The 46,589-nt window shown below is 71.2% G+C and carries 46 protein-coding genes; 20 read left to right on the forward strand and 26 right to left on the reverse strand.

Translation table 11 applies throughout. From position 1 onward, the window contains the following. Nucleotides 1–547: 547 nt before the first annotated feature. Nucleotides 548–1,768 (reverse strand): acetyl-CoA C-acetyltransferase, encoded by a 1,221-nt coding sequence (locus J7E86_RS19785; protein WP_215083040.1) that lies wholly within the window; start codon nt 1,766–1,768, stop codon nt 548–550. Nucleotides 1,769–1,910: 142 nt separating this feature from the next. Beyond that, complete coding sequence (locus J7E86_RS19790) at nt 1,911–2,936, reverse strand: SGNH/GDSL hydrolase family protein (RefSeq protein ID WP_215083041.1); 1,026 nt, start codon at nt 2,934–2,936, stop codon at nt 1,911–1,913. Nucleotides 2,937–3,107: 171 nt separating this feature from the next. On the opposite strand from J7E86_RS19790, the gene J7E86_RS19795 reads away from it, so the two are divergent. After that, the gene (locus J7E86_RS19795; protein ID WP_215083042.1) at nt 3,108–4,502 is read left to right on the forward strand and encodes a cystathionine beta-synthase; all 1,395 of its coding nucleotides are present in this window, start codon (nt 3,108–3,110) and stop codon (nt 4,500–4,502) included. A 394-nt stretch (nt 4,503–4,896) separates the two neighbouring features. Here the strand turns inward: J7E86_RS19795 and J7E86_RS19800 are convergent, their stop codons facing one another. Continuing rightward, complete coding sequence (locus J7E86_RS19800) at nt 4,897–5,322, reverse strand: hypothetical protein (RefSeq protein ID WP_215083043.1); 426 nt, start codon at nt 5,320–5,322, stop codon at nt 4,897–4,899. A gap of 109 nt (nt 5,323–5,431) precedes the next feature. On the opposite strand from J7E86_RS19800, the gene J7E86_RS19805 reads away from it, so the two are divergent. Together J7E86_RS19805 and J7E86_RS19810 are read left to right on the forward strand one after the other, a co-directional pair. Then, nucleotides 5,432–6,805: an acyl-CoA synthetase gene (locus tag J7E86_RS19805; protein WP_308312651.1), complete on the forward strand. Its 1,374-nt coding sequence runs from the start codon at nt 5,432–5,434 to the stop codon at nt 6,803–6,805. Between the two features lie 116 nt (nt 6,806–6,921). Then, a complete protein-coding gene (locus tag J7E86_RS19810; RefSeq protein WP_215083044.1) occupies nt 6,922–7,773 on the forward strand; it encodes a MurR/RpiR family transcriptional regulator in 852 nt (283 codons plus the stop codon). 43 nt (nt 7,774–7,816) lie between these two features. Here the strand turns inward: J7E86_RS19810 and J7E86_RS19815 are convergent, their stop codons facing one another. Further along, nucleotides 7,817–9,097: an esterase gene (locus J7E86_RS19815; protein ID WP_215083045.1), complete on the reverse strand. Its 1,281-nt coding sequence runs from the start codon at nt 9,095–9,097 to the stop codon at nt 7,817–7,819. Nucleotides 9,098–9,344: 247 nt separating this feature from the next. Between J7E86_RS19815 and J7E86_RS19820 the strand changes: the two genes are divergently transcribed. After that, entirely contained in the window at nt 9,345–9,947 is a 603-nt protein-coding gene (locus J7E86_RS19820) for a hypothetical protein (protein WP_215083046.1), read from the forward strand. On the opposite strand, the gene J7E86_RS19825 is transcribed toward J7E86_RS19820, so the two are convergent. Next, nucleotides 9,931–11,316, reverse strand: coding sequence for a diaminopimelate decarboxylase (locus J7E86_RS19825; RefSeq protein ID WP_215083047.1), 1,386 nt, complete (start codon nt 11,314–11,316; stop codon nt 9,931–9,933). The genes J7E86_RS19820 and J7E86_RS19825 overlap by 17 nt on opposite strands. Nucleotides 11,317–11,481: 165 nt before the next feature. Here J7E86_RS19825 and hutU point away from each other — a divergent pair, with 165 nt between their 5' ends. The 4 genes from hutU to hutI all read left to right on the forward strand — a co-directional run bounded on the left by hutU (nt 11,482) and on the right by hutI (nt 17,079). After that, nucleotides 11,482–13,164 carry a urocanate hydratase gene (hutU, locus tag J7E86_RS19830; RefSeq protein WP_215083048.1) on the forward strand — a complete coding sequence of 561 codons (1,683 nt, stop codon included), beginning with the start codon at nt 11,482–11,484 and terminating at the stop codon, nt 13,162–13,164. A 137-nt stretch (nt 13,165–13,301) separates the two neighbouring features. Beyond that, the gene (locus tag J7E86_RS19835) at nt 13,302–14,492 is read left to right on the forward strand and encodes an allantoate amidohydrolase (protein ID WP_215083049.1); all 1,191 of its coding nucleotides are present in this window, start codon (nt 13,302–13,304) and stop codon (nt 14,490–14,492) included. Further along, nucleotides 14,483–15,865, forward strand: coding sequence for a formimidoylglutamate deiminase (locus tag J7E86_RS19840; protein WP_374223829.1), 1,383 nt, complete (start codon nt 14,483–14,485; stop codon nt 15,863–15,865). The genes J7E86_RS19835 and J7E86_RS19840 overlap by 10 nt, the downstream gene beginning before the upstream one ends. Before the next feature lie 44 nt (nt 15,866–15,909). After that, a complete protein-coding gene (gene hutI / locus J7E86_RS19845) occupies nt 15,910–17,079 on the forward strand; it encodes an imidazolonepropionase (RefSeq protein WP_215083050.1) in 1,170 nt (389 codons plus the stop codon). Between the two features lie 37 nt (nt 17,080–17,116). Here hutI and J7E86_RS19850 read toward each other — a convergent pair whose 3' ends face one another. The 4 genes from J7E86_RS19850 to J7E86_RS19865 all read right to left on the reverse strand — a co-directional run bounded on the left by J7E86_RS19850 (nt 17,117) and on the right by J7E86_RS19865 (nt 20,748). After that, nucleotides 17,117–17,932 (reverse strand): helix-turn-helix domain-containing protein, encoded by an 816-nt coding sequence (locus J7E86_RS19850; RefSeq protein WP_215083051.1) that lies wholly within the window; start codon nt 17,930–17,932, stop codon nt 17,117–17,119. Nucleotides 17,933–18,245: 313 nt separating this feature from the next. After that, on the reverse strand, nt 18,246–18,458 hold the full coding sequence (locus J7E86_RS19855) for a hypothetical protein (protein WP_215083052.1): 213 nt from the start codon (nt 18,456–18,458) through the stop codon (nt 18,246–18,248). A 79-nt stretch (nt 18,459–18,537) separates the two neighbouring features. Beyond that, a complete protein-coding gene (locus tag J7E86_RS19860; protein WP_215083053.1) occupies nt 18,538–19,713 on the reverse strand; it encodes a helix-turn-helix domain-containing protein in 1,176 nt (391 codons plus the stop codon). A gap of 144 nt (nt 19,714–19,857) precedes the next feature. Further along, a complete protein-coding gene (locus tag J7E86_RS19865; protein WP_215083054.1) occupies nt 19,858–20,748 on the reverse strand; it encodes an RNA polymerase sigma factor SigF in 891 nt (296 codons plus the stop codon). Nucleotides 20,749–20,987: 239 nt separating this feature from the next. Between J7E86_RS19865 and J7E86_RS19870 the strand changes: the two genes are divergently transcribed. From J7E86_RS19870 to J7E86_RS19890, 5 genes are all read left to right on the forward strand, one after another. Further along, entirely contained in the window at nt 20,988–21,356 is a 369-nt protein-coding gene (locus J7E86_RS19870; protein ID WP_215083055.1) for an STAS domain-containing protein, read from the forward strand. Between the two features lie 192 nt (nt 21,357–21,548). After that, nucleotides 21,549–22,052, forward strand: coding sequence for an ATP-binding protein (locus J7E86_RS19875; RefSeq protein WP_215083056.1), 504 nt, complete (start codon nt 21,549–21,551; stop codon nt 22,050–22,052). A 180-nt stretch (nt 22,053–22,232) separates the two neighbouring features. Beyond that, nucleotides 22,233–23,090, forward strand: a complete 858-nt coding sequence (locus J7E86_RS19880; RefSeq protein WP_215083057.1) for a peptidase — start codon at nt 22,233–22,235, stop codon at nt 23,088–23,090. A 225-nt stretch (nt 23,091–23,315) separates the two neighbouring features. Continuing rightward, the gene (locus J7E86_RS19885) at nt 23,316–24,215 is read left to right on the forward strand and encodes a hypothetical protein (RefSeq protein WP_215083058.1); all 900 of its coding nucleotides are present in this window, start codon (nt 23,316–23,318) and stop codon (nt 24,213–24,215) included. A gap of 47 nt (nt 24,216–24,262) precedes the next feature. Further along, nucleotides 24,263–25,297, forward strand: a complete 1,035-nt coding sequence (locus tag J7E86_RS19890) for a hypothetical protein (RefSeq protein WP_251019397.1) — start codon at nt 24,263–24,265, stop codon at nt 25,295–25,297. An 89-nt stretch (nt 25,298–25,386) separates the two neighbouring features. On the opposite strand, the gene J7E86_RS19895 is transcribed toward J7E86_RS19890, so the two are convergent. Next, complete coding sequence (locus J7E86_RS19895; protein WP_215083060.1) at nt 25,387–26,922, reverse strand: peptide MFS transporter; 1,536 nt, start codon at nt 26,920–26,922, stop codon at nt 25,387–25,389. 464 nt (nt 26,923–27,386) lie between these two features. Between J7E86_RS19895 and J7E86_RS19900 the strand changes: the two genes are divergently transcribed. Both J7E86_RS19900 and J7E86_RS19905 read left to right on the forward strand, forming a co-directional pair. Beyond that, nucleotides 27,387–28,067 carry a response regulator transcription factor gene (locus tag J7E86_RS19900; protein ID WP_215083061.1) on the forward strand — a complete coding sequence of 227 codons (681 nt, stop codon included), beginning with the start codon at nt 27,387–27,389 and terminating at the stop codon, nt 28,065–28,067. Nucleotides 28,068–28,122: 55 nt separating this feature from the next. Next, entirely contained in the window at nt 28,123–29,382 is a 1,260-nt protein-coding gene (locus J7E86_RS19905; RefSeq protein WP_215083062.1) for an ATP-binding protein, read from the forward strand. 267 nt (nt 29,383–29,649) lie between these two features. On the opposite strand, the gene J7E86_RS19910 is transcribed toward J7E86_RS19905, so the two are convergent. Then, complete coding sequence (locus tag J7E86_RS19910; RefSeq protein WP_215083063.1) at nt 29,650–30,225, reverse strand: GtrA family protein; 576 nt, start codon at nt 30,223–30,225, stop codon at nt 29,650–29,652. A gap of 173 nt (nt 30,226–30,398) precedes the next feature. Here J7E86_RS19910 and J7E86_RS19915 point away from each other — a divergent pair, with 173 nt between their 5' ends. Genes J7E86_RS19915 through J7E86_RS19925 form a run of 3 tightly spaced genes read left to right on the forward strand, consistent with a single transcriptional unit; the run spans nt 30,399 to nt 33,249 of the window. Then, nucleotides 30,399–31,517, forward strand: a complete 1,119-nt coding sequence (locus J7E86_RS19915; protein ID WP_251019399.1) for a 5-(carboxyamino)imidazole ribonucleotide synthase — start codon at nt 30,399–30,401, stop codon at nt 31,515–31,517. Beyond that, nucleotides 31,514–32,038, forward strand: a complete 525-nt coding sequence (gene purE / locus J7E86_RS19920; RefSeq protein ID WP_215083065.1) for a 5-(carboxyamino)imidazole ribonucleotide mutase — start codon at nt 31,514–31,516, stop codon at nt 32,036–32,038. The genes J7E86_RS19915 and purE overlap by 4 nt, the downstream gene beginning before the upstream one ends. Nucleotides 32,039–32,043: 5 nt before the next feature. Next, the gene (locus tag J7E86_RS19925; protein ID WP_215083066.1) at nt 32,044–33,249 is read left to right on the forward strand and encodes a dipeptidase; all 1,206 of its coding nucleotides are present in this window, start codon (nt 32,044–32,046) and stop codon (nt 33,247–33,249) included. Between the two features lie 12 nt (nt 33,250–33,261). On the opposite strand, the gene J7E86_RS19930 is transcribed toward J7E86_RS19925, so the two are convergent. Together J7E86_RS19930 and J7E86_RS19935 are read right to left on the reverse strand one after the other, a co-directional pair. Next, nucleotides 33,262–33,636 carry a VOC family protein gene (locus J7E86_RS19930; RefSeq protein ID WP_215083083.1) on the reverse strand — a complete coding sequence of 125 codons (375 nt, stop codon included), beginning with the start codon at nt 33,634–33,636 and terminating at the stop codon, nt 33,262–33,264. Nucleotides 33,637–33,696: 60 nt separating this feature from the next. Beyond that, nucleotides 33,697–35,037, reverse strand: coding sequence for a UDP-glucose/GDP-mannose dehydrogenase family protein (locus J7E86_RS19935; protein ID WP_215083067.1), 1,341 nt, complete (start codon nt 35,035–35,037; stop codon nt 33,697–33,699). 204 nt (nt 35,038–35,241) lie between these two features. On the opposite strand from J7E86_RS19935, the gene J7E86_RS19940 reads away from it, so the two are divergent. Then, a complete protein-coding gene (locus J7E86_RS19940) occupies nt 35,242–36,402 on the forward strand; it encodes an acyl-CoA dehydrogenase (protein ID WP_215083068.1) in 1,161 nt (386 codons plus the stop codon). On the opposite strand, the gene J7E86_RS19945 is transcribed toward J7E86_RS19940, so the two are convergent. The 12 genes from J7E86_RS19945 to J7E86_RS20000 form a co-directional block, all read right to left on the reverse strand. Beyond that, a complete protein-coding gene (locus J7E86_RS19945) occupies nt 36,366–36,617 on the reverse strand; it encodes a hypothetical protein (RefSeq protein WP_215083085.1) in 252 nt (83 codons plus the stop codon). The two genes, J7E86_RS19940 and J7E86_RS19945, sit on opposite strands and share 37 nt — an antisense overlap. Before the next feature lie 31 nt (nt 36,618–36,648). Continuing rightward, nucleotides 36,649–37,311, reverse strand: coding sequence for a bifunctional 2-polyprenyl-6-hydroxyphenol methylase/3-demethylubiquinol 3-O-methyltransferase UbiG (locus J7E86_RS19950; protein WP_215083069.1), 663 nt, complete (start codon nt 37,309–37,311; stop codon nt 36,649–36,651). Nucleotides 37,312–37,395: 84 nt separating this feature from the next. Next, nucleotides 37,396–37,881: a hypothetical protein gene (locus tag J7E86_RS19955; protein ID WP_215083070.1), complete on the reverse strand. Its 486-nt coding sequence runs from the start codon at nt 37,879–37,881 to the stop codon at nt 37,396–37,398. Between the two features lie 98 nt (nt 37,882–37,979). Further along, entirely contained in the window at nt 37,980–38,267 is a 288-nt protein-coding gene (locus J7E86_RS19960; RefSeq protein ID WP_215083071.1) for a hypothetical protein, read from the reverse strand. A 61-nt stretch (nt 38,268–38,328) separates the two neighbouring features. Beyond that, entirely contained in the window at nt 38,329–39,177 is an 849-nt protein-coding gene (locus J7E86_RS19965) for a helix-turn-helix transcriptional regulator (protein ID WP_215083072.1), read from the reverse strand. Nucleotides 39,178–39,199: 22 nt separating this feature from the next. Next, the gene (locus tag J7E86_RS19970; protein WP_215083073.1) at nt 39,200–39,724 is read right to left on the reverse strand and encodes a DUF6879 family protein; all 525 of its coding nucleotides are present in this window, start codon (nt 39,722–39,724) and stop codon (nt 39,200–39,202) included. A 609-nt stretch (nt 39,725–40,333) separates the two neighbouring features. After that, nucleotides 40,334–41,449, reverse strand: a complete 1,116-nt coding sequence (locus tag J7E86_RS19975) for a methyltransferase domain-containing protein (protein WP_215083074.1) — start codon at nt 41,447–41,449, stop codon at nt 40,334–40,336. Nucleotides 41,450–41,644: 195 nt separating this feature from the next. Then, nucleotides 41,645–42,112, reverse strand: coding sequence for a hypothetical protein (locus J7E86_RS19980; protein ID WP_215083084.1), 468 nt, complete (start codon nt 42,110–42,112; stop codon nt 41,645–41,647). Nucleotides 42,113–42,193: 81 nt separating this feature from the next. Continuing rightward, a complete protein-coding gene (locus tag J7E86_RS19985; protein WP_215083075.1) occupies nt 42,194–42,424 on the reverse strand; it encodes a DUF397 domain-containing protein in 231 nt (76 codons plus the stop codon). A 183-nt stretch (nt 42,425–42,607) separates the two neighbouring features. Beyond that, nucleotides 42,608–43,483 (reverse strand): helix-turn-helix transcriptional regulator, encoded by an 876-nt coding sequence (locus J7E86_RS19990; protein ID WP_215083076.1) that lies wholly within the window; start codon nt 43,481–43,483, stop codon nt 42,608–42,610. Nucleotides 43,484–43,501: 18 nt separating this feature from the next. Next, nucleotides 43,502–44,020: a DUF6879 family protein gene (locus tag J7E86_RS19995; protein WP_215083077.1), complete on the reverse strand. Its 519-nt coding sequence runs from the start codon at nt 44,018–44,020 to the stop codon at nt 43,502–43,504. Then, nucleotides 43,989–44,243, reverse strand: coding sequence for a hypothetical protein (locus J7E86_RS20000; RefSeq protein ID WP_215083078.1), 255 nt, complete (start codon nt 44,241–44,243; stop codon nt 43,989–43,991). Before J7E86_RS20000 ends, J7E86_RS19995 begins: the two co-directional genes overlap by 32 nt. Before the next feature lie 283 nt (nt 44,244–44,526). Between J7E86_RS20000 and J7E86_RS20005 the strand changes: the two genes are divergently transcribed. Continuing rightward, a complete protein-coding gene (locus tag J7E86_RS20005) occupies nt 44,527–45,318 on the forward strand; it encodes a VOC family protein (protein WP_215083079.1) in 792 nt (263 codons plus the stop codon). Here J7E86_RS20005 and J7E86_RS20010 read toward each other — a convergent pair. After that, nucleotides 45,319–46,589 (reverse strand): LCP family protein (locus tag J7E86_RS20010; RefSeq protein ID WP_215083080.1); only part of this gene is annotated, 1,271 nt, incomplete at its 5' end. It abuts the gene before it with no gap.

The raw sequence follows: 46,589 nt of genomic DNA on the forward strand, positions 1-46,589 counted from the left end.
GCGGTCCGCCCCCGCGGCGGCCAGCTCGGCGCGCAGCGCGGTGATCTGGCGACGCAGGCCGCGAGTGCTGTACAGCGCGGCCGCGCCGGCGGCCGTCGCGGTGGCAGCGGCCAGCAGCAGGGCAAGGGACATGGCGCTCACTGACGTACTCCCGGTTGCTATAGGTCCCCCAGATTCCTACCTCAGCTTCGCGCGCGCTGCTCTATGGCCACAGTGCAAAACGTCATGAAGGGGATGGGACTTAGGGCCCGGACGTTGTCCCTTCAACATATCTGACCTGGGGAAACGAAGTGCCCCCAGGACGTTGGTCACATCCTGGGGGCGATTCGGTCACGGACACATACGGACCGCCGGGAGCCTGTTTGTGATCAGCTCAAGTGCCCGTATTGATCAGGGGCACCGCGGCTCAGCCCAGCCTCGGGCGCCCCTTACCCTCCGCTGCGGCTCAGCTCAGCCGCTCGTGCTTGTCGGCCGCGTCTTCGCCTCGCCTGCGCTGCGGGCAGGTGCCGCCCTCGTTCCTCGGGCGACCCCTACCCTCCGCTGCGGCTCAGCTCAGCCGCTCGATCACCATCGCCATGCCCTGCCCGCCGCCCACGCACATCGTCTCCAGGCCGAACTGCTTGTCGTGCCACTGGAGCGAGTTGATCAGCGTGCCCGTGATGCGGGCGCCGGTCATGCCGAAGGGGTGGCCGACCGCGATCGCGCCGCCGTTGACGTTGACGCGGTCCAGGTCGGCGCCCAGCGCCTGGTAGGACGGGATGACCTGGGCCGCGAACGCCTCGTTGATCTCAAGGAGGTCGATGTCGCCGATGCCCAGCCCGGCCCGCCGCAGCGCCTGCTTGCTGGCCTCGACCGGGCCGAAGCCCATGATCTCGGGGGAGAGGGCGGAGACACCGGTGGAGACGATCCGGGCGAGCGGGGTCAGGCCCAGCTCCCGCGCCTTGGTGTCGGACATGATCACCAGGGCGGCGGCGCCGTCGTTGAGCGGGCAGCAGTTGCCCGGCGTGATCAGGCCGTCGGCGCGGAAGGACGGCTTCAGGCCCTGGACGCCCTCCAGGGTGACGCCCGCGCGCGGGCCGTCGTCCTTGGCGACGACCGTGCCGTCGGGCGTGGTGACCGGGGTGATCTCGCGGGCCCAGAAGCCCTTCGCGATGGCCGCCTCGGCGAGGTTCTGCGAGCGGACGCCGAACTCGTCCATCTCCTGGCGGGAGATGCCCTTCAGACGCGCCAGGTTCTCGGCGGTCTGCCCCATCGCGACGTACGCGTCCGGCACCAGGCCGTCCTCGCGCGGGTCGTGCCACTCGTCGCTGCCGTGCTCGGCGCGGTGCGCCGTACGGGCCTCGGCCTCGGCGAAGAAGGTGTTGTGGCTGCCCGGCATGCCGTCGGAGGAGCCGTTGACGGTGCGGGAGACCGTCTCGACGCCCGCCGAGATGAAGACGTCGCCCTCGCCCGCCTTGATGGCGTGCAGCGCCATCCGCGAGGTCTGGAGCGAGGAGGAGCAGTAGCGGGTGATGGTGCAGCCGGGCAGGTGGTCCATGCCCATCTGCACGGCCACGATCCGGCCCAGGTTGTGACCCTGCTCGCCGCCGGGCAGGCCGCAGCCGAGCATCAGGTCGTCGATGTCACGCGGGTCGAGCTCGGGGACCTTGGCGAGCGCGGCGCCGATGATCGTCGCGGTCAGGTCGTCGGCACGCATGTCCTTCAGCGAGCCCTTGAAGGCGCGACCGATGGGGGAACGGGCGGTGGAGACGATCACGGCTTCGGGCATCACGGGCTCCAGTGGGCGCGAGAAGGCGGGACGGAGGCGGTATCACGGCGGAACCGTCGGATAGGGCCTGTTGGAAGTTACCCGCCCGTAGGGCTGGGGTCACGGCTTGGTCACTGTGATGCGGGCCACCGCCCGTACCGCCTCACGTCCCCCTTCCCGCCCTCGACCACACGTGGTGGGGCGTCGCCTCGGTGTGGGCCGGCAGCCGGCGCCGCTTGCGGTGCTTGAGCAGCGCCCACCGGCCGCGGGCGCCCGTGACCTCGGTGCCGCCCTCGGCCGCCGCCTCCGCGGCCGCCCGGGCCACCGGCAGGATGCCCTCGCGGCGCGCGACGTCCGGCCGCTCCTCGCCCTCGGGCCACAGCCCCAGCGCCGCGCACAGCGTGGGCAGCACGGCCATGGCCGCCGTGGCGTAGCCCTCGGCGGACGGATGGTAATTGTCCGGGCCGAAGAGCTCGCGGGGGTTCTGGGCGAATTCCGGGCCCAGCAGGTCGCCGAGCGAGACCGTACGGCCGCCCGCCTCGATCACCCCTATCGTCTGGGCCGCCGCCAGCTGACGGCTCAGCCGCCGCGCGATCCAGCGCAGCGGCTGATAGACCGGCTCGATCGTGCCCAGGTCGGGGCAGGTGCCCACCACCACCTCGCACTCCGCCTCGCACAGTCTGCGCACGGCGTCGGACAGCAGTCGCACGGAGCGGGCGGCGGGCATGCCGTGGGTGACGTCGTTGGCGCCGATCATGATCACGCACACGTCGGGGACCGGGCCGTCCTCCAGCATCAGCGTGACCTGCCGGTCCAGGTCGTGGGACTGCGCGCCCGGCAGGGCCACGTTGCGCAGCTGTACGGGCCGCTCGGCGACCGCCGCGAGCCCCGAGGCCAGCAGGGCCCCCGGCGTCTGCCGTGGCCGGTGCACGCCCTGGCCGGCGGCCGTGGAGTCGCCGAGCAGTCCCAGCAGCAGGGGCTCGTGGCCCAGGCGGTGGACGAAGGCGGAGCCGTAGCGGCCGTCCGCGTGCGGTGGTGGTTCGTGGCCCCCGCCGACCACCCGCTTGGCCAGCCGCGCCTCGGTGAGCAGCACCCCGACCACGGTCGCGCCCAGCAGACCGACGCCGCCGCCTCCGTAGGCCGCCGCCGCCGCGATGCGCCGTGCGACTCTCGCCCTCGACATGGACATGGGCCCGGACCTCCTCCCGCTCCGACGGTACGCACCCCGGCTCCACCGTGCTAACAGGTTGTTGCCCCGAGTGGTCCTTGTCGCAACGCACCGCTAGTGCACTCGGCGGCGCAATAGGCTGGACGTACGGGTACGCGACGACCGCTAGTGCCCCCGACCGCGGAGATCACCGTGCAGTATCACGATTCGATGGTTGAGCTTGTTGGCAATACCCCGCTTGTGAAGCTCAACAGCGTGACCGAAGGCATTCAGGCCACCGTCCTTGCCAAGGTCGAGTACTTCAACCCCGGCGGTTCGGTCAAGGACCGCATCGCCGTGCGGATGATCGAGGCGGCGGAGCAGTCCGGCGCGCTCAAGCCGGGCGGCACGATCATCGAGCCGACCTCCGGCAACACCGGTGTGGGTCTGGCGATCGTGGCCCAGCAAAAGGGCTACAAGTGCATTTTCGTGTGCCCCGACAAGGTCTCCAACGACAAGATCAATGTGCTGCGGGCCTACGGTGCGGAGGTCGTCGTCTGCCCGACGGCCGTCGACCCGGAGCACCCGGAGTCCTACTACAACGTCTCGGACCGGCTCGTGCGCGAGACGCCGAACGCCTGGAAGCCGGACCAGTACAGCAATGTGAACAACCCCCTGTCGCACTACTACTCCACGGGTCCGGAGATCTGGGAGCAGACCGAGGGCAAGATCACTCACTTTGTGGCGGGCGTGGGCACCGGCGGGACCATCAGCGGCACCGGCCGCTATCTGAAGGAGGTCAGCGAGGGCCGCGTCAAGGTCGTCGGCTCCGACCCCGAGGGCTCGGTCTACAGCGGCGGTTCCGGCCGTCCGTACCTGATCGAGGGCGTCGGTGAGGACTTCTGGCCGACCGCCTACGACGGCACGGTGACCGACGAGATCATCGCGGTCTCCGACAAGGACGCCTTCCAGATGACGCGCCGCCTCGCCCGCGAGGAGGGCCTGCTGGTCGGCGGCTCCTGCGGCATGGCGGTCGTCAGCGCGCTGGAGCTCGCCAAGCGCCTCGGCCCGGACGACGTCGTCGTGGTGCTGCTGCCCGACAGCGGCCGCGGCTACCTCAGCAAGATCTTCAACGACGAGTGGATGGCGGACTACGGCTTCCTGGAGGAGCCGGGCGACGCCGCGCGCGTGGCCGACGTGCTGCGCCGCAAGGACGGCGGCATGCCCTCGCTGGTGCACATGCACCCCGAGGAAACGGTCGGCGAGGCCATCGAGGTGCTCCGCGAGTACGGCGTCTCGCAGATGCCCATCGTCAAGCCGGGCGCGGGGCACCCCGATGTGATGGCCGCCGAGGTCATCGGCTCGGTCGTGGAGCGGGAGCTGCTGGACGCGCTGTTCAGCCAGCGCGCCTCGCTGTCCGACCCGCTGGAGAAGCACATGTGCCCGCCGCTGCCGCAGGTCGGTTCCGGTGAGCCGGTCGCGGACCTGATGGCCGTGCTGGGCGAGGCGGACGCGGCGATCGTGCTGGTCGAGGGCAAGCCGACCGGTGTGGTGAGCCGTCAGGACCTGCTGGCGTTCCTCGCGCAGGACGCGGGCACGGCCAAGTAGGGGCGATGCTGGGGCCCTTGCGCACGTCGTAGCGCAAGGGCCTTGTCAAAAGGCGTTGTCAAGCGAACAGCAAGACGCACAGGCGACCCGTAAAAGGTACGTATGTGTCACGCGCTCGCAGCACGGACTTAACAACGGTCCGGCATATTGAGGGGTGTCGGCAAGGGCGGTCGCCCGAACCGGCACCCCTCAGTGCGGCGGCAGGACCCTCCGGAGCGGCTCCCGGACTCCACGGCCGTCCGGACGCGGGGGTACGGGCCCAGGCCCGCACCGCGTCCCCGCGGGGGACCGCCGTCGTCCCGACTCCGGCCTCGGCCGGGGTGCGGCGGTCCCCCGCCATCTCTCCCGCCGTTTCCCGGGCGCGCTTTCCGGCCGGGAACCGGCCGCTTCCGGCCTATTCGGCGTCCTGCTTGTGGGAACGCGGCCAGGGGAAGAACCCCGCCGAGTTCAGGGCGTTGACGCCGACGATGCCCGCCCAGGTCACCAGCAGACCGGGCAGGTGCGCGTTGACCACGCCGATGGCGGACAGCGGGATCGCCAGCACCAGGGAGATCGCCGCGAAGCCGAAGCGCTCGCCGAAGTTGCCCGGTCCCGCGTCCGCCGGGCGCGGCCGGGCGCCCCGGGCCACGGACATCTGCCGCTCGGCGAGGTGGCGCCGCACCTGGCGGTCGACGGTGCTGTCGACCTTCTGGTCGATCTTCCGGTCGACGTTCGCGAGGAACGAGTCGACGAGCTCCGCCTCGTACTCCGGCCCCAGTTCCTTGCGGGTCTCCAGGGTCGCGGCGAGGTCCTTCTTCACATCGGGGTCGTGGGCCGTCATACGGACGACGATACGGTCGCAGCGGCCCCGCGTCCCTGGGGCCAGCACCCGTATCCGCAGTGGGGGCAGTCCCCGGACCGCCGGCGGCCCCCGTGGAAGGAGCAAGTCCGTGCCCGAACCGACCGAACCCCTGCTGTCGTCCCTGGCCGCCGGAGCCGGCGTGGCCGACCGGCCGGACGCCCTCACCGTCGCCGGCCGGTCCTGCTCGCGGGAGCAATTGCTGGGCGCCGCGGGCGCGGTGGCGCACCGGATCGCCGGATCGCCGTCGGTGGCCGTGCACGCGGAGGCGACGCTGGAGACGGTCGTGGCCGTCGTGGGCGCGCTGCTGGCCGGGGTGCCCGTGGTGCCGCTGCCGCCGGACTCCGGCCCCGCCGAGCGCGGCCACATCCTGCGCGACTCCGGCGCCGCCCTGGTGCTGGGCGCCGGCCAGGAAGTCCCCGTCGACCTGGGCGAGCGGGCCGACTGGTCGGGGCCCGAGGCGGACCCCGGCAGCACCGCGCTGATCCTCTACACCTCCGGCACCACCGGGTCGCCCAAGGGCGTGCTCATCCCGCGCGGGGCCGTCGCGGCGGGCCTCGACGGGCTCGCGCGGGCCTGGCAGTGGACGGCCGAGGACACGCTGGTGCACGGCCTGCCGCTGTTCCACGTGCACGGCCTCGTCCTCGGCGTGCTGGGCGCGCTGCGCACCGGCTGCCGCCTGGTGCACACCGGCCGGCCGACCCCCGAGGCGTACGCGGCCGCCGGCGGCAGCCTGTACTTCGGGGTGCCGACGGTGTGGTCGCGGGTGGCCGGCGCCCCCGACGCGGCCCGGGAGCTGGGCAAGGCGCGGCTGCTGGTGTCGGGCAGCGCGGCGCTGCCCGCGCCCGTCTTCCGCGACCTGGAGGCGCTCACCGGGCAGCGGCCCGTGGAGCGTTACGGCATGACAGAGACCCTGATCACCCTCACCACGCGGGCCGACGGCGAGCGCCGGCCCGGCTCGGTGGGCCTGCCGCTGCCGGGCACGCGGACCCGGCTGGCGGCGGCCGAGGGCGGCATCGGGGAGCTGGAGGTGTCCGGGCCGACGCTGTTCGCCGGGTACCTGGGCCGCCCGGAGGCCACGGCGGCCGCGTACACCTCGGACGGCTGGTTCCGTACGGGCGACATCGCCACCATCGAGCCGGACGGCATGCACCGCATCGTCGGCCGGGCCTCCACCGACCTCATCAAGTCCGGCGGTTACCGGGTCGGGGCGGGCGAGGTGGAGAACGCGCTGCTGGACCACCCGGCGGTGCGCGAGGCCGCCGTCGTCGGGGTGCCGCACGACGACCTCGGGCAGGAGATCGTCGCCTATGTGGTGGCCGACGGGGTCGGTGAGCGGGAGCTGATCGACTTCGTGGCCGGGCACCTCTCCGGCCACAAGCGGCCGCGCCGGGTCCGCTTTCTGGAGGAGCTGCCGCGCAACGCGATGGGCAAGCCGCAGAAGAAGCTCCTGCCGCCTTTGTGAGGCGGGCCGGGGCGGGGCGCGCCCTGACCCTGCATAATTCCATGCAGGGTCAGGGGTAGCTGAATGAAGAGACTGGACGTGCCGGGACCGGACGTACCGAGAAGCGTGGAGGGCCGATGAGTGACAACGGAGGCGAGCCGGAAGCCACCGCACGCCTGCAGAAGCTCTTCGAGGGGCACCGGCTGACCCCGACCCAGCGCCGGATCGCCCACTGCATGGTCCGGCGCGCCGCCGACGCGCCGTTCCTCTCCAGCGTCGAACTCGCCGAACTCGCCGGCGTCAGCCAGCCGTCCGTGACCCGCTTCGCGGTCGCCCTCGGCTTCGACGGCTACCCCGCGCTGCGCCGGCACCTGCGCGACGTCGTCCCGGCCGGCGACGAGCCCGGCGACGGCTCGTACAACGAGTACCAGCAGGCCGTCCAGGCCGAGATCGACAACCTCCGCCACCTGGCCTCCCTGCTCGCCGACCCCGAACCCGTCAGCCGGGCCGGGCGGCTGCTCGCCGCGTCCCGGCCGCTGCCCGTGCTCGGCCTGCGGGCCGCCACCGCCCAGGCCGCCGGCTTCGCCTACTTCGCCCGCAAGGTCCACCCCGACGTGCGGCTCCTGGACGAGGGCGGCACGTTGCTCGCCGACCGCGTCGACGCGGCCGTACGGGCCGGGGCGAGCGCGCTGCTGTGCTTCGCGCTGCCCCGCCACCCGCGCGAGGTGGTCGAGGCGCTGGAGTACGCCCGGGGCGAGGGCCTGACCGTCGTCACCGTCGCCGACTCCACCTTCGCGCCCGTCGCCCGGCACAGCGACCTGCTGCTGCCCGCCGCCGTCGGCACGGGCCTCGCCTTCGACACGGCGTGCGCGCCGATGCTGCTGGGCCGGGTGCTCCTGGAGGCGATGTGCGACGCGCTGCCGGACGCGCAGTCGCGGCTGGAGGAGTTCGACGCGAAGGCGGCGGCGCGGGGCCTGTTCGTGGAGTGACGGGCCCGCGGCCTGTCCCGGAGAGTGGCGGGCCCGCGGTCCGCTACCGCTCGGAGCGCATCTCCGGGAAGCGCGGCGACGGCCCGTCCAGCAGGTGGTCGTCGCGCCCCTTGAGGAACCGGTCGAAGAACGACACCGCGTACGCGCGCGTGGCAGCCACCGCCCGCTCCGGCCGCACCGTCCCGATGTCCTTGCGGAGGTCCTCCTCCGTCAGCGCACCCTGCCGGGCGAACGCCGGCAGCAGGGAGGCGGCGTCGGTGTAGGCGCCGTGCGCCCCGCCGGTCATGGCCATCTCGGCCCCCCAGCCCGTGGAGTGCCGCCGGAAGGACGCCCACGAGGCCCGGTTGTCCTCCGCGCCCGGGCCGTCGGAGCCCAGGAGCAGGAACGGCCGGTCCACGCCCTCGCGCGCGACCGTGCTCAGCGTGCTGCCGGTGTCGTCGGGCAGGGGGAACTCCATCTGCCCGTCCATGTTGATCCCCGCCATGATCCGGCGGTCGTCGTGCATGGTCTGCGCCGCCGTGAACCCGCCCGCCGACTGCCCGGCCATGCCCACCCGCCGCAGGTCCATGGCGTGCCCCAGGCCGCGCGGCAGCCCCTGCCGCCACGCCGCGCCGCCCAGGGTGTCGAGGACGAACCGCGTATCGTCCACCCGCGCCTTCATCGATGTGCGCAGGGCCGCGTCGACCTCGGACACGGGGGCGCCGGCGAGCGTGGGCAGGACCGACTCCGCCAGGCGTCCGCCCGGGAAGCGCACTTCGGAGGAGTCGTAGGTGTGGTCGATGGTGACGACGACGTAGCCGCGCGAGGCCAGGTCCTCCACCAGACCGGTGTTCCAGGTGCGCGGGTCGCCCAGCCCCGCGGAGTACAGCACGACCGGCAGCGCGCGGCTGCCGCGCGCCACGGGGACGTCCACACGCGCGTGGGTGCGCGTCGACGTCCAGTCGGCGGCGTCCGGGCGGACGCCGTAGTTGAAGCTGCCCGCGCCGCGGGCGGAGCCGAAGTGGGCGGCGGAGCCGGCGTCCATGTGCGGGGCGGTGTCGCCCCCGTCCTTCCCACCCACGCGGTCCGCCGGATAGAACAGGCCGACCATCACCTCCCGGGCGCCCTCCCGTGGTTTCCAGGGGTCCGGGCGGCGGGTGTCCACCAGGTGCCGGGTGGTGGTGCCGACCGCGTACGGGCCGGTGGGCGCCGGCAGCGCGGGGCGGGGCGTGCCCGGCTCCCGCGCCTCGGCCCGGCCCGTCGTCGTCCCCAGCAGCGCCGTCACGGCCAGCACCGTCGCCGCCACCACGGCCCGTCGTCTCAGTCCCCGCTCGTGAACCGCCATCGTCCCGCTCCCTCCGATCGGCCGGTGCGCCGACTCTAGGGAAACGGCGGTGGCGGGCGCGTCATACGGCGGAGCCAACACGCGTGTACTACCGGGGTATGACCCGCGCGCTCCGCGTGCGCCCGGTGCTTCTCAGCCAGTCCTCAGATTCGTTGGCTAGCCTGCCGCGCGGATCCCCGGTTCCGGTTGAGTCGGCCGCCGGACGGGGCAGATTCCGTGTGGACCGACGCAGCGAAGGAGGACCGACGTGGGGCGCGGGTCGTATGCGCTGGCGCGGGTGGCCGTGGTGGTCAGAGCGCCGGCCGGGTGGCTGTGGTGGCCGGGACTGCTGGCGGCGGGCACGGGAGCGCTCGTGCCGGGGCTGACCGGGCGGCGGATCGGGGTGCTCGCCGGGGCGGCACTGTTCGTGATCACGACCGGCGCGGTGTTCACGGCGCGCCGCCGGCGGTACGAGGAGCTGGCGCGCGGAGCGTCCCGCGCGGGGCGCGCCGTCTTCCTCCAGGACCGCGCCGTCACCCTGCGGAACCGGCGGCGGGCCCGCCGCTGGTGGCTGCTGGGCGCCTTCCTCGCCGCCATGGGCTCCTCCCTCGCGGTGCCGGCCGCCGCCGGACTGGCGATGGCCGGGGCCGGCGCCGGCCTGTGGGCCAAGGCCCTGTGGCTGGGCGGCCTGGAGCGGCGCGCCGACGCGTTGCTGTGGGTACGGACCGAGGCCGCGCGGCGCAGCCCCGCGGCGAAGCCCGTGCGCGGCTACCAGACCACCGGCATCGCCGCCGGTGACGCCGCGCCGGGCGGCGCGAAGCGCCGGGGCGGGCGCGCGGCGGCTCGTACGGCGGTCAGCGCAGCGCGCTGAGGCCGCCGGTGTGCGGGCCACCGCCGGACTCCTCGACGAGCTCGTCGAGGGACTGCGGGCGGCGTACGGGCACGAAGCGGACGCGGTCCTCGGTGGCCGGTTCCTCCGTGGAGGGGCTCCCGCCTTCCGCGTCACTCCTGCCTTCTGCGCACGCGTACCCGTAAACCCCCGGGCGGGGCAGGGAGTTGTACTGGAAGTGGTTCGAGAAGTAGTACGCGCCGGTGTCGAGCAGTGCGACGTGGTCGCCGGTCTCCAGCGGGGGCAGCGGTCGTTCCACCGCGACCAGGTCGCCCGCGAAGCAGCACGGCCCCGCGACGTCCTGCGGCACCGGATCGCCCGTCTTCGGCCGGCCCCGCGCGTCGAAGGCCAGCACCCGCAGCGGCCATGACGCGGGCGCGAAGACGGTGCGCGTCGCGACCTGCGCGCCCGCGTGCGTCACCGCGATCCGCCGGCCGCCCGCCGACTTGGTGTACTCCACGCGGGCCAGGACCGTGCCGCTCTTGGCCAGCAGCGACCGCCCGAACTCCGTGACCAGGCCGTAGCGCCCGTCGAACAGCCCGGGCACGGTGGCCGCGAGCAGCCGCGCGTAGTCCCGGTAGGTGGGCGTGACCACGTCGGAGGCGAAGTTGACGGGCAGTCCGCCGCCGATGTCCAGCGTCCGCACCTGCCGCCGGCCCACGGCCCGGTTGACCTCCTCGGCCAGCTCGTACGTGGCCCGTACGCCCTCGGCCATCAGCGGCAGCGGGCAGCCCTGCGAGCCCACGTGCGCGTGCATCCGCGTCAGCCAGGGCCGCTCCGCGTAGGCGCGCACCAGCCAGGCGCGCGCTCCCTCGTCGCGCAGCGCCACCCCGAACTTGGAGGTGTCCGTGGCCGTGCTCATCGCCCCGATGCTGCCGCCGCCGATCTGCGGGTTCACGCGCACGCCCAGCACGGATCCGGTCGGCGCGGACCGTACGAGGGCGTCCAGGCGGGCCAGCTCCTCGCGGTTGTCGGCGTTGACCGCGATGCCCCGCGCGAGGGCCTCGCGCAGCTCGGCGTGCGTCTTGGCGGGCGAGTCCAGGACCGTGCGGGAGGGCGGGACCCCGGCGGCGCGCGCCAGCGCGAGCTCGCCCGCGCTGGCGACCTCGCAGCCCATCCCCTCGTCGGCGAGCAGCCGCAGCACGGGCACCAGGGAGGCGGCCTTCACGGCGAAGGCGTGCAGGACGGGTGCGGCGCCGTCGAACGCGGCGTGGAGCGCCGCGACGGCATCGCGGACGCCCCGGACGTCGAGCAGCCCGACGACGGGCCGGTCGGCGTCGATGATCCCGGCCCGGACGGCGGCCCGTACCGCGTCCCGCCGCCGCGTGGAGGCGCTCTCTTCCGCACTCATGCGTCCACTCCACCACCGCCGCGGCGGCCTGTCATGGAACCGGGCGGGTTCCCGCCGACCTGTTGACTGATGCTATTCACTGCCACAAGATGTGAAGTGTTCTATTCAGCGGCTGCGCTCCTCGGCGCGCGCCGGACCGGAGCATCACCAGGGAGGCAGCCGCCCATGTCAGGACCGCGACCCGTCCGAGCACCGCGAGGCACCCAGCTCAGCACCCTCGGATGGCAGCAGGAAGCCGCCCTCCGCATGCTGCAGAACAACCTCGACCCCGAGGTCGCCGAGCACCCGGACAAGCTCGTCGTCTACGGCGGCACCGGCAAGGCCGCCCGCGACTGGCGCTCCTTCGACGCCATGGTCCGCACGCTCCAGACGCTCAAGCAGGACGAGACGATGCTCGTCCAGTCCGGCCGCCCGGTCGGCGTGATGCAGACCCACGAATGGGCGCCCCGCGTCCTCATCGCCAACTCCAACCTCGTCGGCGACTGGGCCAACTGGGAGGAGTTCCGCCGCCTGGAGGCCCTCGGCCTGACGATGTACGGGCAGATGACCGCCGGTTCCTGGATCTACATCGGCACGCAGGGCATCCTCCAGGGCACGTACGAGACGTTCGCCGCCGTCGCCGCCAAGCTGCATTCAATGGGTAAAGGGGTCAACGGCACCCTCGCCGGGACGATCACGCTGACGGCCGGCCTCGGCGGCATGGGCGGCGCCCAGCCGCTCGCCGTCACCATGAACGACGGCGTCGCCATCTGTATCGACTGCGACCCGCGCGCGATCGACCGCCGCATCGAGCACCGCTACCTGGACGTGAAGGCCGATTCCCTCGACCACGCCCTTCAGCTGGCGACCGAGGCCCGCGACGCCCGCCGCCCGCTGTCCATCGGCGTCCTCGGCAACGCCGCCGAGCTGCTGCCGCAGCTGCTGGCGATGAACGCCCCCATCGACATCGTCACCGACCAGACGAGCGCCCACGACCCGCTCGCCTACCTGCCGGTGGGCGTCGAGTTCGACGAGATGGCCGCCTACGCGGCCGAGAAGCCCGCCGACTTCACCACCCGCGCCCGCGAGTCGATGGCCCGCCACGTGGAGGCCATGGTCGGCTTCATGGACGCCGGCGCCGAGGTCTTCGACTACGGCAACTCCATCCGCGGCGAGGCCCAGCTCGCCGGCTACGACCGCGCCTTCGCCTTCCCCGGCTTCGTCCCCGCCTACATCCGCCCCCTCTTCTGCGAGGGCAAGGGCCCCTTCCGCTGGGCGGCCCTGTCCGGCGACCCGGCCGACATCCACAAGACCGACAAGGCGATGCTCGACCTCTTCCCCGAGAACGAGTCCCTCGCCCGCTGGATCAAGATGGCCGGCGAGCGCGTCCACTTCCAGGGCCTGCCCGCCCGCATCTGCTGGCTCGGCTACGGCGAGCGCGACAAGGCGGGCGAGCGCTTCAACGAGATGGTCGCCGACGGCACGCTCGCCGCGCCGCTGGCCATCGGCCGCGACCACCTCGACTGCGGCTCCGTCGCCTCCCCGTACCGCGAGACGGAGGCCATGCTCGACGGCTCCGACGCGATCGCCGACTGGCCGCTGCTGAACGCCATGGTCAACGTGGCCTCGGGCGCCTCCTGGGTCTCCCTCCACCACGGCGGTGGCGTCGGCATGGGCCGCTCCATCCACGCGGGTCAGGTCACGGTCGCCGACGGCACGGCGCTGGCCGGCGAGAAGATCCGCCGCGTCCTGACGAACGACCCGGGCATGGGCGTCATCCGCCACGTGGACGCGGGCTACGACATCGCGGAGTCGGTGGCGGACGACAAGGGTGTGCGCATCCCGATGCGCGAGGGTGAGCAGGCGTGACGGGCGAGCCGAATTCAGCCCGTCCGGCGCTTGAGGACACCGCGCGCGGCGCGGTCCGGGGGGCCGGGGCCTCGGCCCCGGTTCCGGGAAGGGGCGGGGCAGGGGAGCAGCCCGCCGCAGGCGCCACCTTCCACGAGATGTGGTCCGACCTACGGCCCATCGGCCGCAACGCGGCCACCGGCGGATACCGCCGCTACGCCTGGACCGGCGCCGACACCGACTGCCGCGCCTGGTTCCGGGCGCAGGCCGAATCCCGCGGCCTGACCTACGAACTCGACCGCAACGGCAACCAGTGGGCCTGGCTCGGCGACCCCGCCGCCGGTGACGCCGTCGTCACCGGCTCCCACCTGGACTCCGTCCCGGACGGCGGCGCGTACGACGGCCCGCTCGGCGTCGTGTCCTCCTTCGCCGCCCTGGACGAACTCCGCGCCCGCGGGGCCCGCCCGGCCCGCCCCCTCGCCATCGTCAACTTCGGCGACGAGGAAGGCGCCCGCTTCGGCCTCGCCTGCGTCGGTTCGCGGCTGGCCGCCGGGCAGCTCACGGTGGAGAAGGCGCATGAGCTGCGGGACGCCGACGGGGTGTCCCTGCCGCAGGCGATGGAGCGTGCGGGCCACGACCCGGACACCATCGGCCCCGACCCGGAGCGCCTCGCCCGCATCGGTGCGTTCGTAGAGCTGCACGTCGAACAGGGCAGGGCCCTGGACGTGACGAACAACCCCGTGGGCATCGCCTCGGCCATCTGGCCGCACGGCCGCTGGCGGTTCGACTTCCACGGCGAGGCCAACCACGCCGGCACCACCCGCATCGAGGACCGGCGCGACCCGATGCTCACCTACGCCAACACCGTCCTCGCCGCCCGCAAGAAGGCCCGCCTCGCCGGTGCCCTGGCCACCTTCGGGAAGGTCGGCGTGGAGCCGAACGGCGTCAACGCCATCCCCTCCCTCGTGCGGGGCTGGCTGGACTCCCGCGCCGCCGACCAGGACACCCTCGACCTCGTGATCGCCGAGATCGAGAAGGCGGCCGTCGAGCGCGGCGAGCGCGACGGCGTGGACGTCCGGATCACCCGCGAGTCCTTCACCCCCGTCGTCGAATTCGAACACGCGCTGCGTGACGAACTCGGCCGGATCCTGGGCGGGGGCATCCCCGTCCTCGGTACGGGCGCGGGACACGACGCCGGAATCCTCTCCGGGACCGTCCCGACCGCCATGCTGTTCGTACGCAACCCCACAGGCGTCTCCCACTCACCCGCCGAGACGGCGACCGAGGACGACTGCCTGGCCGGGGTGACCGCACTCGCCGACGTACTGGAGGGCCTGGCGTGTCGCTGACGGCACAGACTTACTGGGCGGAGCACGCCTGGCTCGACAGCGGTGTCGAGCCGGGCGTGGTCATCAAGACGGGCACGAACGGCCGGATCAAGGCCGTGCGCAAAGGGATCGCCGCCCCGCCGACGGGGGCGGTGACCCTGCGGGGGCTCACGGTCCCCGGACTGGCCAATGCCCACTCGCACTGCTTCCACCGGGCCCTGCGGGGCGTGGTCCAGGCCGCGCCGAAGGCGACGGCGGGTGCCGGGACGGGCCACGCGCCGGATTCCTTCTGGACCTGGCGCGAGGTCATGTACGGCGTCGCCGACCGCCTCACCCCCGACACGTACTACGCGCTGGCGAAGGCGACCTACGCCGAGATGGCCCTCGCCGGCATCACGGCCGTCGGGGAGTTCCACTACCTCCACCACGAGCCCGGCGGCGACCGCTACGGCAACCCCAACGCCATGGGCGAGGCCCTGATCGCGGCCGCGGCCGACGCCGGAATCCGCATCACCCTCCTCGACACCTGCTATCTCTCCTCCGGCTTCGGCGCCGAGCCCAACCGGCACCAGCTGCGCTTCAGCGACGGCACCGCCGCGGAGTGGGCCGAGCGCGCCGCCGCGCTGAAGAGCGACGCGAACACCCGGATCGGCGCGGCCATCCACTCCGTACGGGCCGTGCCCGTCGACCAGCTGGCCACAGTCGCCGACTGGGCGCGCGAGCGTGAGGCGCCCCTGCACGTCCACCTCTCCGAGCAGACCGCCGAGAACGACGCCTGCGTCGAGGCCCACGGCTTCACCCCCACCACCCTGCTGTCCGACCACGGCGTGCTCGGCCCGCGCACCACGGCCGTCCACGCCACGCACCTCACGCAGGGCGACATCCGCCTGCTCGGTCACACGTCCACCGGCGTCTGCATGTGTCCCACCACCGAGCGCGACCTCGCCGACGGCATCGGACCGGCCCTCAAGCTCCAGCTCTCCGGCTCGCCGCTGTCCCTCGGCAGCGACAGCCACGCCGTCATCGACATCCTCGAAGAGGCGCGCGCGATGGAGCTGGACGAGCGGCTGCACAGCCGCGCCCGCGGCCACTGGACCGCGGCTCAGCTGCTGCGCGCCGCCACCACCGACGGGCACGCCGCGCTCGGCTGGGACGAGGCGGGCCGCATCGAGGCGGACGCGCTCGCCGACTTCACCACGATCGCGCTGGACTCGGTGCGCACCGCGGGCCCGCCGCCGGAACTCGCCGTCGAGACGGCCGTATTCGCGGCGACCAACGCGGACGTCCGGGACACCGTGGTCGGCGGCCGCCATATCGTGCGCGAGGGCGCCCACCAGCTCGTACCCGACGTGCCGTCGGCGCTGGCCGAGTCCATCGCGGCCCTGCGCGCCTGACCCACCGCAACGCGTCACAGAACCCGAAGGAGTACCGTCCGCCCATGGCGACCACGGTGATCACGAACATCAGCAGTCTCGTCACCAACGACCCCTCCCTCGGTGAAGGCCCCCTCGGTCTGATCCAGGACGCGGCGGTCGTCGTCGACGGTGACCGTGTCGCCTGGGTCGGTAGGTCAAGCAAAGCACCCGCCACTGACAACCGCGTCGACGCCGAGGGCCGCTCCGCGCTCCCCGGCTTCGTCGACTCCCACTCCCACCTCGTCTTCGCGGGCGACCGCACCGCCGAGTTCAACGCCCGCATGTCCGGGCAGAGCTACAGTGCGGGCGGCATCCGCACCACGGTCGCCGCGACCCGCGCCGCGAGCGACGAGGCGCTGGAGGCCAACCTCCGGCGCTACCTCCGTGAGGCGCTGCGGCAGGGCACCACCACCCAGGAGACCAAGTCCGGCTACGGCCTGACCGTCGAGGACGAGGCCCGCGCGCTGCGCGTCGCCGCCGCCCACACGGACGAGGTCACCTACCTCGGTGCGCACATCGTCTCCCCCGACTACGCCGACGACCCGGCCGGCTACGTCGACCTCGTCACCGGCCCGATGCTCGACGCCTGCGCCCCGCACGCCCGCTGGATCGACGTCTTCTGCGAGCGCGGCGCCTTCGACGGCGACCAGGCCCGTACGATCCTCACCGCCGGTGCCGCCCGCGGCCTGATCCCTCGCGTCCACGCCAACCAGCTCTCGTACGGGCCCGGCGTCCAGCTCGCCGTGGAGCTCGGCGCGGCCTCCGCCGACCACTGCACGCACCTCACCGACGCGGACGTCGACGCCCTCGCGAGCGGTGACACCGTGGCGACCCTGCTGCCGGGCGCGGAGTTCTCCACCCGCGCCCAGTGGCCGGACGCCCGCCGCCTCCTCGACGCGGGCGCCACCGTCGCCCTGTCCACGGACTGCAACCCCGGGTCGTCCTTCACCAGTTCGATGCCGTTCTGCGTGGCGCTGGCCGTACGCGACATGGGGATGACCCCCGACGAGGCCGTCTGGTCGGCCACGGCGGGCGGCGCGGCGGCCCTCCGCCGCACCGACATCGGCCGCCTCACCCCCGGCACCCGCGCCGACCTCACCCTCCTCGACGCCCCCAGCCACGTCCACCTCGCCTACCGCCCGGGCGTCCCGCTGGTGTCGGCGGTCTGGCGAAGGGGCGTTCGGGAGCTGTGAAATCCGGTCGGATTCGTCGCTACAACCTGCCGTAGGGTCACGCCGCCGTCGACAGGCGGCAATCCCGGCACTTGCCGGGTCCGGCCGCCCGGAAGGCGCGATCGCAGCCGTCGCAGGTCTGGAAGGGGAGTGGCTGGTCGGCCCGCGCCACCGGGAGCGAGGGCGGTTCGTCCGGCCTGGCGGGCAGCACCGGTGGCAGCCACGTCGTGAGGCGGTAGCCCAGGAGGCGGGCAGGCCAGGCGATGGCGCCCAGGGGCAGCTGGCCGGACAGGGTGCGGGCGATCTGGCCTGCGGTGACACCACGGTCGAGCCAGGCCCGTACGCCGGGCGCGAGGCGATGCACGTCCCGCTCCGAGAGTACGAGCCGGGGATCGCGGCGCCGCAGCCCGGCCGGCACGTCGGCGGCGGGCGGGTCGGCGGGCGGGAGCGGGGGCTCCTTCTTGCGTTTCACCAGGTCGACGACCCGGCGGCGAGGCTGTGGTGGCGCACTGCTCTCCCGGCAGCCGGGACGCTCGTACCAACTGGTCCGCGTCACCATCACCCCGCCGTCGGCCCGCACGCGCCGCCGTTCCAGGTAACCGGCCTTCTCCAGCTCCCGCAGCGCCCGCGCGATGGTGATCTCGCCTTCCCGGAAACGGCGGGTCAGATCCTTGATGCCGACGCGCGCACCGTCCGGCAGCGACTGGATGTACACCCCGAGGCCGATCGCGACGGCGGACAGGTAGGGGTGCTGGGCGAGGTGATTGCCGACGACGGTGAAGTGGCTGTCGTGGCGATGCCGGATGTGGACGATTCCGGCCCACGGGGGCTCGGTGCGCGCGGACGCGTGCGCGCTAAACTGCGCTGCAGTCATTGGGGAAGGCCTCTAGCTTCCTGGATGATCAGGCCCTCGATCGGGATGCCAGTCCCGGCCGGGGGCCGTCGTCTGTATGGGAGTTGTGGCGCGAACGTACCGCGCCCTTGCCCATACCTGCCACCCAGTCACCCGATGGGGTGACACAGGCGGTTGGGAGTGGTTCGGTACTTTCCCCCAGTCCTTCTTGACGGGACGTCGAGCAACTCCGGTTCACGGTCCGCCGGGTCCCGGATACCTCGATTCGGTGGCTTTACGGCGCACCACGGGCCGGTGCCCGAGCCGGGCGCCGATGGCTGCCCCCGCCCGGTGGTCACGGCCGCGCCCGCCCCCGCGCGTTGATCTCGGCCACTTTGGCGCGCAGCGCGTCCGCGACCCCGACCGGAGTCACATCCTCCAGCCCGGCTACCCATTCTCTTCCACCGCCGAAGGCCCGCAGGAAAACCCGCGTCGGCGTCGTCTGCATCACCTCGCCCACACGATCCCGCTTCGTGTCCAGCACCATGTCTCCGACCTCCATTGCCATGGCACAGGACGCTACGGAGGCCGGAATCGGCCGGACAATGGCAGTTTGGCGCGGGGCCGGACGGAAGTGCCACAAGGCGTTATAGCGGTACGCCGATAGCGTCGGCGAGTACGCGCATGTCCGGAGTGAGGGTCCTTCTTCTGCCGATCACCCGGCCCAGGATGTCGTGCGCGTAGCGCTGATTGGGCAGCCACTGCGGGGCCGCTCGCCGGATTCCCAGCAGGACGTCGACGGCCTCCTCGTACTGACGCGAGCGGACGTGTGCTTCGGCGACGTCCAGGAGGTGGCGGTTGCGGTTGTTCGAGGTCGGCCGCAGCCCGGCGGTGGGTGTGCGTTCGGCGAGCCGGAGGACGATGTCGGGCCGGTCGGAGACCATCGCGTTCTCGGCGCGCTTGAGCTTCACCGTTACGGGCCCGAAGGCGCGCAGAAAGTCCTTGCCCGGGGCGAATTCGCGTCCCATGGCCACCGCTGCGGAATGCGCCAGGCGCAGCGCGTCGTCGGCCTCGTCCGGTCTGTTGTCCCTTACGGACGCCGCCGACAGGCGCAGGAGCAGCCAGCCCCACGCGCTCAGCTCTGCCGGTGTGGCCCGCGAGATGCGGGGCTCGGTGTCGTCCGCCCAGTGGGACGCGAGGTCCCGGGCGGCAGCGAGCCGGCCTTCCCGGAGGAGGAGCCAGCACTGGGTGCTGACGGTGGCCGCTCCGAGTACGGCGTCCGGTGCCTCGTCGAGCGAGCGTTCCAGGGCGGTGTGTGCTGCCGCGAACTGCCGGGTCTGGGTGAGAAGCCACCCCGTCAGCTGCATGAGCCGGGCGCGGAGCGCCCGTCCCTCCGCACCGCTGCTCTCCGCGAGTGCGTCGGCATCGCGGATCAGTGCGGGAAGGATCCCGCTCAGTTCGGCGTACCGGTCGCCCGAAAACAGCGGCAGCGCGGAATCGAGGACATCGCGCAACCCGGCGACTGTGGGCAGCTCGTCCGGTTCGCCGGATCGTGTGGTCGCTGCCAGAGCCTGGCGTACAGGCTCCCACTGTGTCGCGGGCGGAGCGTCGTCCCCGTCCGCGTCGGCGATCAGCTGGGTCGTCGGCACGCACAGTGCGACGGCGAGCTGCCGGGCCGTCTCCAGACGCGTGTCGTTCCGCTCGCCCTGTTCGAGCTTGCGGATCAGCGGCAACGAGACACCCGACTCCGCCGCCAGCTCCCGCTGGCTCAAGCCCCGGCGTTTACGCACGGCTTGCAGCCTTCGGCCGACATCGGCACCCATGCCCCGAGCGTACGCTCCGCGCTGTGCCGCGCACCGAGTACTACGACGATCCGGGCGCCCCGAGGCCTGTACACCGCCGCCCCTCCCACCGCGCGGGAAAGGCGCGGCCGAGGGGCGGGCGAATCGGTGGCGGACAGGCCGGGGTCACTCCTCGACGGTCAGCCCCCGGCGCAACCGCACCAGCGTGCGGGAGAGCAGCCTGGAGACGTGCATCTGGGAGATGCCCAGTTCCTCGCCGATCTCCGACTGGGTCATGTTCGCCACGAAGCGCAGCGACAGGATCTTCCGGTCGCGCGGCGCCAGTTCGGCGATCATGGGCTTGAGGGACTCGACGTACTCGATGCCTTCGAGGCCGTGGTCCTCATAGCCGATGCGGGCGGTGAGGGATCCCTCCGCGTCGTCCTCGTCGGGCTGGGCGTCCAGCGAGCTCGCGGTGTACGCGTTGCTCGCGGCCATGCCCTCGACGACCTCTTCCTCGGCGATGCCGAGGCGCTCGGCCAGTTCGGCCACGGTGGGGGAGCGGTCGAGCTGCTGGGCCAGTTCGTCGCGGGTCTTGGCCAGGTCGATGCGGAGTTCCTGCAGGCGTCGCGGGACGCGCACCGACCAGCTGGTGTCGCGGAAGAACCGCTTGATCTCGCCGATGATGGTCGGCATCGCGAAGGTGGGGAACTCGACGCCCCGGCTGAGCTCGAAGCGGTCGATGGCCTTGATCAGGCCGATCGTGCCGACCTGGACGATGTCCTCCATCGGCTCGCTGCGCGAGCGGAACCGCGCGGCGGCGAACTTCACGAGCGCCAGGTTCAGTTCGACCAGGGTGTTGCGTACGTAGGCGTGTTCGTGGGTGCCCTCTTCGAGCTCCACGAGCCGTGCGAAGAGTGTCTTGGACAGAGCCCGTGCGTCGAGCGGTCCCACCTCGTCGTACGGCGGGATCACGGGGAGTCCGGAGTTCTCGGGCTCCAACTGCTCGGGCGGGGTTGTCGACGAGGCGGTCTCCCGAGAGTATTCGGTGCGCGGTTCGTCGAGCCGGGGTGACATGGTCTCCTCCATCATTCTCGGCATATGGCCGCCGATGCCTTGACTTCTTGCTGCGGTTTGCGGCGCCTCCAGAGCCGTCGTGGTGGATGTCGTCTACTAGCCCTACCTGTCTTGACCTCCCTATGGCAAGTGCGTCATGTCCCCTTTTGTCTGGACATGACGGATCTTCGGCTACCGGTCGTCGTATCAAAGGCGTAGTGTTCTGACAGGCCAGGCAGGCACACCGAGAAGGGATGCGCATGGACCGCGAAATGGTCGGCAGTGCGAGCAGGGGCCGGCTGCATGTAGAGGTCCGGCGCCACGGCGTGAGCGCGATCGTGACGCCGGAGGGTGAGCTCGATCACCACACGGCCGAGCTGCTGCGCGAGCCCCTCGACGCCTGCGTCGAGCAGGGACTCACCCGCGTGGTGGTCGACTGCTCCAAGCTGGAGTTCTGCGATTCCACGGGGCTGAACGTGCTCCTCGGTGCCCGGCTCACCGCCGAGGCCGCCGGAGGCGCCGTCCACCTCGCGGCGATGCGGCCCGTGGTCGCCAGGGTCTTCGAGATCACCGGTGCCGAGGCCGTCTTCACCGTGCATGACACGCTCGACGCGGCCATCGCCGAATGACTCCCGGCGGCCCTGCCGCCACCTGTGTATTTCTGACGCGTTACCCGCGTCACAGGGTCCGTACCGAAGTAGTGGGTGTTCCCCTCGTACGGTCGGGCAGGAGTCTGCTGAATCCGTTCCCATGCGCCAGGCGACCCAGGTGACCAGGTGACCAACTTTTCTCAATCGGTGAATCGGTGAGGTGAAGCGCTGATGAGCACCACCCGGTCGTACCCGCCGCCGGGCGAGCCCGGTCCGGAGGCGGGCGGCGGCGCGTCGGCCCGCACCTCGCCGCATCCGCCGGGCGCCGGGCAGGTACGCAGGCTGCACCTCGTCGGGGTGAGCGGCGCCGTGCCGCGGTCCCGCGATTTCACCCGCCAGGCGCTGACGGACTGGGGCTGGCTGCCCGCGGCCGGCGCCGACCGGCGGGCCGCCGCCGAGGACGTCCTGCTGGTCGTCTCCGAGCTGGTCACCAACGCCTGCCTGCACGCCGAGGGCCCCGAGGAGCTGCGCGTCAGCTTCGTCGGCAAGGTGCTGCGGCTGGAGGTCGTCGACCTCGGCGCCGGCACGCCCGCACCCCGCACCCCGCACCGCGCGGGCCGGCCGGGCGGCCACGGCATGTTCATCGTGCAGCGGCTCTGCCTGGACTGGGGCGTCGTGCGCGACGAAGCGGGCGAGGGAAAGACGGTCTGGGCCGAGCTGGCCGCCCCCGCGTAACGGCGGACGTGCGGCGCCCCGCGCGCCGCACCCGTCCCCTCGGCCCCGCACACGCCGCCGTTCCCACGGCGGCGTGTTCCGTGTCTTCCCTCCGCGAGGTCCCCGGCGTACTGTCGGCGCCCGATCTGATGTGTCGTCAGTAAGTTTCGGCGACGGCACCGGACGAGAGGGGAACCCGAGGTGTCCCACTTCCCACGCCGCGCCGCGCGCCGGTCGAGCGCGCTCACGGCCGCCGCGACCCTGGCCGGCGGGACGATCCTGCTGCTCGCCCCGGCCGCGCACGCCGTCACGGTCGACGTCAATTACCAGTGCAAGACCCCGATCGGCGACCGCAGCGCCGTGTCACCCATCGACATCAAGGGCGTCGCGAGCGGCAGCGCGTACAAACTCACCATGTCCTTCGAGAAGGGCGTCTCCTCCAGCCCCGTCCCGCTCGGCAAGGGCGCGATGACGCCGAGCGCGGTGATCAGACTCGGCGGCGCGGAGAGCGGCACGGTGGCCGTCACCGGACCCGCCAACGACCAGGAGATACCCGCCAACACCCCCATCAAGATCAGTGACTTGTCGGGCACCTACACGCCCAAGAAGAGCGGCTCGGTCACCTTCACGGCCTCCACCCTCACCATCATGGCGCTGGGCACGACCACCACCTGCACGCCCACCAACAACCCCAAGCCGTCGCTGACCCTCGACGTCAAGGGGCCGGGAGGATCGTCGGGCGGCTCCGGCAGTACGGGCGGATCCACCTCGGGATCCACCGGCGGATCCAGCGGTACGGGCGGGTCCAGCGGTACGGGCGGGTCGACGGGCGGCTCCAGCGGCACGACCGGCGGTACGGGCTCCACCGGCGGCTCCGGATCCTCCTCCACCGGCGGTTCCGCTTCCACCGGAGGCTCTGCTTCCACAGGGGGCGGCCAGCTCCCCCAGACCGGCCCCGCCGACTCCGCCGTCGCCCTCGGCACCCTCGGCGGCACGGTCCTCCTCGCCGGGGTCGCCGGCACCCTCTGGCTCACCCGCCGGAACCGCGCAGCGGGCTAGTCCGTGTCCGGCGGCCCATGTGCGCGGGCGCTGCGGGCCGTGTCGCGCACACCACCGCTGCGCAAATCCATCCCGTTGGGGGCACCTCCCAGCGGTAGCTGGGGGAGTTTGAGGACGCGCCCGCGGGGCGCTCGCCGCCGCAGGCGGCAAAGACGGCCCGCAGCCGAAGACTCCGCCGGACCTGCCCAGGCCGCCGTACACGCACGCCCCGCACAGGAGCCGCCGATGACATCCCGTACCCGCGGCGCGCCCCGCGCCACCGCGCTCGCCGCCGCCGTCGTCCTCCTGGCGGCCACGCCAGCCGCCGCGGACGACAAGCCCTGGACGGCGGCGCCCGCGCCCCCGGGCCGGGCCGCGCCCGGCGCGGAGGACCGGACGGCGTTCTACCTGGAGGGCGGGCCGGGCACGGTCTTCGAGGACAAGCTGACCGTGGTCAACCTCTCCGCCCGCGCCCGGACCCTCGACGTACGGGCCACCGGGCCGTGGATCGCCCTGGCCGCGCGGCACGTACGGGTCCCGCCGCGCACCCGCGCCGACATCCCGCTCACCGTGACCGTCCCCGGCGGCGCCCCGGCCGGCGACCACCCCGGCACGCTCGTCGTCAGCGGGGACGGCCGCCAGGCACGCGTCCGGCTCGCCGTGCGCGTCACCGGCGGGCCCGCGCTGCGCGCGCTCACGGTCGAGAACGTCCGCGTCGAGCGCGCGGGCACCGGCGCGGTCATCCGCTACGCCCTGGTCAACCGGGGCAACACCGCGCTCGCCCCGCACCTGACGATCCGCGCCGACGGCCTCCTCGGCACGGTCTGGCGCCGCACGGCGAGCGGTGTGCCCGCCGAGCTGCCGCCCGGCCGGAGCCTGCGGCTCAGCGAGCGGTGGCCGGACGCCCCGCGCCTGGACCGGGTCGATGTCCTGGTGACGGCGAGCGCCCCGGGCGCCGCACGTGCCTCCGCTTCCGGTTCGTATGCGCCGCTGCCGTGGGTGCTGCCGGCCCTGGGCGGGCTGGGCCTGGCCCTCGTCGCCGCCGCGGGGCTCCTCGTGCGCCGCCACAGCCGCCGGAGCAGGCGCAGGCGGGCCGGGAGCCCCTCTCCGCGCCCCCTGACGCCCGCGCCGGAAGCCCCGGCGTGAACGGCCACCCCCGCGCCCCCAGAGCGTGGCGACAGGCCCTGACCGCGATGCTGCTCCTCGTCCCGGCGCTCGGCCTGCTGCTCGCCCTGCTGCCCGCGCCCCCGGCCCGCGCCGCCGACGCGCCCACCGTCACCCTGGATCGCCGGAAGGCCGGCAAGGGCGGCCGCGTCACCGTGACCGGCACCGGATGGCGTCCCGGGACCCTGCTGACCCTGCTGATCTGCGGGCAGAACATGATCGGCGGCACCAACACCTGCGCCAACGCCGACGGCCGGACCGTCACCACCGACACCAAGGGCGCCTTCCGCCGCGAGCTCCCGGTCGCCGAGCCCCCCAAACCCTGCCCGTGCGTGGTGCACGTGGCCACGGTGACGGAGGAGGCGGAGGCGGCCGACGCCGCGTTCACCGTGGCCGGGCACCCGGTCGAGCCGCTGCCGTCGCGCGGCGGCGAGGAGCGGCTCGGCGTCCTCGGGACGCGGCTGGACGGCGCGGGCGGGGTGCTGACCTGGTTCGGAGCACCGCCGAAGCGCCGGCTCGTGGTCACCGTCGGCAATCTCGGCTCGGCCCCGGCCAAGGACCCGGTTTTTCATCTCGGCACCGCGCACGGGGTGCTGGCGCCGTCGTGGGAGGAGCGTCCCTGGCGGGGCACGATCGCCGCCGGGCAGCGGGCCAGGGTCGCGCTGGACGTGGAGCTGCCGGCGGGCGCGTACGGCGACTACACGGTGTCACTGAAGTACGGGGACAAGGTGCTCCTCGCGGAGCCGTGGGACGTGAGCAGGCCATGGGGCGTGACGCTCTTCTGGATCCTGCTGTGCGTGGTGGTGCCCGTGGGGCTCTATCGCGCCGGGATGGCGGTCGTGGACCGTTTCCGGCCGCGTACGGGCTCCACGGCGCCCGTACGCCGCCGCGCCCGCACGGCAGCAGCTCGTACGCCCGCGGCTCGTACGCCCGCGAACCGTACGCCCGCGGCCCGTACGGAACCGTCCGCCTCCGGCGAGGGCGGCGGCACCCTGCCCTGGTTCACCCCGGATGCCATGCCGGCCACCCGGCGGGAGGACCCCGGGGAACCAGGGCCCGGGTGACAGGTGCCGGGGAACCAGGGGCCCCGAAGGCATGAAAATGCCCCGGCGCGCGATCGCGCCGGGGCACTCTCAGGGTCTGGCAGGCCCCGTCAGCGGACGTCGCCCATCAGGCCCTCGATCCGCTTGCGGGACATCCACACCGCGAAGCCGGCCAGGGTGGCGGCCGCCGCCTGCCCGAGGATCACGCCGGTGCCGTTCAGGTCGGCACCCGCCTCCGTCAGCAGGGTCATCGTGCAGTCACCAGCGGTCACCGCGAGGAACCAGACACCCATCATCTGGCTCGCGTACTTCTGCGGCGCCATCTTCGTGGTGAGCGACAGGCCGACCGGGGAGAGGCACAGCTCGCCCATGGTCTGGATCATGTAGATCATCAGCAGCCAGGCGGGGCTGACCTTCGTGCCGTCCGAGGCCATCGCCATCGGGATGGCGAAGACGAAGAACGAGGCACCGATGATGACCATGGCCATCGAGAACTTCACCGTGGTGCTGGGCTCGCGGTCACGGCGGGCCAGCCACAGCCACAGGAAGGCGAAGATCGGAGCGATGGCCATGACCCACACCGGGTTGACCGACTGGAACCAGGTCGACGGGAAGTGCAGGCCGAAGATGTTGTCGGCGGTCTTCTTCTCGGCGAAGGACGACATCGTCGAGCCCGCCTGGTCGAAGATCATCCAGAAGACGGCGGCGGCGACGAAGAACCAGATGTAGCCGCTGATCTTGGTCTGCTCGGTCTCGGACAGTTCCTTGTCGCGCTTGATCCGGGTCAGCACCGTGATCGGGATGATCACACCGAGCAGGGCGAGCGGGATGGTGGCCCACTTCTGCGTGAAGTGGCCGGTGCCCGCGACGGTGCCGTAGAAGACGGCGGCGGCGGCGAACCACAGCAGGGCCTTCGTCAGCGTGGACTTACGCTCGGCGGCCGTCAGCGGCTTCGGGACGACGCTGCTCGTGGGGCTGAGGTGGCGGGTGCCCAGCAGGAAGAAGAGCAGGCCGAGGCCCATGCCGACCGCGGCGATGGCGAAGCCCAGGTGCCAGTTGACCTTCTGGCCGACGGTGCCGATGATCAGCGGCGCGGCGCAGGCACCGACGTTGACGCCGATGTAGAAGATCGTGAAGCCGCCGTCGCGGCGCGGGTCCTTCGGGCCGTTGTAGAGGTGGCCGACCATCGTGGAGATGTTGGCCTTCAGCAGACCCGAGCCGATCGCCACCAGCGCGAGGCCGGCGAAGAAGGTCGGCTTGCCGGGGATGGCCAGGGCCAGGTGGCCGGTCATGATGACGCCCGCCGCGACGGCGACCGTCTTGCGCGGGCCCCAGACGCGGTCGCCGAACCAGCCGCCGGGCATGGCGAGCAGGTAGACCATGCCTACGTACACGCCGTAGATGGCGTAGGAGCTGGCCTCGGGCATCGCCAGACCGCCGCCCTGGCTGTCGGGCTTTGCATCCGGGCCGCCGGCCATCAGGTAGACGACGAGAAGGGCGCGCATGCCGTAGTAGCTGAAGCGCTCCCACATCTCCGTCATGAAGAGAGGGGCCAGGCCGCGGGGGTGGCCGAAGAAGGTCTTGCCGCCGGGGGCCGGAGAGGTCTTCTCCTGCTCGGCAGCACCCTTCGTCAGGCTGGACGCCATGGTCGATCCTTGTGTGCTCGGGACGCGGCGGTGGAGCTGCTCTGCGCCCGGGTGGGGGTGGGCCGGCACCGGTCACCGCACCGTCCGCCCCCACGCCCAGGGGTTCGGCCCCTCGCTGAGGAGCCGGCAGGACGGCCGTGCACCGGGATCCACGCCCTCCGCGCAGCTTCGCGCGGCGGACCCGGCCGACAGGTCATTCACTGGAGCGGGACTGGGGAACCAGGCCCGCGCACAACAGAGACCTTCGGTGTGTCGAACGACCGAAGGCCCCTCGGTGGTGCTACAGACGTCTGGTAACCATACGTCACACCCCGCCCGCAAATGGAAGGTGTTGAGATATGGATCACAGCTTGTCGTGGAACCATTCGCACACTTTCGAAGGTGAGTTTGGTCTTGGAGAAGTGTTGCCGTAGGTAGCAGTCAGTGCACCTCTGACGTGGGCTCCGGCGGACTACCATCTGTCCATGACCCGAGTACTGCTCGCCGAGGATGACGCGTCCATCTCGGAGCCTCTCGCACGCGCCTTGCGCCGCGAAGGGTACGAGGTGGAGGTGCGCGAAGACGGTCCCACGGCGCTCGACGCCGGCCTCAAGGGAGGCGTGGACCTGCTCGTCCTCGACCTCGGGCTGCCCGGGATGGACGGGCTGGAGGTCTGCCGCCGGCTGCGCACCGAGGGCCACGGCTTCCCGGTGCTGGTCCTCACCGCGCGCGCCGACGAGGTGGACACCGTCGTCGGCCTGGACGCCGGCGCCGACGACTACGTCACCAAGCCCTTCCGCCTCGCCGAGCTGCTCGCGCGCGTACGGGCCCTGCTGCGGCGCGGCACCGTCGAGTCCCAGCAGCAGCCGCCCGCCACCCACGGCGTGCGGATCGACGTCGAGTCGCACCGCGCCTGGATGGGCGAGGAGGAACTCCAGCTCACCGCCAAGGAGTTCGACCTGCTGCGGGTCCTGGTGCGCGACGCCGGCCGGGTCGTCACGCGCGACCAGCTGATGCGCGAGGTCTGGGACACCACCTGGTGGTCGTCGACCAAGACCCTCGACATGCACATCTCCTGGCTCCGCAAGAAGCTCGGCGACGACGCCGCCAACCCGCGCTACATCGCCACCGTCCGTGGCGTCGGCTTCCGCTTCGAGAAGAGCTGAGCCGACAACAGGGCCCACCCGGGCTGCTCTCGTACCACCCCGCCCGGAGGGCATCGTGCGCCGCCGACTGATCAACTCCACGCTCGCCGTCGTGCTCGTCGTGATCGCCGTCTTCGGGATCTCGCTCGTCATCGTCGAGACCCGCACGATCGAGAGCAGCGCGCGCGAGAGCGTGCAGTCCGAGGCCGTGCGGCTGGTGAGCATCGTCGACAGCCGGCTGCTCGGCAAGGAGCGCGTGGAGTCGGAGGTGCTGAGCGAGCAGATCACCCCGGCCCGCTACGCCCGGATCGAGATCCCCGGCCGGCGGACCATCGAGATCGGCACCCCGCCCGAGGGCGGGGTGATCAGCGCGACGCAGAAGGGCGAGCAGGGCGAGACGGTCCGGGTCGAGGAGTCCCGCTCGACCGTCAGCCGTGAGCTCGGCCGCACCCTCCTGGTGATCCTCGCGGTGGCCCTGCTGGCCGTGGTCGCCGCCGTCTTCCTGGCCGTACGGCAGGCTAACCGGCTCACCGCGCCGCTCACCGACCTCGCCGAGACGGCCGAGCGCCTCGGCTCCGGCGACCCCCGGCCCCGCCACCGCCGGTACGGGGTTCCCGAGCTGGACCGGGTCGCCGACGTCCTGGACGGGTCCGCCGAGCGGATTGCCCGGATGCTGACCGCCGAGCGCAGGCTCGCGGCGGACGCCTCGCACCAGCTCCGCACACCGCTGACCGCGCTGTCCATGCGGCTGGAGGAGATCACGCTCACCGACGAGCCCGAGACGGTCAAGGAGGAGGCGACCATCGCGCTGGCGCAGGTGGAACGGCTCACCGACGTCGTCCAGCGGCTGCTGACCAACTCCCGCGACCCCAAGTCCAGCTCGGCCGTCGTCTTCGACCTCGATGAGGTCATCAAGCAGCAGCTGGAGGAGTGGCGGCCCGCCACCCGCAGTGAGGGCCGCGCCATCGTGCGCTCGGGCAAGCAGGGGCTGCGGGCCGTCGGCACGCCGGGCGCGGTCTCGCAGGTGCTCGCGACCCTCATCGAGAACTCGCTGATGCACGGCGACGGCACGGTGGCCCTGCGCACCCGCGTCACCGGCAACCAGGCCGTCGTGGAGGTCACCGACGAGGGGCCGGGGGTGCCGCCGGACCTGGGCGCCCGGGTCTTCGAGCGGACGGTCAGCGGCCGCAACTCCACCGGGCTGGGGCTGGCGGTCGCCCGTGACCTGGCGGAGGCGGACGGCGGGCGGCTGGAGCTCCTCCAGGGGAAGCCGCCGGTGTTCGCGCTGTTCCTGAGCCGCGAGAGCCGCGACGGGGACCAGGCCGAGGAGCAGTAGCCGGGGCGCCTCGGCGGGTGCCAGGGTGTCCTGGGCCTGTCCGGCGGGTCTTCGGCTGCGGGCCGCTATGCCGCCTGCGGCGGCGGGCGCCCTGCGGGCGCGTCCTCAAACGCCGGACGGGCTTGATTCGGCTGAGCTCAGCCGCTTTCAGCCCGTTGGGGGCACCCCCAGCGGTAGCTGGGGGAGCTTGAGGACGCCACCGCGCAGCGGTGGTGCGGACGATAGGGCCCCCGCAGCCGCCCGCTCACGCGATCCGCCGGACGCCGCCTAGCGGCCGTCCGCCCGGTGCCCGCCCGCCGCGTCGACCCGCTGCGGCGGGTCCGCCAGGAACGATTCAGCAGTCTCCACCGCCTCACGCGCGGGCAGCGCGGTGAACACCCACGTCCGGTAGGACCAGAAGCGGAAGACGGTCCCGATCCCGAGGCCGACGACGTTCTTCGCGATGTTGTCCGCGAGCGCGGACGTGAAGCCGAATCCGTAGTGCGACAGGCCCAGGATGCCGTTCTCGATGACCAGGCCGACGCCGCTGAAGAGCAGGAAGAGCGAGAGTTCACGGCTGCGCCGGTTGCGGTCGCTGTCGCGGTACGTCCAGTAGCGGTTGCCCACGTAATTGGTCGCGATCGCCACCGCCGTCGCGATGATGCCCGAGCGCACCACGGCGAGGCCGAAACCGTGGACACAGATGTTGAAGACGATGAAATTGACCACGAATCCGATGGCGCCGACCGCTCCGAATTTCGCGATTTCGCGGGCCAGCCGCTCCAGCCGGGAACGCACTGTGCGCCGATGACTCGTCACGATCTCAGGCTCCGTCGGTGGGCGGCAGGGGGCGTGGGGCAGCATTCATGCTATCCAGCGGCCCACGCGGCCGATGGGCCGAGTCGGTGAACTCGGGGCGAACGCGCGTCATATCGGCCATCTCCGCACAGCCTGCCTTTTCGGATGATCCTCCAGGGCGGTCCGGGGCGGTTCGCGCGTGCGGATACCCTGGGGGCGTGACATTCCCGGTAGTCGGCATGGTCGGCGGCGGCCAGCTCGCCCGTATGACCCACGAGGCGGGTATCCCCCTCGGCATCAAGTTCAAGCTGCTCAGCGACACCCCGCAGGACTCGGCGGCCCAGGTGGTGAGCGACGTCGTCATCGGCGACTATCGCGACCTGGAAACCCTTCGTGCTTTCGCACAAGGGTGTGACGTGATCACCTTCGATCACGAACATGTGCCGACCGAGCACCTCCGGGCCCTGGAGGCCGACGGCATCCCCGTCCGCCCCGGGCCCGACGCGTTGGTGCACGCCCAGGACAAGGGTGTGATGCGCGCGAGGCTCGACGCGATCGGAGTGCCGTGCCCACGGCACCGGATCGTCGAGGACCCCGCCGACGTCGAGCGCTTCGCGGCGGAGGGCGAGGGCTTCCCCGTCATTCTCAAGACGGTGCGCGGCGGATACGACGGCAAGGGCGTCTGGGTCGTCCGCGACGCCTGCCAGGCGGAGGAACCGTTCCGCGCCGGGGTCCCCGTCCTCGCCGAGGAGAAGGTCGACTTCGTCCGCGAGCTCGCCGCCAACGTCGTCCGCTCCCCGCACGGCCAGGCCGTCTCGTACCCCGTCGTGGAGTCCATCCAGGTCGACGGCGTCTGCGACACCGTGATCGCACCCGCGCCCGGCCTCTCCCAGGAGCTCTCCGCCCGCGCGCAGCAGCTCGCCCTGAAGATCGCCAAGGAACTGGGCGTCGTCGGCCACCTCGCCGTCGAGCTGTTCGAGACCCGCGACGGCCGCATCCTCGTCAACGAGCTCGCGATGCGCCCCCACAACTCCGGCCACTGGACCCAGGACGGCGCGATCACCTCGCAGTTCGCCAACCACGTCCGGGCCGTACTGGACCTCCCGCTCGGCGATCCCCGCCCGCGCGCCACCTGGACCGTCATGGCCAATGTGCTCGGCGGCGACTATCCCGACATGTATTCCGCGTACCTCCATTGCATGGCACGCGACCCGGGCCTGAAGATCCATATGTACGGCAAGGACGTCAAGCCCGGCCGAAAGGTCGGACACGTCAACACCTACGGCGACGATCTGGCGGATGTGCGCGAGCGCGCGAGCCACGCCGCCGGATATCTGCGAGGAACGATCACGGAATGACTTCCCCTCTCGTCGGCATCGTCATGGGCTCCGACTCCGACTGGCCCGTCATGGAAGCAGCGGCCAAGGCCCTGGCCGAATTCGAGGTCCCCTACGAGGTGGACGTCGTCTCCGCGCACCGGATGCCGCGCGAGATGATCGCGTACGGCGAGCAGGCCGCCGGCCGCGGCCTCAAGGCGGTCATCGCGGGCGCCGGGGGAGCCGCCCACCTGCCCGGCATGCTCGCCTCCGTGACCCCCCTGCCCGTCATCGGCGTGCCCGTACCGCTGAAGTACCTCGACGGCATGGACTCCCTGCTGTCCATCGTGCAGATGCCGGCCGGCGTGCCCGTCGCCACCGTCTCCGTCGCCGGCGCCCGCAACGCCGGCCTGCTCGCGGTCCGGATGCTCGCCGCGCACGACAGCGACCTCCAGACCCGGATGCGCCACTTCCAGGACGAGCTGAACGAACAGGCCACCGAGAAGGGCCGGCGGCTGCGCGCCAAGGCCACGAGCCAGGACTCCTTCGGCTTCGGGAAGTGACCGCCATGACCGACGCGTCCGGCACCCCCGAACACCTCGCCCGCGCCCGGGAGCTCCTCGCCGAGCACCCCGTCGTCGACGGTCACAACGACCTGCCCTGGGCGCTGCGCGAGAAGGCCCGCTACGACCTCGACCGGCTCGACATCGCCACCGACCAGAGCGCCGACCTCCACACCGACCTGCCCCGGCTGCGCGCCGGCGGCGTCGGCGCCCAGTTCTGGTCCGTGTACGTACGCACCGACATGGCCGGCGACGAGGCGGTCAGCGCCACGCTCGAACAGATCGACGTCGTGTACCGGCTGGTCGCCCGCCACCCCGGCGAGCTGCGGCTCGCGCTCACCGCCCATGACATGGACGCCGCGCGCGCCGAGGGCCGGATCGCCTCCCTCATGGGCGCCGAGGGCGGCCACAGCATCAACAACTCCCTCGCCACCCTCCGCGCCCTGTACCGGCTCGGCGTCCGCTACATGACGCTCACGCACAACGACAACATCCCGTGGGCGGACTCGGCGACCGACGAACCCGTGGCGGGCGGCCTGACCCGCTTCGGCGAGGAGGTCGTCCGCGAGATGAACCGCACGGGCATGCTCGTCGACCTCTCGCACGTCTCGGCCGACACGATGCGCGACGCGCTGCGCGTCACCGAGGCGCCGGTGATCTTCTCGCACTCCTCGGCGCGCGCCGTCTGCGACCACCCGCGCAACATCCCCGACGACGTCCTCGGCGCGCTCGCCGCGAACGGCGGCGTCGCCATGGCCACCTTCGTCCCCAAGTTCGTCCTGCCCGCGGCGATCGGCTGGACGAAGGCCGCCGACGAGAACATGCGCGCCAACGGCCTGCACCCCCTCGACACCACGGCCGCCGGGATGGCGGTGCAGCGCGCCTTCGAGGCCGCCCACCCGCGCCCGCTCGCCACGGCCGCCACGGTCGCCGACCACCTCGACCACATGCGCGAGGTCGCGGGCGTCGACCACATCGGCCTCGGCGGCGACTACGACGGCACGGCCTTCACCCCGGCCGACCTCGCCGACGTGGCCGGCTACCCCCACCTGGTCGCGGAGCTGCTGCGCCGCGGCTGGTCGGACGCCGACCTGGCGAAGCTGACATGGGGGAACGCGGTACGGGTCCTCGGCGACGCGGAGAGCGTGGCGCGGGACCTGCAGACCCGCCGCGGCCCGTCCATCGCGACCATCGACCAGCTGGACGGCTGACCGCCCCGGCCCTCAGGGGCGGATCAGGCAGAACGGATGGCCGGCGGGGTCCGCGTAGACGCGGAAATCGCGCCGGCCGTCCTGGTCGTCGATGTCCAGCGGCAGCGCGCCGAGCGCCAGCACCCGCTCCTGTGCCGCCTCGATGTCGGCGACGTCGAGGTCGAGGTGCAGCTGCTGCGAGTGGTCGTCGGAGCTCGGCCAGTTCGGCGGTACGAAGCCGGGGGCGCGCTGGAACGCCAGCCGGCTGCCGTCCTCCAGGAAGAGGTCGACCCAGTCGTCGTCGGCGGCGCCCTTGATCTCGCCGCCGAGCACCTCGGCGTAGAACCGGGCCAGCGGCAGCGGCTCGGGACAGTCCAGGACGATCGCGGTGATCTTCGCGAAGGGCACGGTCATTCCTCCTCGGGTGGAACGGACGGGGAGGACACGGGTTCCCCGCGGAGCCGCGGGCTACGCCTGCGGACGCCCCATCGCACGGAAGGCCCAACCGGCCCCGCGCCAGGCGTCGGCCGACAGCGCGTTGCGCCCGTCGAGGATCCGCCGCTCCGCCACCACCTCGCCCAGCGCCGCCGGGTCCAGCTCGCGGAACTCCGCCCACTCCGTCAGGTGCAGCACCACGTGCGCCCCGCGGCACGCCTCCAGCGCGGTGGGCGCGTAGGCGAGGGTCGGGAAGAGCCGGGCCGCGTTCTCCATGCCCTTGGGGTCGTAGACCGTGACCTGGCCGCCCTGGAGGTGGATCTGACCGGCGACGTTGAGCGCGGGGGAGTCCCGTACGTCGTCGGAGTCCGGCTTGAACGTCGCGCCGAGCACCGCGACGCGCCGCCCCAGGAAGCCGCCGCCGACCGTCTCGCGGGCCAGCTCGACCATGTGGCCCCTGCGGCGCATGTTGATGGAGTCGACCTCGCGCAGGAACGTCAGCGCCTGGTCGGCGCCCAGCTCGCCCGCACGGGCCATGAAGGCACGGATGTCCTTGGGCAGACAGCCGCCGCCGAAGCCGATGCCGGCGCGCAGGAACTTCTTCCCGATCCGCTCGTCGTGGCCGATGGCCTCCGCCAGCTTCACCACGTCGCCGTCGGCGGCCTCGCAGACCTCGGCCATGGCGTTGATGAAGGAGATCTTCGTGGCGAGGAAGGAGTTCGCGGCGGTCTTGACCAGCTCGGCCGTCGGATAGTCGGCGACGACGAACGGCGAGCCCTCGCCGATCGGGACCGCGTACACCTCGCGCAGCAGCTTCTCGCCGCGCTCGCCCGAGACGCCGACGACGATCCGGTCGGGGTGCAGGGTGTCCTGGACCGCGAAGCCCTCGCGCAGGAACTCCGGGTTCCACGCCAGCTCGACCTCCGCGCCCGCCGGGGCGAGCTCCGTCAGGAGCCGCGCGAGGCGCGCCGCGCTGCCGACCGGGACGGTGGACTTGCCGACGACCAGCGCCGGCCGCTGCAGCACGCGGGCCAGCGAGGTGAAGGCGGCGTCGACGTAGGACATGTCGCAGGCGTACTCGCCGTGCTTCTGCGGAGTGTTCACACAGACGAAGTGGACGTCGCCGAACTCGCCGACCTCCTCCCAGGAGTCCGTGAAGCGCAGCCGCCCGGTCGATCCCTCGATGCCGGCCACATGGCGGCGGAGCAGCTCCTCCAGCCCCGGCTCGTACATCGGGACCGTGCCGCGGCCGAGCATCTCGATCTTCTCGGGGACCACGTCGAGGCCGAGCACTTCGAAGCCGAGTTCGGCCATGGCCGCGGCATGGGTGGCGCCGAGGTAGCCGGTGCCGATCACGGTGATCCTGGGGGCCATGCGGTGCTCCATGTGCTGACGGGCTGGACTGCGCCCCGAGCATAGTCGGGGCGCGGGGCGGGAAGGACCCGAGGAGACGCCATGACCATCGGGCGCAGTGCGGACCTCGTGCGGACGCTGTCGGCAAGCTCACGTATCCCTGTCCGGAAGCCGCCCCCTAGAATTGGGTTACTAAACGGTAGTTAACTTTCAGGGGAGTACGCCTTGGCGGGATCAAAGGACTTCGACCTGTACCGGCCGGCCGAGGAGCACGACGAGCTCCGCAAGGTCGTACGCCAGCTCGCCGAGGCGAAGATCTCGCCGTTCGCCGCCGAGGTGGACGAGGAGGGCCGCTTCCCGCAGGAGGCGCTCGACGCGCTCGTCGCCTCCGACCTGCACGCCGTGCACGTCCCGGAGGAGTTCGGCGGCGCGGGCGCGGACGCCCTGGCGACCGTGATCGTCATCGAGGAGGTGGCGCGCGTGTGCGCCTCCTCCTCCCTGATCCCGGCGGTCAACAAGCTCGGCTCGCTCCCGGTGATCCTCTCCGGCTCCGAGGAGCTGAAGAAGAAGTACCTGGGCCCGCTCGCCCAGGGCGACGCGATGTTCTCGTACTGCCTCTCCGAGCCCGACGCGGGCTCGGACGCGGCCGGCATGAAGACCAAGGCCGTGCGCGACGGCGACTTCTGGGTCCTCAACGGCGTGAAGCGCTGGATCACCAACGCGGGCGTCAGCGAGTACTACACGGTCATGGCCGTCACCGACCCGGAGAAGCGCAGCAAGGGCATCTCCGCGTTCGTCGTCGAGAAGTCGGACGAGGGCGTCTCCTTCGGCGCCCCGGAGAAGAAGCTCGGCATCAAGGGCTCCCCGACCCGCGAGGTCTACCTCGACAACGTCCGGATCCCCGCCGACCGCATGATCGGCGAGGAGGGCACCGGCTTCGCCACGGCGATGAAGACCCTCGACCACACCCGCATCACCATCGCGGCGCAGGCGCTGGGCATCGCCCAGGGCGCGCTGGACTACGCCAAGGGCTACGTCCAGGAGCGCAAGCAGTTCGGCAAGCCGATCGCGGACTTCCAGGGCGTGCAGTTCATGCTCGCCGACATGGCCATGAAGCTGGAGGCCGCCCGCCAGCTGACGTACGCGGCCGCCGCGAAGTCCCAGCGCGTCGACGCCGACCTGACCTTCTTCGGCGCGGCGGCCAAGTGCTACGCCTCCGACGCCGCCATGGAGATCACCACCGACGCCGTCCAGCTCCTCGGCGGCTACGGCTACACCCGTGACTACCCGGTCGAGCGCATGATGCGCGACGCCAAGATCACGCAGATTTATGAAGGCACGAACCAGGTTCAGCGGATCGTCATGGCGAGGAACCTGCCGAAGTAGACGTTCCCGCAGGTCAGAGACGACGACACAGCCCCCGGCGCTATGCCGGGGGCTGTTCGTATGGGGGCGGGCCGGGCGACCTCGGCCCGCTCTGTGGGGTCGTCGGCGCCGGGCGTCAGCATCGTTGCGATGGCGGCCCTGCCGCGCTGCTCGACTCCCTCGAAGAGGCAGTGGTGGTGCTGCCGCAGTACCCCTCGTGCTGACGCCCCGGCCATGATGGTCGGGGCGTTCTTGATTTGCTTCGGCTCAGCTCACCGCAGCGCGAGCGATCAAAGTCCCGATGTGGTCAGGCTCCGGGGCGCCGAGAACCCGGACTTCCGCCTTCTCGAATCCGGCCCGCAGAAGGAGGCTTTCCCACTTCCGGGGCGTGTAGCTGTATCGGTACGTGTACATGGCCTTGCCCGCGAACCCTCCCTTGTACATGCCTTGTGGCCCGTACGCACCGGGGATGGCCGGAGGGTGGGAGAAGGCGAGCACGCCGCCCGGATTCAACAGCTTGGCAACGAGCGGGAGCAGCTTGGCCGGATCGGTGAACCAGGCCGCCCCGAAGATCGAGTAAACAGCGTCGTACGTCTCCGTCGCGGTGCTCAGGTGGTCCAGCACTTCGGCACACACGAACCGCGCTCCCAATGGCCCCCACCGTTCAGTGGTGTTCGCGACCATGACCGGAGAGAGATCCACGCCCGTTGCCTTCACACCGCGCAGGGCGAGGTAGGCCAGTGCCCGCCCGGTACCGCATCCGATCTCCAGGGCGGTTGCCGGGCCGCCCAGCAGTTCGGGGCCTGGCCCGTGCCCGGTGTACTGCGTCCAGCAGAAGACGGGATCGGCGTCGAACACCTTGTCCTTAGTGCTCTCCGCGAAGGTGTCCCAGAGTTCCCGTTCGCTATCGATGTCGTGTCGTGCGGGCAACGGCGCTTCCTCTGTGTCGGGGCTGGCAAGAGAGTGCCCCCGCCCCTCGTTCAGCGGCTGAGGCGAGGGCACTCTAGTCCCGCGTCAGTGGCTGTCGGGAACCTTGTTGTCACACGGCGAGCAGTCGGACGCGTCCACCGACCACAGCTCGTCATCGACGGTGAAGCCGTTCTTGCGCAGCAGTTCGGCTGTGCGCATCACGGTGCCGTCGCGGCGGCGCTCGATGAGCGGGGCGTGGTGCTTGTACCGCCCGCCGTTGTACTCGTCGCACAGGGCGAAGTACAGGGGGGTGTCGAGAATGAGTTGGTGAACCCCAATGTCCACCGTGTACCCGACGCCCATGTCCACCGCGGGGTTCTCCATGGCTGTGATCAGGTAGGCGATGCCTTGTCCGAGGATGCGTTCGGCGAGGCTCCGGACGGCCACGCTGTCACGCAGCAGCAGGCGAACCTCGCGCTCCCACAGGTTCTCCACCCCCACAGCGGTGACCAGGTGCGGTACTCGCTCGTGCACGGCGTTGAGGATGATGCGCGGATCACGGGTCCGCGTCTGGAGTGCTGTTGCCACCATGTTCCCTTTCTCTCGGTGGAGCGGGGTGGTGCGCTGGAACCCGTCCAGCCGCCGACCGTCATGCCGGCGACTGGGCGGGGGCTTGAGGGACACCGGTTCTATGCGTCGTGGCCCTGGTCGCGCTGGCGTCGCTGCGCCGACTCGGCGTAGAGCAGCGCGTCGATCAGCTTGCGGGCAGTGGGCAGAGGCACGGTCCCGAGGAACAGCGACGGTTCACCCGAGAGGGAGGACCGGCCCATCAGCTGGGGCCAAGCGTCCGGGTCTCCGACCTGGATGCCCATCTCCGCCAGCACTCGCCCGAACATGAATGCGGTGTCGTCGGCTTTCTTCTTGCCTGCCATGAAGGCATCGGCTTGCTGTGCGGCTGCTTCGGTGTCCGTGGCCATACCGAGACGCTAGGAACCCGAGGGGGGCCACCGCCAGAAAGTTGCAGTCGGTTGCAGAGATTCATGCAAGGGAGTCGATGGCCCTGGTGATGTGGGCCCGAGCCTGCGCGCCGTGGACGGCGATCTGCGACAGTTCCGCGAAGGCTTTGAGGTACGTACCGACCTCCCCAGGCGCCGCCACGTTGATCTCGGCCGTCAGCGTCTCGACGGCGACCAGCCCTTCGTCGAAGGCGTAGAACGCTTCCAGGGGCCAGATTTTCCGGCGAGCTCCGAAGGGGATCACGCCCAGTGAAACGTTCGCCTGCGCCATGACCGAGAGAAGGTAGCCGAGCTGGCCGGCCATGGCCTCGTCATCGCACACGCGGTAGTAGAGCACCGCCTCTTCTATGAGCAGGGCGAACCGGTGGTCCCCTTCGCGCACGACTCGCGACCGGTCGAGTCGCGCCCTTACCGCAGCCTCGACGTCATCGGGGATCTGCTGAAACTCCGTGATGGACCTGAGTAGCCCGGTTGCGTACTCGGCGGTCTGGAGCATTCCCGGTATGAGGTTCGAGGCGTACACGCGGAAGTGCCGGGTGCGCTGGTAGAGCGGCGTCGTCTTCTGGTGAACGCGGCGCATCCCGTCACGGTGGATCTGCTTCCACTGGACGTACATGGACTCGGCGGTCCGGGACGCGGCGATCAGGTCCGCCGCTTGTTCCTCGGCACCGCAGGCCGCGCACCATGACTTGATGTCGGCGTCGGACGGCAGGGTCCTGCCCCGGGCGATGCGTGACGACTTCGACTTGTGCCAGCCGCACCGGGCGGCCAGCTCGTGCCCTGTGAGCCCTGCGTCTCTCCTGATCTCGTCCAGACGGGACGCGATGGCAGCCCGTGCGGCTTGGGCGCTGGAGAAAGGGGACGAAGACATGAGCTGACCGGCCCGGCCCGCGTCAGACCGTGTACTTCTCGTGAGGGATGGCGCGCTCCCACACTGCTTCGAAGGCTGACGCGCAGAGCCTCGCCGTGGCGGCGTCCTCCGTCTGGTCCGTCTGCACCCATCGGCCGATGCCGTCGAAGATATTGAACTGCACCACTCGACCGTCGAAGAGCCAGAAGTCATTGCCAGGGAGTGCGAGGTCCGACGCCTGCTGTCTCGGCAGCCAACGGATGTCCTCACCGGCTGCGACGTTGGTGAACGTCCCGGAGTGCTCGAAGCGGATGTAGTCGCTGACGGGCTCCGACACGATGCGGGCACGGCGCATGGTCACGCCCTTGCCCGTGACCTCCTGCACCAGGTCCAGCCAGGGCCGCCACCAGGACGTGCGATCCGCCGTATTGAGGCGGTGCCCCTCCTTCCAGGCGGCGAAGCCCTCGATCTCGTTCTCCACTCCGTATGCGTCGCGCATCTCCAGATGCACCGCCGAGTGCTCTACGGACCACAACAGGTCGGCCAAGCTACTCAAGCTCTGCGACATCGAGCGCCTCCCTAAGAAGCGGGATCATCCGCTTCGGTACCCGGATCACTGCCTCGTGGTCGGGCTGCGAGACGTCCGCCGCGCAGTCGCTCCGCGTCCGGTCGTCCGCCTTCCAACCCTGGAACAGGAGATCCTTCGTGTTCTCGTCGACCCAGACGGCCGGGGAGCCGTGATCTCCTGACTCCGGATCTTCCCGACGAACCGTAGTGCCATAACGACCTCCGTTGGCGAGCCAGTTGCGATCGGTTGCATGACCTTCGTCCTCACGCGGCCTACCGTCAAGAGGGCGTGCGACTGTCCCGGAGCCCGCAAGGGGTGATCATGGGGAAATGCTGGGGAGGCGCCCTCTCGGGGTGCTATCTGTGCAGGTCAGGGCCTCATTACCGTGAAGCACCCAGATCTACGAGGGCACGAACCAGGTCCAGCGCATCGTCATGGCGAGGAACCTGCCGAAGTAGCCGTTCCTGCAGGTCGGAGGCGGTTTTCCCGCACTGAAGCGGCCGCCTCGGGATGCGAACGGAACCGCTCACCGATTCCGACCCGTTCCAGGCGTCGCTCCGACTGATCGGCACGCAGGAAGCCCCCGCCGCAGCGGGGGCTTCCTGCGTTTCATTCGAGCCTACGGTTGGCCATGACGTTATGCGGGTCGTCCAGCCACACCCACTGTCCGTCGCCGTCGACCGTCAAGCCGAACCGGGATCGTTCGGGCTTCCCCAAGGCATGCCAGTCAAGGAACGCCTTCCGCACCTCGTCCCACAATGCACGGGGCCCGTACTGCTCCACCTCGTACGTCTCCGCGCCCGGGACGTATTCCACAGTCGCCCACGACTTCCGATCGTCCGCGAAGAACCACAGGGTGGCTTCCCCGCTGTCGTCATCCGCGTCGCACCACCGGTACCACGCATCCGTGAGGCTCAGCCCGGTGAAGAACGCGGGATCGTCCTGGACGACGTTCTGCGGTGCGATGTCGGTGCTGCCCTTCTCTCCCTCCTCCCCGTGGTAGATATCAGGGATACGCCCTGCACCGCCCCGCTGGGTGCGGTCCCACATGAAGGCCGGGTAACCGGAGAACGACCCCTGAGCCTTCCCGTTCATCACGTCCAGCGTGGCGTACGAGCCGCTGAAGAAGCTGCTGCCCCATGGGGTGACGATCCGCCCGATCGGGCACTGTTCCCACCACGCCGGCGGCACTTCCCGCATGGTGCAGGTGCAGATGATCCGGTCGTACGGTGCACCCCGGTGATGCCCGTCGCGGCCGTTCCCGAGAATCGTCGTCGGGTGGAATCCCGCCCGCTTCAGGTTTTCCACAGCGGTGGACCACACAGCCTCGTCAACCTCCACCGAGGTCACGTTGTTCTCGCCCAAGCGGTGTGACAGCCAGGCGGCGTTGTAACCGGTGCCCGTACCGATCTCCAGTACCCGCTGCCCTTCCCGTACATCGAGCAGGCCCAGCATTTCGAGCATGACCGACGGCATGGAAGAGGACGAGGTGAAGAGCCGGAACGCGCCTTCCGGTGTGCTCTTCCCATCGTTCACCTGGGTGACCACGGGCGCATCCGAGTAGACCGCTCGCAACCAGCTCTCAGGATCGGTGGAGAAGTCCCCCTCTTCGATGACCTCGGGGATGAACAGCGCGCGATCCACCGAGGCCACGGCGTCCCGCCAATCAGGCGGCAACAGGCCTTTGCTCCTGAGTGTCTCCACGAGCCGCTGCTGCGTCGTCATCCGGCCTCACTTCTTCGGCGGCTCGTACGGCTTGGTCGGGCCCGGAGGCTTGTCGCGGTGGCCGTCGCTGTCGGACGTGTCGGGCCTGCCGGAGTGGTCTCCGCCCTTCTTGCCCATCTCTGCCTCACTTCTCGTTGCATTGTTGCGAAGGCCGCCCTGCCTCGCCGAAAGTCTGGGCCCAGGCCGGGGCGTCGGTTACTTGGCCGGGCATTCCCGATCAGGAGCCGCGCGGTTCGGGGAGCACGTGACCACAGCCAAGCTGAGGAACAGCGGGCGCCCGAGGTAGTAGCCGAGCGAGACGTCCCCGCCCCAACCCAGCGTCTCGGCCGTGTACGAAACCGTTCGTGCGAGCCCGGTCGTGTACCGGTCGGTCCGCGAGGCGAAGCGCGGCGCGTACTCCGCCAGCCGTTCCCCCAACCACTCGGCGGCTTCCTTTGGGTGCCCCCAGGTTCCCCGAATCAGATTGGCGGGCTTCGCCAGCCAGTACGCAGTCTCGAGCGGGGGAACCTCGGTCACTCGCCACTCCGCCACTGCCTCCCGGTACCTCTCCACCACGTCGGCGGGACTGGTCGCAGTGGGCTCCACGGACGACGGCGGGCGTCGGACACTCTCCTTGTCGAACACTGTCTTGTCGCCGACCCACACATAGCCGTGGAAGTGCAAGAGCGCATCTCGATTCAGCACCAGGCGAAGCAGCTCCCGCCCTCACGGAGCGGGAGGGCGGGAGCTGCCCTTTCGGGAAAATCAGGCCGTGAGGCCGAAGCGGCCCGGGTCGATGCCGGCCGCGTCCAGCTCGGCCTTGGTGAACCTCAGCGGTTCGGCCCGGGGGTGCTTGCTGTCGCCAACGGCCCACGCGTCTTCGCCGATCCGAGCGAGGGTGACGCACGATTCGCCGTCCGGGTGCGTATTGCCGCCGCACGCCTTGGCGAACTGGGCGCCCTGGATGTCGAGCCCGTACAGGTCGGTTCCACTCATGGTCGTACCTCTCTGAGCGATGGAATCGGACACCAGATCAGCTGACCGTCTGCTGTGCGCCTGCCGCATCCGCTCCCTGAGCCGATAGCGGGCCATGCAACTTTCCTCGCCACTGAGGCTGAGCCGAGCGGCTTCGGTGTCCGTCGTCATGACCAGACGCTAGGGGCGTGGAGAGGCCCACGACTACGAAGTTGCAGTTTGTTGCGGCGGTTCACCCAGGGCGTCTACAGCCGCCCTGATCAGTGCCCGTGCCTGTGGCCCGTAGACAGCGAGTCGTTGCAGCTCTGCGTAGGCTCTCGCGTAGAGGTTGATCTCGCTGGGGGCGGTGACAGTGATCGCAGCCGATACCAACTCCACGCTCACCTGTTCGTCATCGAAGATCGAGAACGTCTCCACCGGCCACATGTGACGATCGGCTGTAAAGGGAATGACGCCGAGGGCCACTCGCGGCAGCGACATCATCGTGAGGAGATATTCGAGCTGCCCTCTCATCGTCGCGGCATTGCCCATCCGGTGTCGTAGTACCTCCTCCTCGATGAGCAAGCCGAAACGATGGTTTCCTTCCTGAATCACGCGGGAGCGGGAAAGTCGTGCTGCCACGGCATCGGTGACGTCATTGGGCGTTCCTCGGAACTCTGTGATCGCGGACAGCAACGCCGTCGCGTACGCCTCGGTTTGGAGAAGCCCAGGGATGATGTTCGCGCAGTAGATCCGGAAGAGGCGCGTGCGCTCATACAGCGGCACACGGCCTTCCTGGCCTCGGCGTAGACCGGTTCGGTTGAGTCTGCGCCATTCCACGTACATTGACTCGGCGCTGCGGGATGCGGCTATCAGGTCGGCGGCTTGGTCACTGACCTCGCACGCGGCGCACCATGCGCGGACGTCGGCATCCGACGGCAGCGTCTTCGTGTTCTCGATCCGCGATGACTTGGACTTGTTCCAGCCGCACAACTCCGCCAGCGATTCCACCGTCAGTCCAGCGTCGAGCCGCATTTCGCGCAGGCGGGCTGCGATGGCCTCACGGGCCTTCTGGACGCTGGAGGACGGCGAAGTGGCCATGGTGGGTGTGCCGACGGCTCAGATCTTGTACTCGTCGTGCGGGATGGCACGGTCCCACACAGCTTCGAATGCCGATGAGAACTGCTTGACCAGTTCAGGGACCGAGCTGAGCTCGTCGACGATATGGGAGCCGTCACCGGCGAAGTGGTGAATCCGCACCAGCCGGTCGTCGAACACCCAATAGTCGTTCGGCGGAAGCAGAAGGTCAGATGCGAGTCGCCTCGGCAACCAACGAACTTTCTCGCCTGCTGCCACGTTGCTGCGCGTGGCGTAGTGCTCCCACCGGATGTACTCCGACACTGGTTCGCCCACCACGCGAGCGCGGCGGATGGCCACCCCGCGACGCACGGCCTGAGCGATCAGCTCGTGGAAGCTGTGCCACCACGAGGCCCGGTCGTCCCAGTCGGTGCAGTGCCCTTCCCTCCAGGCTGCGAAGCGTGGATTGTCGCCGTACACATCCCGCAGCTCCAGGTGGACGGCTGTCCGCTCTGTGGAGGCCAGCAGCTCAGCGAAGCTTGGCTGCTCGTTCTGCGGCATCGCACGCCTTCCTGATGAGCGGCACCATCCGTGCCGGAATGCGGATGACAGCTTCCGTGTCGGGCTTGGGGCTTTTCTTCGAGCACTCGGCCTGAGTTGCTTCGTCGGCCAGCCACCCCTGCACGACCATATGACGTTCCGGTTTCGCGTCGGCGTCGACCCACACCGCCGGGCAGTGGTCGTGATCGGTGTCAGGGTCGATGCCGATGAACCGTAGTGCCATGACTGCCTCCGTTGCCAGGCCAGTTGCGCTTGGTTGCACGACCTTCATCCCTGCGCATTCAGGCCGTCAAGAGGGCGTGCGACGCTCAGGCGGTCGAGACCACCGCGCAACGGTGAGGCGGAGACCACGGCCGCAGCGCCCACTCACATGATCCGCCGGACACGGCATAGGGCACAGGAAACTCGCTCTCGCCGCCCGTCCGGGCCAACGCCGCTGGCGGCCCCGCGCGGCTGCGGGGAAGCTGCCTTTGGGGGGCGGTGTCCACGCCTGGAGGGTTTCGCTCATGCCCGACGTCACCGGTCCCTACGCGCCCGGCACGCCCTGCTGGGTCGATCTGATGGTTCCCGATCAGCAGGCCGCCCTCGACTTCTACCGGGATCTTTTCGGGTGGCAGGGCGAGGCCGGGCCGCCGGAGCTCGGTGGGTACGCGATCTGTTCGCTCCACGGGAAGGCCGTCGCGGGCGTCATGACCGCGATGGCGCCGGAGGAGGGGCTGCCGACCCCGCCGACCGTGTGGACCACCTATCTGGCGACCGCCGGCCTGGACGCCACCGAGAAGGCGATCGCCGAGGCCGGCGGGACGGTCGTGATGCCCGGGATGGACGTGCGCACCCGCGGGCGGATGGCCGTGGCAGCCGATCCGACGGGGGCCGTCTTCGGGCTGTGGCAGGCGGGGGACTTCTCCGGGGCGCAGGTGGTCAACGAGCCCGGCGCGCTGGTCTGGAACGAGCTCAACACCAGCGACACCGCGGCCGCCGCCCGGTTCTACTCCGCCGCGCTGGGCGTGGGGACGACCCCCATGGAGGACGTGCCCGGTTACTCCTGCTTCGAGGCGGACGGCCGGATGGTCGGCGGGATGCAGGGGCTCGACAAGCTGCCGCCCGGCACGCCCTCGCACTGGATGACGTACTTCGCGGTCGACGACACCGACAGCACGGCCGACGCGCTGGTCCGGGCCGGCGGCTCGGTGCTCAAGCCGCCGTTCGACATGGTGGCGGGCCGGATGGCCGTCGTGCAGGACCCGTGGGGCGGCGTCTTCGCCGTCATCAACGCCGCCGGTCAGCAGTCGGTGTGATCACTCGGCGGCGGTGACCTTCTGGTCCTTCTTCAGCTGGTCGAAGAGCTGCCTGGACTTGGCCTTGTCCCACTTCACGGCCACGCCGTCGCCGGGTGTGGCGAAGTTCGCGGTCGCGATCGGCACGGTCAGCTGCTTGCCGTCGCCGCCCGTGACGCCCTTCATCGCCCAGAACATCGACGTCAGGTTCCACAGCTCCATGTCCTTGTCGACGACGAGCGTGTCGAGGCCGGAGCCGATCACCGGGTAGAGGCGGAAGGGGTTGAGGATCGTGCTCGGCGAGGCGGCCTGCTTCGCCAGGGTGTTGAGGAACTTCTGCTGGTTGCGCATCCGGCCCAGGTCCTGGTCGGCCTCCTGGTGCCGCTGGCGTACGAAGGCCAGCGACTGGGCGCCGTCGAGCTCCTGGCAGCCCGCCTTGAAGTCCGCGCCCGAGTCGCGGTCCTTCAGCGGCTTGTCCAGGCACATCTCCACGCCGCCGAGCGCGTCGACCAGGTTGCGGAAGCCGCCGAAGCCGATCTCCGCGTAGTGGTCGATGCGCAGCCCGGTGTTGAACTCGATGGTCCGCGCGAGCAGCTCCGGCCCGCCGTCCGCGTACGCCTGGTTGAGCTTGTGGGTGGAGGCCGGGAACTTCTTGCCGGACTTCTGCCCGGTGAAGGCGGGGATCGTGACGAAGGAGTCGCGGGGCAGGCTCAGCATCGTGGTGCCGTTGTCGCCCGTGTGCAGGACCATCATCGAGTCGGTGCGCTTGCCGTCCGCCGACCCGGTGTGGAGCTGCTTCTTGTCGTCGTCCGACAGGCCCTCCCGGCTGTCGGAGCCCACGATCAGGTAATTCGTGCCCTCGCCCGCCGGCGGGCGGTCGTCCACCTTGGAGAGATCGACCTCGCGGCGCAGCTTGGAGTCCGCCCAGAAGTACGTACCGACGGAGACGGCCAGCAGCACGGCGACGAGCACGGCGAGGCCGACGGTGATCCGCTTGCGCCAGTTCGGCGGGCTGGTGCGGGGCGCGCCGCCGCGCCCGCGCGGGCCGTCGCCACCGCCGCTGCCGCGGGCCGGGCCGCCGGGACCGCCGTGCCCGTAGACCTGGCCGGTGTTGTAGCCGTCGTCGGGGTGCCCGGCGCCGGGCGGCCGGCCGACGGGGCCGTCGTCGTAGCCGGGGGACGGCTGGTACTGACGGGGCGGTGCGGGACGGCGTACGTGCGGCATGGCGCGCGCACCCTCCGGCTCCGGCCGGGTGCTCCCCTGCCCGTACGGGCTCCGCCGCTCGTCGGTCC

It is taken from the genome of Streptomyces sp. ISL-11 (genome assembly GCF_018614525.1).
Lineage (GTDB): Bacteria > Actinomycetota > Actinomycetes > Streptomycetales > Streptomycetaceae > Streptomyces.

Excerpts from the sequence above, each read along its gene's own strand:
- J7E86_RS19785 (WP_215083040.1), bottom strand. The coding sequence starts at position 1,768 with ATGCCCGAAGCCGTGATCGTCTCCACCGCCCGTTCCCCCATCGGTCGC.
- J7E86_RS19790 (WP_215083041.1), bottom strand. The coding sequence starts at position 2,936 with ATGTCCATGTCGAGGGCGAGAGTCGCACGGCGCATCGCGGCGGCGGCG.
- J7E86_RS19800 (WP_215083043.1), bottom strand. The coding sequence starts at position 5,322 with ATGACGGCCCACGACCCCGATGTGAAGAAGGACCTCGCCGCGACCCTG.
- J7E86_RS19810 (WP_215083044.1), top strand. The coding sequence starts at position 6,922 with ATGAGTGACAACGGAGGCGAGCCGGAAGCCACCGCACGCCTGCAGAAG.
- J7E86_RS19815 (WP_215083045.1), bottom strand. The coding sequence starts at position 9,097 with ATGGCGGTTCACGAGCGGGGACTGAGACGACGGGCCGTGGTGGCGGCG.
- J7E86_RS19825 (WP_215083047.1), bottom strand. The coding sequence starts at position 11,316 with ATGAGTGCGGAAGAGAGCGCCTCCACGCGGCGGCGGGACGCGGTACGG.
- hutU (WP_215083048.1), top strand. The coding sequence starts at position 11,482 with ATGTCAGGACCGCGACCCGTCCGAGCACCGCGAGGCACCCAGCTCAGC.
- J7E86_RS19835 (WP_215083049.1), top strand. The coding sequence starts at position 13,302 with ATGTGGTCCGACCTACGGCCCATCGGCCGCAACGCGGCCACCGGCGGA.
- hutI (WP_215083050.1), top strand. The coding sequence starts at position 15,910 with ATGGCGACCACGGTGATCACGAACATCAGCAGTCTCGTCACCAACGAC.
- J7E86_RS19850 (WP_215083051.1), bottom strand. The coding sequence starts at position 17,932 with ATGACTGCAGCGCAGTTTAGCGCGCACGCGTCCGCGCGCACCGAGCCC.
- J7E86_RS19855 (WP_215083052.1), bottom strand. The coding sequence starts at position 18,458 with ATGGCAATGGAGGTCGGAGACATGGTGCTGGACACGAAGCGGGATCGT.
- J7E86_RS19860 (WP_215083053.1), bottom strand. The coding sequence starts at position 19,713 with ATGGGTGCCGATGTCGGCCGAAGGCTGCAAGCCGTGCGTAAACGCCGG.
- J7E86_RS19865 (WP_215083054.1), bottom strand. The coding sequence starts at position 20,748 with ATGTCACCCCGGCTCGACGAACCGCGCACCGAATACTCTCGGGAGACC.
- J7E86_RS19870 (WP_215083055.1), top strand. The coding sequence starts at position 20,988 with ATGGACCGCGAAATGGTCGGCAGTGCGAGCAGGGGCCGGCTGCATGTA.
- J7E86_RS19875 (WP_215083056.1), top strand. The coding sequence starts at position 21,549 with ATGAGCACCACCCGGTCGTACCCGCCGCCGGGCGAGCCCGGTCCGGAG.
- J7E86_RS19885 (WP_215083058.1), top strand. The coding sequence starts at position 23,316 with ATGACATCCCGTACCCGCGGCGCGCCCCGCGCCACCGCGCTCGCCGCC.
- J7E86_RS19890 (WP_251019397.1), top strand. The coding sequence starts at position 24,263 with ATGCTGCTCCTCGTCCCGGCGCTCGGCCTGCTGCTCGCCCTGCTGCCC.
- J7E86_RS19895 (WP_215083060.1), bottom strand. The coding sequence starts at position 26,922 with ATGGCGTCCAGCCTGACGAAGGGTGCTGCCGAGCAGGAGAAGACCTCT.
- J7E86_RS19900 (WP_215083061.1), top strand. The coding sequence starts at position 27,387 with ATGACCCGAGTACTGCTCGCCGAGGATGACGCGTCCATCTCGGAGCCT.
- J7E86_RS19910 (WP_215083063.1), bottom strand. The coding sequence starts at position 30,225 with ATGCTGCCCCACGCCCCCTGCCGCCCACCGACGGAGCCTGAGATCGTG.
- J7E86_RS19915 (WP_251019399.1), top strand. The coding sequence starts at position 30,399 with ATGGTCGGCGGCGGCCAGCTCGCCCGTATGACCCACGAGGCGGGTATC.
- purE (WP_215083065.1), top strand. The coding sequence starts at position 31,514 with ATGACTTCCCCTCTCGTCGGCATCGTCATGGGCTCCGACTCCGACTGG.
- J7E86_RS19925 (WP_215083066.1), top strand. The coding sequence starts at position 32,044 with ATGACCGACGCGTCCGGCACCCCCGAACACCTCGCCCGCGCCCGGGAG.
- J7E86_RS19935 (WP_215083067.1), bottom strand. The coding sequence starts at position 35,037 with ATGGCCCCCAGGATCACCGTGATCGGCACCGGCTACCTCGGCGCCACC.
- J7E86_RS19945 (WP_215083085.1), bottom strand. The coding sequence starts at position 36,617 with ATGGCCGGGGCGTCAGCACGAGGGGTACTGCGGCAGCACCACCACTGC.
- J7E86_RS19955 (WP_215083070.1), bottom strand. The coding sequence starts at position 37,881 with ATGGTGGCAACAGCACTCCAGACGCGGACCCGTGATCCGCGCATCATC.
- J7E86_RS19960 (WP_215083071.1), bottom strand. The coding sequence starts at position 38,267 with ATGGCCACGGACACCGAAGCAGCCGCACAGCAAGCCGATGCCTTCATG.
- J7E86_RS19965 (WP_215083072.1), bottom strand. The coding sequence starts at position 39,177 with ATGTCTTCGTCCCCTTTCTCCAGCGCCCAAGCCGCACGGGCTGCCATC.
- J7E86_RS19970 (WP_215083073.1), bottom strand. The coding sequence starts at position 39,724 with ATGTCGCAGAGCTTGAGTAGCTTGGCCGACCTGTTGTGGTCCGTAGAG.
- J7E86_RS19975 (WP_215083074.1), bottom strand. The coding sequence starts at position 41,449 with ATGACGACGCAGCAGCGGCTCGTGGAGACACTCAGGAGCAAAGGCCTG.
- J7E86_RS19985 (WP_215083075.1), bottom strand. The coding sequence starts at position 42,424 with ATGAGTGGAACCGACCTGTACGGGCTCGACATCCAGGGCGCCCAGTTC.
- J7E86_RS19990 (WP_215083076.1), bottom strand. The coding sequence starts at position 43,483 with ATGGCCACTTCGCCGTCCTCCAGCGTCCAGAAGGCCCGTGAGGCCATC.
- J7E86_RS19995 (WP_215083077.1), bottom strand. The coding sequence starts at position 44,020 with ATGCCGCAGAACGAGCAGCCAAGCTTCGCTGAGCTGCTGGCCTCCACA.
- J7E86_RS20000 (WP_215083078.1), bottom strand. The coding sequence starts at position 44,243 with ATGGCACTACGGTTCATCGGCATCGACCCTGACACCGATCACGACCAC.
- J7E86_RS20005 (WP_215083079.1), top strand. The coding sequence starts at position 44,527 with ATGCCCGACGTCACCGGTCCCTACGCGCCCGGCACGCCCTGCTGGGTC.